General features: G+C 72.1%; 55 protein-coding genes and 1 tRNA gene. 28 read left to right on the plus strand and 28 right to left on the minus strand.

Annotated features, from left to right (window positions below; all coding sequences use genetic code 11):
* Positions 1 to 655 precede the first annotated feature (655 nt).
* On the minus strand, positions 656 to 1177 hold the full coding sequence (locus ACZ4XJ_RS08440; protein ID WP_468495938.1) for a DinB family protein: 522 nt from the start codon (positions 1175 to 1177) through the stop codon (positions 656 to 658).
* A gap of 490 nt (positions 1178 to 1667) precedes the next feature.
* Between ACZ4XJ_RS08440 and ACZ4XJ_RS08445 the strand changes: the two genes are divergently transcribed.
* The 4 genes from ACZ4XJ_RS08445 to ACZ4XJ_RS08460 all read left to right on the plus strand — a co-directional run bounded on the left by ACZ4XJ_RS08445 (position 1668) and on the right by ACZ4XJ_RS08460 (position 5744).
* Positions 1668 to 2321 carry an HNH endonuclease family protein gene (locus ACZ4XJ_RS08445; protein ID WP_362884515.1) on the plus strand — a complete coding sequence of 218 codons (654 nt, stop codon included), beginning with the start codon at positions 1668 to 1670 and terminating at the stop codon, positions 2319 to 2321.
* 101 nt (positions 2322 to 2422) lie between these two features.
* Complete coding sequence (locus ACZ4XJ_RS08450; RefSeq protein WP_468495693.1) at positions 2423 to 4084, plus strand: alkaline phosphatase D family protein; 1662 nt, start codon at positions 2423 to 2425, stop codon at positions 4082 to 4084.
* Between the two features lie 194 nt (positions 4085 to 4278).
* Positions 4279 to 4890, plus strand: coding sequence for a DedA family protein (locus ACZ4XJ_RS08455; protein ID WP_468495694.1), 612 nt, complete (start codon positions 4279 to 4281; stop codon positions 4888 to 4890).
* A gap of 359 nt (positions 4891 to 5249) precedes the next feature.
* Positions 5250 to 5744: a hypothetical protein gene (locus tag ACZ4XJ_RS08460; RefSeq protein ID WP_468495695.1), complete on the plus strand. Its 495-nt coding sequence runs from the start codon at positions 5250 to 5252 to the stop codon at positions 5742 to 5744.
* A gap of 339 nt (positions 5745 to 6083) precedes the next feature.
* Here the strand turns inward: ACZ4XJ_RS08460 and ACZ4XJ_RS08465 are convergent, their stop codons facing one another.
* Positions 6084 to 6311 (minus strand): DUF2277 domain-containing protein, encoded by a 228-nt coding sequence (locus ACZ4XJ_RS08465; protein ID WP_362884505.1) that lies wholly within the window; start codon positions 6309 to 6311, stop codon positions 6084 to 6086.
* A 15-nt stretch (positions 6312 to 6326) separates the two neighbouring features.
* Positions 6327 to 7016, minus strand: a complete 690-nt coding sequence (locus tag ACZ4XJ_RS08470) for a TRADD-N-associated membrane domain-containing protein (RefSeq protein WP_468495696.1) — start codon at positions 7014 to 7016, stop codon at positions 6327 to 6329.
* 112 nt (positions 7017 to 7128) lie between these two features.
* On the opposite strand from ACZ4XJ_RS08470, the gene ACZ4XJ_RS08475 reads away from it, so the two are divergent.
* Positions 7129 to 7203 carry a 50S ribosomal protein bL37 gene (locus ACZ4XJ_RS08475; RefSeq protein WP_100661309.1) on the plus strand — a complete coding sequence of 25 codons (75 nt, stop codon included), beginning with the start codon at positions 7129 to 7131 and terminating at the stop codon, positions 7201 to 7203.
* Positions 7204 to 7947: 744 nt separating this feature from the next.
* On the opposite strand, the gene ACZ4XJ_RS08480 is transcribed toward ACZ4XJ_RS08475, so the two are convergent.
* Entirely contained in the window at positions 7948 to 8274 is a 327-nt protein-coding gene (locus ACZ4XJ_RS08480) for a GYD domain-containing protein (RefSeq protein WP_388895078.1), read from the minus strand.
* A 353-nt stretch (positions 8275 to 8627) separates the two neighbouring features.
* Between ACZ4XJ_RS08480 and ACZ4XJ_RS08485 the strand changes: the two genes are divergently transcribed.
* The gene (locus tag ACZ4XJ_RS08485) at positions 8628 to 9830 is read left to right on the plus strand and encodes an IS110 family RNA-guided transposase (protein WP_468495939.1); all 1203 of its coding nucleotides are present in this window, start codon (positions 8628 to 8630) and stop codon (positions 9828 to 9830) included.
* Between the two features lie 432 nt (positions 9831 to 10262).
* Here the strand turns inward: ACZ4XJ_RS08485 and ACZ4XJ_RS08490 are convergent.
* Positions 10263 to 10334: transfer RNA gene (locus ACZ4XJ_RS08490), tRNA-Val, on the minus strand.
* Positions 10335 to 10436: 102 nt separating this feature from the next.
* On the opposite strand from ACZ4XJ_RS08490, the gene ACZ4XJ_RS08495 reads away from it, so the two are divergent.
* The 3 genes from ACZ4XJ_RS08495 to ACZ4XJ_RS08505 all read left to right on the plus strand — a co-directional run bounded on the left by ACZ4XJ_RS08495 (position 10437) and on the right by ACZ4XJ_RS08505 (position 12790).
* Positions 10437 to 11684, plus strand: coding sequence for a hypothetical protein (locus ACZ4XJ_RS08495; protein ID WP_468495697.1), 1248 nt, complete (start codon positions 10437 to 10439; stop codon positions 11682 to 11684).
* Positions 11685 to 11911: 227 nt separating this feature from the next.
* The gene (locus ACZ4XJ_RS08500; RefSeq protein ID WP_362884512.1) at positions 11912 to 12466 is read left to right on the plus strand and encodes a DUF4383 domain-containing protein; all 555 of its coding nucleotides are present in this window, start codon (positions 11912 to 11914) and stop codon (positions 12464 to 12466) included.
* Between the two features lie 96 nt (positions 12467 to 12562).
* Positions 12563 to 12790 carry an FmdB family zinc ribbon protein gene (locus ACZ4XJ_RS08505; RefSeq protein ID WP_362884513.1) on the plus strand — a complete coding sequence of 76 codons (228 nt, stop codon included), beginning with the start codon at positions 12563 to 12565 and terminating at the stop codon, positions 12788 to 12790.
* Positions 12791 to 12841: 51 nt separating this feature from the next.
* On the opposite strand, the gene ACZ4XJ_RS08510 is transcribed toward ACZ4XJ_RS08505, so the two are convergent.
* From ACZ4XJ_RS08510 to ACZ4XJ_RS08525, 4 genes are all read right to left on the minus strand, one after another.
* A complete protein-coding gene (locus ACZ4XJ_RS08510) occupies positions 12842 to 13501 on the minus strand; it encodes an O-methyltransferase (protein WP_362878205.1) in 660 nt (219 codons plus the stop codon).
* Positions 13498 to 14319, minus strand: a complete 822-nt coding sequence (locus ACZ4XJ_RS08515) for an HAD family hydrolase (RefSeq protein ID WP_362878207.1) — start codon at positions 14317 to 14319, stop codon at positions 13498 to 13500. The genes ACZ4XJ_RS08510 and ACZ4XJ_RS08515 overlap by 4 nt, the downstream gene beginning before the upstream one ends.
* The gene (locus ACZ4XJ_RS08520; protein ID WP_468495940.1) at positions 14316 to 16862 is read right to left on the minus strand and encodes a phosphoribosyltransferase; all 2547 of its coding nucleotides are present in this window, start codon (positions 16860 to 16862) and stop codon (positions 14316 to 14318) included. The genes ACZ4XJ_RS08515 and ACZ4XJ_RS08520 overlap by 4 nt, the downstream gene beginning before the upstream one ends.
* A 74-nt stretch (positions 16863 to 16936) precedes the next feature.
* Complete coding sequence (locus ACZ4XJ_RS08525; protein WP_468495698.1) at positions 16937 to 18112, minus strand: HpcH/HpaI aldolase/citrate lyase family protein; 1176 nt, start codon at positions 18110 to 18112, stop codon at positions 16937 to 16939.
* A gap of 194 nt (positions 18113 to 18306) precedes the next feature.
* Between ACZ4XJ_RS08525 and ACZ4XJ_RS08530 the strand changes: the two genes are divergently transcribed.
* Positions 18307 to 19098, plus strand: a complete 792-nt coding sequence (locus ACZ4XJ_RS08530; protein WP_362878370.1) for a TerD family protein — start codon at positions 18307 to 18309, stop codon at positions 19096 to 19098.
* 102 nt (positions 19099 to 19200) lie between these two features.
* Here the strand turns inward: ACZ4XJ_RS08530 and ACZ4XJ_RS08535 are convergent, their stop codons facing one another.
* From ACZ4XJ_RS08535 to ACZ4XJ_RS08560, 6 genes are all read right to left on the minus strand, one after another.
* Positions 19201 to 19941 (minus strand): TerD family protein, encoded by a 741-nt coding sequence (locus ACZ4XJ_RS08535; protein ID WP_362878211.1) that lies wholly within the window; start codon positions 19939 to 19941, stop codon positions 19201 to 19203.
* 126 nt (positions 19942 to 20067) lie between these two features.
* Positions 20068 to 21186 (minus strand): DUF475 domain-containing protein, encoded by a 1119-nt coding sequence (locus ACZ4XJ_RS08540; protein ID WP_362878213.1) that lies wholly within the window; start codon positions 21184 to 21186, stop codon positions 20068 to 20070.
* A 25-nt stretch (positions 21187 to 21211) separates the two neighbouring features.
* Positions 21212 to 21787, minus strand: coding sequence for a TerD family protein (locus ACZ4XJ_RS08545; protein WP_362878215.1), 576 nt, complete (start codon positions 21785 to 21787; stop codon positions 21212 to 21214).
* A 97-nt stretch (positions 21788 to 21884) separates the two neighbouring features.
* Complete coding sequence (locus tag ACZ4XJ_RS08550; RefSeq protein WP_362878217.1) at positions 21885 to 22460, minus strand: TerD family protein; 576 nt, start codon at positions 22458 to 22460, stop codon at positions 21885 to 21887.
* Positions 22461 to 22586: 126 nt separating this feature from the next.
* The gene (locus ACZ4XJ_RS08555) at positions 22587 to 23045 is read right to left on the minus strand and encodes a peroxiredoxin (RefSeq protein WP_468495699.1); all 459 of its coding nucleotides are present in this window, start codon (positions 23043 to 23045) and stop codon (positions 22587 to 22589) included.
* A gap of 204 nt (positions 23046 to 23249) precedes the next feature.
* Complete coding sequence (locus ACZ4XJ_RS08560; RefSeq protein WP_362878220.1) at positions 23250 to 23675, minus strand: DUF3052 domain-containing protein; 426 nt, start codon at positions 23673 to 23675, stop codon at positions 23250 to 23252.
* 426 nt (positions 23676 to 24101) lie between these two features.
* On the opposite strand from ACZ4XJ_RS08560, the gene aceE reads away from it, so the two are divergent.
* Together aceE and ACZ4XJ_RS08570 are read left to right on the plus strand one after the other, a co-directional pair.
* Positions 24102 to 26849 carry a pyruvate dehydrogenase (acetyl-transferring), homodimeric type gene (aceE, locus tag ACZ4XJ_RS08565; protein ID WP_362878222.1) on the plus strand — a complete coding sequence of 916 codons (2748 nt, stop codon included), beginning with the start codon at positions 24102 to 24104 and terminating at the stop codon, positions 26847 to 26849.
* Between the two features lie 85 nt (positions 26850 to 26934).
* Positions 26935 to 27795 (plus strand): potassium channel family protein, encoded by an 861-nt coding sequence (locus ACZ4XJ_RS08570; protein WP_468495700.1) that lies wholly within the window; start codon positions 26935 to 26937, stop codon positions 27793 to 27795.
* A 42-nt stretch (positions 27796 to 27837) separates the two neighbouring features.
* Here the strand turns inward: ACZ4XJ_RS08570 and ACZ4XJ_RS08575 are convergent, their stop codons facing one another.
* The gene (locus ACZ4XJ_RS08575; protein ID WP_362878225.1) at positions 27838 to 28230 is read right to left on the minus strand and encodes a peptidase inhibitor family I36 protein; all 393 of its coding nucleotides are present in this window, start codon (positions 28228 to 28230) and stop codon (positions 27838 to 27840) included.
* A 200-nt stretch (positions 28231 to 28430) separates the two neighbouring features.
* Positions 28431 to 30038, minus strand: coding sequence for an MFS transporter (locus ACZ4XJ_RS08580; RefSeq protein ID WP_468495701.1), 1608 nt, complete (start codon positions 30036 to 30038; stop codon positions 28431 to 28433).
* Positions 30039 to 30156: 118 nt separating this feature from the next.
* Here ACZ4XJ_RS08580 and ACZ4XJ_RS08585 point away from each other — a divergent pair, with 118 nt between their 5' ends.
* The 3 genes from ACZ4XJ_RS08585 (at position 30157) to ACZ4XJ_RS08595 (ending at position 33220) form a co-directional block, all read left to right on the plus strand.
* Positions 30157 to 30834 carry a TetR family transcriptional regulator gene (locus ACZ4XJ_RS08585; RefSeq protein WP_468495702.1) on the plus strand — a complete coding sequence of 226 codons (678 nt, stop codon included), beginning with the start codon at positions 30157 to 30159 and terminating at the stop codon, positions 30832 to 30834.
* Between the two features lie 304 nt (positions 30835 to 31138).
* A complete protein-coding gene (locus ACZ4XJ_RS08590; protein ID WP_468495941.1) occupies positions 31139 to 32278 on the plus strand; it encodes an alpha/beta hydrolase in 1140 nt (379 codons plus the stop codon).
* A gap of 99 nt (positions 32279 to 32377) precedes the next feature.
* Positions 32378 to 33220, plus strand: a complete 843-nt coding sequence (locus ACZ4XJ_RS08595) for a DUF4429 domain-containing protein (RefSeq protein WP_468495703.1) — start codon at positions 32378 to 32380, stop codon at positions 33218 to 33220.
* A 13-nt stretch (positions 33221 to 33233) separates the two neighbouring features.
* Here the strand turns inward: ACZ4XJ_RS08595 and ACZ4XJ_RS08600 are convergent, their stop codons facing one another.
* Entirely contained in the window at positions 33234 to 34286 is a 1053-nt protein-coding gene (locus ACZ4XJ_RS08600; RefSeq protein ID WP_468495704.1) for an aldo/keto reductase, read from the minus strand.
* Positions 34283 to 34675: a MerR family transcriptional regulator gene (locus ACZ4XJ_RS08605; protein ID WP_362878233.1), complete on the minus strand. Its 393-nt coding sequence runs from the start codon at positions 34673 to 34675 to the stop codon at positions 34283 to 34285. The genes ACZ4XJ_RS08600 and ACZ4XJ_RS08605 overlap by 4 nt, the downstream gene beginning before the upstream one ends.
* A 104-nt stretch (positions 34676 to 34779) precedes the next feature.
* On the opposite strand from ACZ4XJ_RS08605, the gene ACZ4XJ_RS08610 reads away from it, so the two are divergent.
* Positions 34780 to 35595 (plus strand): serine hydrolase domain-containing protein, encoded by an 816-nt coding sequence (locus ACZ4XJ_RS08610; RefSeq protein WP_468495705.1) that lies wholly within the window; start codon positions 34780 to 34782, stop codon positions 35593 to 35595.
* Between the two features lie 22 nt (positions 35596 to 35617).
* Here ACZ4XJ_RS08610 and ACZ4XJ_RS08615 read toward each other — a convergent pair whose 3' ends face one another.
* Complete coding sequence (locus ACZ4XJ_RS08615; protein ID WP_362878237.1) at positions 35618 to 36277, minus strand: pirin family protein; 660 nt, start codon at positions 36275 to 36277, stop codon at positions 35618 to 35620.
* An 81-nt stretch (positions 36278 to 36358) separates the two neighbouring features.
* Between ACZ4XJ_RS08615 and ACZ4XJ_RS08620 the strand changes: the two genes are divergently transcribed.
* From ACZ4XJ_RS08620 to fabF, 5 genes are all read left to right on the plus strand, one after another.
* The gene (locus tag ACZ4XJ_RS08620) at positions 36359 to 37570 is read left to right on the plus strand and encodes a PucR family transcriptional regulator (protein ID WP_362878239.1); all 1212 of its coding nucleotides are present in this window, start codon (positions 36359 to 36361) and stop codon (positions 37568 to 37570) included.
* Between the two features lie 89 nt (positions 37571 to 37659).
* Entirely contained in the window at positions 37660 to 38577 is a 918-nt protein-coding gene (locus ACZ4XJ_RS08625; protein ID WP_383999671.1) for an ACP S-malonyltransferase, read from the plus strand.
* Between the two features lie 19 nt (positions 38578 to 38596).
* Positions 38597 to 39601, plus strand: coding sequence for a ketoacyl-ACP synthase III (locus tag ACZ4XJ_RS08630; protein ID WP_362878242.1), 1005 nt, complete (start codon positions 38597 to 38599; stop codon positions 39599 to 39601).
* Positions 39602 to 39656: 55 nt separating this feature from the next.
* Positions 39657 to 39905, plus strand: coding sequence for an acyl carrier protein (locus ACZ4XJ_RS08635; protein ID WP_281206279.1), 249 nt, complete (start codon positions 39657 to 39659; stop codon positions 39903 to 39905).
* 80 nt (positions 39906 to 39985) lie between these two features.
* Complete coding sequence (fabF, locus tag ACZ4XJ_RS08640) at positions 39986 to 41251, plus strand: beta-ketoacyl-ACP synthase II (RefSeq protein ID WP_281206280.1); 1266 nt, start codon at positions 39986 to 39988, stop codon at positions 41249 to 41251.
* 82 nt (positions 41252 to 41333) lie between these two features.
* Here fabF and ACZ4XJ_RS08645 read toward each other — a convergent pair whose 3' ends face one another.
* Positions 41334 to 41828, minus strand: a complete 495-nt coding sequence (locus ACZ4XJ_RS08645) for a DUF3145 domain-containing protein (RefSeq protein WP_362878244.1) — start codon at positions 41826 to 41828, stop codon at positions 41334 to 41336.
* A 248-nt stretch (positions 41829 to 42076) separates the two neighbouring features.
* Here ACZ4XJ_RS08645 and ACZ4XJ_RS08650 point away from each other — a divergent pair, with 248 nt between their 5' ends.
* Entirely contained in the window at positions 42077 to 42973 is an 897-nt protein-coding gene (locus ACZ4XJ_RS08650; RefSeq protein ID WP_468495706.1) for an SGNH/GDSL hydrolase family protein, read from the plus strand.
* Between the two features lie 227 nt (positions 42974 to 43200).
* Here the strand turns inward: ACZ4XJ_RS08650 and ACZ4XJ_RS08655 are convergent, their stop codons facing one another.
* Positions 43201 to 45708 carry a glycoside hydrolase family 3 protein gene (locus ACZ4XJ_RS08655; RefSeq protein WP_468495707.1) on the minus strand — a complete coding sequence of 836 codons (2508 nt, stop codon included), beginning with the start codon at positions 45706 to 45708 and terminating at the stop codon, positions 43201 to 43203.
* Between the two features lie 149 nt (positions 45709 to 45857).
* Here ACZ4XJ_RS08655 and ACZ4XJ_RS08660 point away from each other — a divergent pair, with 149 nt between their 5' ends.
* From ACZ4XJ_RS08660 to ACZ4XJ_RS08670, 3 genes are all read left to right on the plus strand, one after another.
* Positions 45858 to 46439, plus strand: a complete 582-nt coding sequence (locus tag ACZ4XJ_RS08660) for a TetR/AcrR family transcriptional regulator (protein ID WP_362878375.1) — start codon at positions 45858 to 45860, stop codon at positions 46437 to 46439.
* 61 nt (positions 46440 to 46500) lie between these two features.
* Positions 46501 to 47436 carry an endonuclease/exonuclease/phosphatase family protein gene (locus tag ACZ4XJ_RS08665; RefSeq protein WP_468495708.1) on the plus strand — a complete coding sequence of 312 codons (936 nt, stop codon included), beginning with the start codon at positions 46501 to 46503 and terminating at the stop codon, positions 47434 to 47436.
* Positions 47433 to 48170: a carbon-nitrogen hydrolase family protein gene (locus tag ACZ4XJ_RS08670; RefSeq protein WP_468495709.1), complete on the plus strand. Its 738-nt coding sequence runs from the start codon at positions 47433 to 47435 to the stop codon at positions 48168 to 48170. Before ACZ4XJ_RS08665 ends, ACZ4XJ_RS08670 begins: the two co-directional genes overlap by 4 nt.
* A gap of 54 nt (positions 48171 to 48224) precedes the next feature.
* On the opposite strand, the gene ACZ4XJ_RS08675 is transcribed toward ACZ4XJ_RS08670, so the two are convergent.
* Positions 48225 to 48578 carry a winged helix-turn-helix transcriptional regulator gene (locus tag ACZ4XJ_RS08675; RefSeq protein WP_362878251.1) on the minus strand — a complete coding sequence of 118 codons (354 nt, stop codon included), beginning with the start codon at positions 48576 to 48578 and terminating at the stop codon, positions 48225 to 48227.
* A gap of 97 nt (positions 48579 to 48675) precedes the next feature.
* Here ACZ4XJ_RS08675 and ACZ4XJ_RS08680 point away from each other — a divergent pair, with 97 nt between their 5' ends.
* A complete protein-coding gene (locus ACZ4XJ_RS08680; RefSeq protein ID WP_468495710.1) occupies positions 48676 to 49575 on the plus strand; it encodes an NAD(P)-dependent oxidoreductase in 900 nt (299 codons plus the stop codon).
* A gap of 17 nt (positions 49576 to 49592) precedes the next feature.
* Here ACZ4XJ_RS08680 and ACZ4XJ_RS08685 read toward each other — a convergent pair whose 3' ends face one another.
* The 3 genes from ACZ4XJ_RS08685 to ACZ4XJ_RS08695 all read right to left on the minus strand — a co-directional run bounded on the left by ACZ4XJ_RS08685 (position 49593) and on the right by ACZ4XJ_RS08695 (position 52017).
* On the minus strand, positions 49593 to 50438 hold the full coding sequence (locus ACZ4XJ_RS08685; protein ID WP_362878255.1) for an EI24 domain-containing protein: 846 nt from the start codon (positions 50436 to 50438) through the stop codon (positions 49593 to 49595).
* A 68-nt stretch (positions 50439 to 50506) separates the two neighbouring features.
* A complete protein-coding gene (locus ACZ4XJ_RS08690) occupies positions 50507 to 50929 on the minus strand; it encodes an organic hydroperoxide resistance protein (RefSeq protein ID WP_362878257.1) in 423 nt (140 codons plus the stop codon).
* A gap of 65 nt (positions 50930 to 50994) precedes the next feature.
* A complete protein-coding gene (locus ACZ4XJ_RS08695; protein WP_362878259.1) occupies positions 50995 to 52017 on the minus strand; it encodes an NADP-dependent oxidoreductase in 1023 nt (340 codons plus the stop codon).
* A gap of 118 nt (positions 52018 to 52135) precedes the next feature.
* On the opposite strand from ACZ4XJ_RS08695, the gene ACZ4XJ_RS08700 reads away from it, so the two are divergent.
* Positions 52136 to 52558: a MarR family winged helix-turn-helix transcriptional regulator gene (locus ACZ4XJ_RS08700; RefSeq protein WP_468495711.1), complete on the plus strand. Its 423-nt coding sequence runs from the start codon at positions 52136 to 52138 to the stop codon at positions 52556 to 52558.
* A 12-nt stretch (positions 52559 to 52570) separates the two neighbouring features.
* On the opposite strand, the gene ACZ4XJ_RS08705 is transcribed toward ACZ4XJ_RS08700, so the two are convergent.
* Positions 52571 to 53314: an SCO2400 family protein gene (locus tag ACZ4XJ_RS08705; protein ID WP_468495712.1), complete on the minus strand. Its 744-nt coding sequence runs from the start codon at positions 53312 to 53314 to the stop codon at positions 52571 to 52573.
* A gap of 78 nt (positions 53315 to 53392) precedes the next feature.
* On the opposite strand from ACZ4XJ_RS08705, the gene ACZ4XJ_RS08710 reads away from it, so the two are divergent.
* Positions 53393 to 53995: a hypothetical protein gene (locus ACZ4XJ_RS08710; RefSeq protein WP_468495713.1), complete on the plus strand. Its 603-nt coding sequence runs from the start codon at positions 53393 to 53395 to the stop codon at positions 53993 to 53995.
* 11 nt (positions 53996 to 54006) lie between these two features.
* On the opposite strand, the gene ACZ4XJ_RS08715 is transcribed toward ACZ4XJ_RS08710, so the two are convergent.
* The gene (locus tag ACZ4XJ_RS08715) at positions 54007 to 54717 is read right to left on the minus strand and encodes an esterase/lipase family protein (RefSeq protein ID WP_468495714.1); all 711 of its coding nucleotides are present in this window, start codon (positions 54715 to 54717) and stop codon (positions 54007 to 54009) included.
* Positions 54718 to 54826 lie beyond the last annotated feature (109 nt).

Raw genomic sequence — 54826 nt, forward strand, 5'->3', positions numbered from 1 at the left:
GGGCAGCGGCTTAGGATCCGATCCCGATCGGATCCTCAGCCGTGGCCGGAGCTGTTCACCTGGGAACGGCACCTCGCACCACGCCTCGCCGCGCTGTGGGACCAAGACGGTACGTCCAGTGCGACCCGGTCCGTGGCCCTCCCGCCTTGCGATGCACCGCACAGCGAACCGGCCCGTCCGCCATGCCCCGCCAACCGCACCCGAAGGCCCGGCCCCGGCCCTGGGCGAGGTGGCCACGGCGTCGGCGCCCAGCCGCCCAACCTCGGCCCCCACCCGTCACGAAGCCCCGGCTACGAGGCGCAGCAAACCCCGCACCTCCGCGCCCCGGCCACAGCCGGCCCTCGGCCCGGCGTCACCCGTGACCGGAGCGAGCCGCCGAACAGGGCCCCGCCGGGCCTGCGACACGCCGCGCCCGCGTCCAAGCAGGACCGCCCGCCCCGGCACCACCCGAGCCCGGCCCACCACCCCGACCGGCACGCACCGGCACGCACCGGCACCACCCCCACCGGCCGGTGCCCCCGCACGCCGCCGACCCGCAGCGCCCGCCACCCGCCGGACCGACAACCTGGCGACCCCGCGCCCCCGCGCCCCCGCCGGACCGGCGCCCCGGAGGCCAGGCGGCCCCGCAACCCGGCGACCCCGCGATCACCCGCCGCTACTGCCCCACGCGCCCGTCCACGCACTCCCGCAGGAGATCGGCGTGGCCGTTGTGTCGGGCGTACTCCTCGACCATGTGCACCAGGACCTCGCGCAGTTGCATCGGCTCATCGCCACCCCGTCCGATGACATCGAGGTCAGGCGCCTCCTCGACCAGTCGCTCGGCGAAGGCGACCTCCGCCCGCCAGGTCGCCCACGCCTGCGCGACGACCTCCGGGTCGGCGACCGCACCGGTGAACTCGCCGTCGCGGTCGTCCGCCGAACGGTAGTGACGGCGTATCCCCTCCCCCGCCATGACCTGCCGGAACCAGTACTGCTCGACCCCCGCGAGGTGCCGCACCAGCCCCAGCAGCGACAGGTTCGACGGCGCCACCGAGCGACGGGCCATTCCCTCGGCGTCGAGCCCGGCGCACTTCATCTCCAAGGTGAGCCGTTGATCGCGCACATAGCCGACGAGCACGGCCCGCTCTCCCTGGAAGCCGCCGTCCGAGCGGGCATCGTCATCGGGGTGGACGAACATGTTGGACCAGCCGAAGCGGCTGTCGGGCGCAGGTGTGATCACGCGGGCGAGGGTGCCCCCAAGTCCCTGTAGCCCGCAAGCAGTTTTCCCACCGAACCCGCCACCCGCCGCCCCCACGCGCAGCCCCACCCGCCCGCGACCAACCCACGCGGGAAGACCGGCCCCCCACAATCCGGCGCCCACCAGGACGACACCCCGCCGCGCCCCACGCACCGGCCGAAACCGCACCTCCGCCGGAGCCCGCACGCCGCCCCCGGGCCCCGTATGCGAGTTTGGTCCCGCCTTGCCCCGCCCCCGGGTACGGAATCTCAACTTCCCCTTGAGTAAAAGGCCTTGGACTCCTTGATGTGACGTGCGCATGTCGGCACCCTGTCATCTGGCGCCCACCCGGACGACACCCCACGGCGCCAACATGGCCGCGTCCCGCCGGGGCAGCACGGCCACCACCCCCCGCACCCACGGAGCCCTCATGGCCCTCGCCTCCTTCCGCATGCCCTCCTTCTACGCGCGTCACGTCAGCCGCGCAGGAGTCCTCGCGTCGGCGGTCGCCCTCGCCTCGCTCACCTCGCTCGTCAACGCCCCCGCGGCCCTGGCGGCTCCCCCCACCCCCATCAGCGCGTCGGCCGCCCGCGCCTACCTGGCCACGGTCACGCCCGCGGCGGAAGGTTCCACCAGCGGTTACAGCCGCGACCTGTTCCCGCACTGGAGCACCGTCTCCGGCAGTTGCAACACCCGCGAGACCGTCCTCAAGCGCGACGGCGTGAACGTCGTCCAGGACTCCTCCTGCGCCGCCGTCAGCGGAAGCTGGTACTCCGAGTACGACGGCGCCACCTGGACCGCCGCGTCCGACATCGACATCGACCACATGGTTCCGCTCGCCGAGGCCTGGCGGTCGGGCGCCAACTCCTGGACCACCACCAAGCGCCAGCAGTTCGCCAACGACCTCACCCGCCCGCAGCTCATAGCGGTCACGGACAACGTCAACCAGGCCAAGGGCGACCTCGACCCGGGCAAGTGGCTGCCCTCGCGGACCGCCTACCGCTGTACGTACGCCCGCATGTGGGTCCAGGTGAAGCAGTACTGGGGCCTGCGCATGGACTCCACCGAGAAGACCGCCCTGACGAACGTCCTGAACGGTTGCTGACCCCTCACCCGAACCGGCCGTTTCTCCCCCGCCAGGGGGAGGCCATGCCCACCCTCCACCCCGTACCGTGATCACAGGGGATGCCGACGAGGGGGATGGGGATGGCCGGACTGCGCCTTGGGCCGTTGCTGCGGTACGTGGACTGGGACGCGGGGGGCTCCGCCACCATATGGGTGGAGGCGGACCGCCCGTGTACCGCCGAGGTGCGCTGCGCCGATGGGGCCGGCGGCAGCACCCGCACGTTCCAGGTCTCGGGCCACCACTACGCGCTGGTCCCCGTGACCGGCCTGACCCCGGGCACCACCACGGCTTACGAGGTCCTGCTCGACGGGGTCCTCGTCTGGCCCGCGGCCGACAGCGCCTTCCCGCCCAGCACCGTCAGCACGCCCGCGGTGGGCGGCGGCCCCGGCCGGCCCGCGCCGGGGCTGCGGGTCACCTTCGGCTCCTGCCGGCAGGCCGCACCGCCCGCCGACCAGCGCGGACCGCACGGCGCCGACGCCCTCGACACCCTCGCGGCCCAGTTGGCGTCCGAACCGGAGGCCGTCCGGCCGGACCTCCTGCTGCTGCTCGGCGACCAGGTGTACGCCGACCAGTTGTCGCGGGACACCCGGCGGTGGCTGGCGGCCCGGCGCGACCTGCGCGAGGCGCCGGGTGCCCAGGTCGCGGACTACGAGGAGTACACCCGGCTCTACTACGAGTCCTGGCTCGACCCCGAGATCCGCTGGCTGTTGTCGACCGTCCCCAGCCTGCACATATTCGACGACCACGACGTGATCGACGACTGGAACACCAGCGCGGCCTGGCTGGCCGAGATGCGCGCGACGCCGTGGTGGCCGGAGCGGGTGCTCAGCGGGTTGATGTCGTACTGGGTGCACCAGCACCTGGGGAACCTCTCCCCCGCCGAGCTCGCCACCGACCCGTTGTACGCGGCGGTACGGGCCACGCCGGACGGTACGGACGTGCTGCGCACCTTCGCCGCGCGGGCCGACGCCGACCCGGCCTCGGTGCGCTGGAGCTACCGACGGGATTTCGGCCGGACGCGGTTGCTGATGGTCGACACCCGGGCGGCCCGGGTACTGGCCGAGGACGGCCGGGCCATGCTCGACCCGGCGGAGCAGCACTGGCTCCGGGAGAACGCGCTCGCCGGGCACGGCGGGTACGACCACCTGCTGATCGGGTCCTCACTGCCCTGGTTGATGCCCCCGCTCATCCACGACGCCGAGGTGTGGAACGCCGCGCTGTGCCGGGGCATACGGGGTCCCCGGTGGGCGCGGATCGGTGAGGACCTGCGGCGGCGCAGCGATCTGGAGCACTGGGCGGCGTTCCCGAGTTCGTTCGAGGCGCTGAGCGATCTCATCGAGGAGGTCGGGACGGGCCCGCGCGCCCCGGCGACGGTGTGCGTGCTCTCGGGGGACGTCCATCACGCGTATGTGGCCGAGCCCCGCATACCCAGCACCTCGCGGGTGTTCCAGCTGACCTGCTCGCCGGTGCACAACTCCATCCACACGGCGGTGAAGCTGGGATTCCGGCTGGGCTGGTCGCGGGTGGGCCGATGGTTGGGCCGGGGCTTCTCCCGGCACGGCCGGACGGGCCGACCGCCGCTGAGCTGGCAGCGTACGGGCGGCCCGTGGTTCGGCAACCAGTTGATGACGCTGGCGCTGGTGGGCCGCAGCGCCCGTCTGCGGTTGGACCAGAGCCGCAAGGGGCGTTCGGGGGCCCGCTTGGTGGCGGTGCTGGACCGTGAACTCACCGATGCGGAGTAACTCCAACCGCTTCGCGTACGACGGGCACGGGCCGTGGCGCCCGGTATCCGCCCGGGCCGGGGCGGGCCGGGGCCTCGGCTCGGCGGCCGCCCCGCGGCTTCACGCATCGGGCTCCGGGCGTACGCTGTATGGCTGTCAAGCCGCCCCTGCCGCTCCCCGCGACGACGCGGCGCTTCGGACTGGGGAGTTCCGCCTTGCTTGAGACGCTGGGGTCGCTGACCGCGAGCCCATGGATCTACGTCGTGGTGGCGGTGTCGGTCGTGCTCGACGTGTTCCTTCCGGTGCTGCCGAGCGGCATGTTGGTGATCATGTCCGCGGCCGCCGCGGCGGCCGCGGGCGCTCCCGCGGAGGTCCCGGACATCCTGGCGCTGCTGGTCATCGCCACGACCGCATCCGTACTGGGTGACATGGCCGCCTACCGACTGGCACGGCGCGGCGGAGCCCGGCTGGACCGGGCCATCGCCCGCTCACGCCGGTTGACCCGCGCCCACGAACGCCTCGGCTCGGCACTGGCCAGGGGCGGCGGCGCCCTGGTCGTGATCGCCCGCTTCGCCCCGGCCGGCCGGTCGGTGGTGTCGCTGGGCGCGGGGAAGACGCAGCGCAAGGTGATGGAGTTCCTGCCCTGGTCGGTGTTGGCGGGCATGAGCTGGGCCGGCTACAGCGTGGCCCTGGGCTATTACGGCACCCAGTGGCTGGGAACGACCTGGCTCGGCGGCGCGGTCTCCCTGATCGCCCTGTTCGCAGCCGGCTCCCTGGCGGCCTTCCTCATCCGCCGCCCCCCTACGTCCCCGGCCCCGGCAACGTAGGAACGCCGAACCCCCTCCCACCCGGCGGCGCACCACGCATCTCCCGCACACCGGCCCGCCCGCCGCCCCGAACGGCGGCTCCCACGGGAGCGCTCCGCCAACCCCTGCAACAGGCACACCGGCGCCCCTGGATCACCGTACGAGCGCCAGGCACCGAACCCACACCGGTGACGCGGCCGTCGCGAGTACCGCGCCCACCTCAGGAGTAGCCCGAGTGGCGCACTCGGTCACCCGTTCACCCGGCAGCGATCGCCGCGTCACGGTGGGCCTTCTAGCGTCCAGAGCACGGCGTGCAGCCGAATCCGCGTCACATCCGTGCCCTGGCCGCGCCGTTTCGAGGAGCCCGAGGAGTTCACTCCATGACCCGCACGCGCAACCGGCACCGCCTGGCAGGGGTCGCGGCCGCGGCACTCGCCGTCGCGGCCGTCACCCCGGCCACACTCGCCGCCGCCGCCCCCTTCGCCACCGTCTCGCCCGGGACCGTCGCCCCCGGCGCCCGCGTCAGCCTCAACATCGAGGGCTGCGGAACCAAGACCGGCCGGGCCACCTCCCGCGCCTTCGGTGACGTGACACTGACCCCGGGCAACCTGGAGGCGACCAACCTGTTCGGCGCCGCCACCGTCTACCGTGACGCCGCCGTCGGCTCGCACCCCGTCACCTTCGAGTGCGGCGGCGCGGGCGGCCAGCGCGTCACCGTCGCCCTCCAGGTCGCTTCCGGCGCCGCCCGCGGCGGCCTGGGCGGCAGCGTCGGATCGATCAGCAGCGCCCAGATCGCCATCGGCGGCGCGCTCGCCGCGGGCGCGCTCGGCGCCGGCGTGTGGGTACTGCGCCGCCGCTCGGCATCCGCCGGCTGAACCGGCACCGGGAGCACGAGGTCGTCTGGTGCGGACCCTGCCCGGCCCCCGCCACCCGGCACCGCGCTCCGCGCGTGGTCGGGTCGCCCGAGTACCCCGTACGAGGGCGCCCCTCCGCCTTCGAATCAACGGCACCGGACGATACGGGTCCGACCGGCGAGTTCCGAAGGAGACGACCCGGGCGGCCCCGTCGACAGGACCACCACGCGGGCGCACGCCACCAAAGGCCCCCACCCGAGCGACGGGGCCGAGGCATCCGGGTGGCACCTCCGGCGCAGCCGACCCGGGGTCCCACCCGGCCAGGCCGGGTGGGACCGACCAGGCGGTGCGATCAGGCGATCAGGCCTCGGCGGCGGCCCGACCACGTACGTGCACCCCGTCGAGCAGCAGCCTCGTCGCCTCCGCGACGGCGTCCACGGCGGCGTCGAACACCTCCCGGTTGTGCGCGGCCGGCGCCCGGAACCCGGACACCTTCCGTACGTACTGGAGCGCGGCGGCGCGAATCTCCTCCTCGGTGGCCTTCTCGGGGATGGCGGGCGGGCGCAAGGTCTTAATGGAGCGGCACATACCTCCACTATGGCGCTACCGCGGCAGCTCGGCCCCGGACAATTTCATGATCAGTCCGGCCTGGAGCCGCGCTCTCAGCTCCGGATCGGCGACCTCCTCCAGCAATCCGATCGCCTGCTGCGTGCTCTCGGCGGCCCGCCGGTCCTCACGGAGGGAGGCCGTCTGCGCGGCCATGTGCCGCAGCGCGATGTCGGCCCGCCGGTGGAACAACTGCCCGACCAGGGTGACGACCAGCCCGACCGAACTCGTCACCACCCCGACGTACGCGTCCCCCGAGGCCTCCGCCTTCCAGACCGCCAGCCCGACCCCGAAGAGCAGCACGGCCGCCCCGATCGCCGCGAACAACTGGCTGGTCGCGAAGCTGCTGCGGGCCTGGGTCAGTCCGTAGGCGTAGTACTCGACGAGGATCGGCGTGAAGTCGTCGCGCCGGTCGCCCAGTTCGGCCTGCCCGCGCCGACTCGCCCCCGCGTCCAGGAACCGCGGATCACCCCTGCCCGACGACTCCCCGCTCCCGGCTCCCGTTCCTCCTCCGACTCCTGCTCCGGCGGCCAACGAAGCGAGCAGCCGCGCCCGCTCCTCGTCCCGCCTCCGCTCGAACCGGTCGGCGCCCAGCCGGCCGAACACCGCCGCCGCGGAGACCACCAACGCCGCCGCCCCGAGCGCCCAGAGCCACTCCCCCACCCCGGTCACCGCCATCACCCCCATCCGGGGATCCCCGCCCGCGGACGAGGGAAAACCACCCGCCCCTGATGCGGGCCGTCCGCCCCGAACCTAGACTGACGAACGCCCGAATTGCCCGGAATGAGGGAGACGCTCCATGGCCAAGCGAGGAAACAAGCGCCGCGCCCGCAAGAAGAAGAAGGCCAATCACGGCAAGCGCCCCAACGCCTGACCCCGCCGAAAGCCCCCCGCCACACTCGGGGGGCTTTCCGCCACCAACCCGCCCCATCCCCCCGGCACGCCCGCCGCCCCCTGCCACCCCCACTCGCCCGCCCCACGCGGCGAGAAGGACGGTGTCACGCCGGGCCAGGAAAACGTTGGGCGGTGGGGCGGTCCGGCCGGCCGAACCGAACCGATCCCGCCTCCCGGAGGTCAGTGCGAGGGCCCGCTCGCCCACGAAGGGGTGGCCACGCACGCGCAAGGCGTACGGTCACGGGCTCCACGCAGCGGGGTACGAGACGCTCGTCGCCGGCCCGCCCCGCCCCCCTCGACGGAGCGACTCCCCCACGGCTACGAGGCCGAACGCTCATGACCACGGGCGGCAACGCGAGCCTGCCCGTCCGCCACGCGAGGAGGAGCACCTCGGCCACCGAAACGCAGCCCACCAGAGCCGACCTGATCGGACGCCACGGCCGGACGTCGACGCGGCTCGCCTTCGACCTCGGCACGGAAGAACTCGACGAGGAGAACCCCCACCGGACCGGGTTTCCTCCCGCCGGAGGCGCGCCCGACCGTCGTGGAGGAAGAGGCCCAGTACGTGACTCCCCTCCTCCACACCGACCTGCAAGCGAAGCTCAGCGCTGCACCGAAGCGCTCGGACGCACCCGCCATCCCGCTCCCCTTCCTTCGGTGGCCCGCCGGGAGCCATCGCCAGCGGCCACCGAGCCCCACCTCAAACCCCGGTCCGGTCAACCCGCTAGGCACCGGGCGCCCGGTACCGGACCCTCTCGACCGTGCGCAGGGCGTCCAACGTCTCATCGACGGTGAGCAGAACCGTCGTCTCGAACGAGCTGAGCGCGCCCCCTCCACTGATCGCCAGGGCGACCGCCGCCATGGACACGTTGTCCGGTGCCTCCCAGAGGTTGTAGCCGTCGTGCGTGCCGAAGGCGTACCAGAAACCGTGGAGCTTCCCGCCGACGGACTCGATGTACGACCGAGCGGCCTCCGACCGGTCCTCAGGATGGCCGGTCAACCGCGCCCAGGTCTCCGGTGTGTAGCTGAACCGCGATAGGTAGAGCGGCACGAGATCTCCCTTCCGTTCCCTCAAGGGATGCCCGCGCGCGCCCGGCACCCCCCTTGGGACGCCCGCATCTCCCCCGAACGGCCGGACAACCCGACGGCGCAAGCGACAGCCCCCCCCATTACCGTTTTGGTTGCCCCGCAACGGGGCGCCCGGCCTCCGGAGTTGGCATGACTTTCTCCCCCTGTCGATCGCATGTCTTGGGGGGTGGTGTCACCGGCTCCGGAGGCATCGACAGACCGCTGATTAGGGGCATGACCACCGGCCTTTCCGCAGGTCGGGAGGCTCTTCGTGATGTGGATGTGGCGATCGGTGCCGTGGGACGGCCGGGCGATGGGGACGACCAGAGGACGCACGTGATCGACATCAGCGGCATCGGCGCTTTCCTCGGCCTGGACGTCGGCAAGAGCGAACACCACGCCACCGCCGTCACCCCGGCCGGGAAGAAGGCCTTCGGCAAACGGCTGCCCAACAGCGAGCCCAAGCTCCGCGAGGTCTTCGGGAAACTGCAGGCCAAGCACGGGACCGTGCTGGTGGTGGTGGACCAACCGGCCTCGATCGGCGCTCTGCCGCTCGCGGTGGCCCGTGACATGGGCTGCCCGGTGGCCTATCTGCCGGGGCTGACGATGAGGCGGATCGCCGATCTCTATCCGGGCGAGGCCAAAACCGATGCCCGCGACGCGTTCGTGATCGCGGACGCAGCCCGCGTGATGCCGCACACGCTCCGCTCGGTCGACCTCGAGGAAGAGACCATCGCCGAGCTCGAGATGATCGTCGGCTTCGACGACGACCTCACCGGCGAAGCAACCCGGATCAGCAACCGCCTCCGCGGCCTGCTGACGCAGATCCATCCGTCGCTGGAACGGGTCCTGGGCCCGCGAGTGCAGCACCCGGCCGTGCTTAAGCTCCTCGACCAGTTCGGTTCTCCGGCCCAGATCCGCAAGGCCGGACGCCGTCGGCTCGTGACCTTGATACGTCCCAAGGCGCCGCGGATGGCCGAGCGCCTCGTCGAGGACATCTTCACGGCTCTGGATGAGCAGACCGTCGTCGTCCCGGGCACGGACGCGGCCGCATTAATCGTTCCCAGCCTCGCCAACTCTCTCCAGGCGGTGCTTGACCAGCGAAAACCATTCGCCGCCCGGATCGAGGAACTGCTGGAGCGCCACCCTCTTTCCAAGGTCCTGACGTCCATGCCGGGGATCGGCGTCAGGACCGGAGCCCGCATCCTCATCGACGTCGGTGACGGCAGTTCGTTCCCGTCCGCCGCCCACCTGGCCGCCTACGCCGGCCTCGCCCCGACGACCCGCAGTTCCGGGTCGTCGATCCGGGGCGAGCAACCGTCCCGACGCGGAAACAAGCAACTCAAACGGGCCTTCTTCCTCTCCGCGTTCGCCGCTCTTGCCGACCCCGTCTCCCGGGCCTACTACGACAAGAAGATCAACCAGGGCAAACACCACACCCAAGCCCTCCTCTGCCTCGCCCGCCGCCGAGCCGACGTCCTCTTCGCCATGCTCCGAGACGGCACCTTCTACGAACCCCAACCCGCCCCATCACCTTGACCAAACCCATAGGGGCCCCCCCCCCGCACCTCAATCCGCGGGGGGCTTTCCATCAGACGGACGGACTTCGCCCCGGCTTCCGCTGCGCGACTCCGTAGCTCGACCAGCCTCCCTCGGCTTCCACCGAAGCTCACCGGCCCCGCCCGTCACCACACAACGTGCTGCCGCGTCCCGGTGCCGATCGGGGTGCTCGACCAGTCCGTGAAGGCGGAAGGACCCGCACGCTCCGCAGCACGACGTCGACTTTCGGCAGACCGTTTCCGACAGCGCAGGCGGCCACGCTGCGCGAGGCGGTCGAAACGCGGGCCCGCTGCCCAGAAGCCGGCATGGCCGTTCAAGACCGTTCCCGTCGATGCCGATCGTGGAGGCCATGTGGCGTCGAGAAGGCATGGAAAAGCCCCCAACCATGATCGGTTGGGGGCTTTTCGCCGGTGGGCGCGGACGGTTTCGAACCGCCGACATCTGCTTTGTAAGAGCAGCGCTCTACCCCTGAGCTACGCACCCGTGGATGAGTGGACAGCCTACATGGAGGCCGCACCCCCCACGCAAACCCGTTCCCGTGGGGGAGAATGGACCGGGGCATGGCGGACGGGGCACGGGAGAGCGATGGTGACGACGGCATCCCGGCGGTGGTTCGGCGGGCGGGACGAGAGTCGACGGGCGGACGCGCAGGCGGCGAAGGATGCCGCGGCGGCCGCGTTCTACGAGCTGGACACGGCGCAGCGGGATCTGCGGATCTCGATCGAGACCATCGCGGCGGCGGACGGGTCGCCGGCGGCGCGGCGGGCGACCGACGGGTTCGCCGCGCTGGGGGTGCGCATCGACCAGGTGAGCCAGGTGTACATCGAGGCGGTGGACGCGCACGACCTGGACCGGGTCGATCTGGAGGGGTCCGTCGCCGCCCAGGCGCGTGAGCAGCTGACCCGGGCCCGGGACGAGCTGGTGCGGGTCCAGCAGGAGTTGGAGCGGTTCGCGCAGGGGCTGCAGCCGCTGCTGGACAAGGCGGAGACGCAGCTGGCCCGGGTGGCGCCGGCCCGGGAGCGGGCCAGGGCGGCGCTGCTGGCGGCGAGTGACGCGCTGGACTCGGTGCGCGCCAAGGGCATGCGGGCCGATGACCTGGCGGCGCGGCTGGCGGCGCTGGGCCCCGAGCTGACGAAGCTGACCCAGGGGGCGGCGCAGCACGGGGTGCAGCAGACCGTGCAGCGGGCCGACCGGATCCTGCGCGACGCGGAGGGCGTACGGGCCGAGGCCGAGCGGCTCCCGGAGCGCGCGGCGGAGATCGATCGGCGCCTGGTCAGCCTGCGCACCCGGGCCCAGGCGCTGCGCAACCGGGCGGACCGGGTGGATCCGGTGCTCAGCGAGCTGCGGCGGCGGTTCAGCGCGGCCTGTTGGCAGGACCTCCAGCAGGTGCCGGACGAGGCAGTACGGGACGTCGCGCGGGCCGAGGACCGGCTGGCGGAGGCCGCCCGGGCGCGGGACGAGCAGCGGTGGGCGGACGTGGCGGCGGCCATCGAGGCGGTGCGGGGTTCCTTGGACGCCACGGACGAGGCGGTGTCGGCGGCGCAGGACCGGCTGGACCGGCTGGAGGCGGTGGCGCGGGACCCGCAGGCGGAGGTGCAGCGGACCCGGTTCGCGATCCGGGACGCCCAGCGCTTGGCGATGGCGGGCCGCAGCGTGCCCGATCCCCGGCACGCCCGGCCGCTGGACGAGTCGGTGGCACGGGTGGATCGGGCCCTCGCCGGTCTGGAGGGGCGGCACCCGGACTACTGGGCGTTCCTCCAGGAGATGGAGGACGTACGGACCGTCGTGAACCGGGTCGTGAACGAGATCCGGGCCGACCGCGGCCACGCCTGATCGGGAACACCGCGCGAGCGCGGACGCCGGGAACGGACGTCCCGTCCGGCCCGGCCCGGTCGGGACGGACAGTCGAGACGGGACAGACGGGACGGGACAGACGGAACAGTCGAGCGCCCGTCCCGACAGCCGTCCCCCACCCCCACCCCCCTCCCCCGGTTGTCCCCCGCCCCCCGGCGGCGGATCCTGGAGGGACGTACGGCCGGCCCGAGGTAGAGGAGGCCGTGATGGTTTCGCACACGGCGCCGCGCGTCCCCCGGCCGGCCGCCGGGGCACGGCTGAACGAGCACCTCCCCGTCGACCACAAGCTGAGCAAGGTGTACCGGATCGGTGCGGGGTTGACCGGTTTGCTGCTCCTCGTGTTCGGGGTCCTGGGGCTGATCGACCGGATCGGGTTCTTCGACACCGGCGGGGACACGGTCGCGGGCCTCAACACGAACGGCGCGCTCAGCGTGCTGTCGATCCTGGTCGGGCTGCTGCTGTTCGGCGGGATGGTGGTGGGCGGGAACTTCGCGTCGACCCTGAACATCGTGCTGGGCCTGCTGTTCATCGCGAGCGGGTTCGTGAACCTCGCTTTGCTGGACACCGGGTTGAACTTCCTGGCCTTCAAGATCCCGAACGTGCTGTTCAGCTTCGTCGTCGGCGTGATGCTGATGTGGTTCGGGATGTACGGCCGGGTCGGCAGCGCCCTCCCGCACGACAACCCGTACTGGCGCGCCCGCCACCCCGAACAAGCCGCGCGCGAGGCGCGGGCGGCGGGCCGTAGGGGGCCGGCCCGGTAGCGTCGCGCCCGGCCGACGCCGCCGCCGGTGTCCGGACGGGGGTCGCGGTGTGTCCGGGGATACCGGGATGCCGTCCGGCCGCATAGCCTGGTGCGCATGCCCCGTTACGAGTACCGCTGCCGGACCTGCGACGACACCTTCGAGGTCAGCCGTCCCATGGCCGAGTCGTCCGCCCCCGCCGACTGCCCCGCCGGTCACGCCGACACCGTCAAGCTGCTGTCCGCCGTCGCGGTCGGCGGCAGCGGCGGTGGCTCCGCCGCTCCCGCGCCCGCGATGGGTGGCGGCGGCGGGGGCGGTTGCTGCGGCGGCGGCGCCTGCGGCTAGCCCGGTCCCGCCCGCCGCCCACCCCGGTCGACGGCCCCCACCGCGCGACGGCTACCGCTTGCGCGAGAGCGTCAGCCCGTCCGAGATCGCCAGCAGGACGGATTCCATCCGGGAGTCGGCCGCGACGTGCTCGTTGAACGCGTGCACGCTCGCGCCCCGGCTCTCCGGGGACTCGTCCAGGACGGTCCCGTGGAACAGGGTGTTGTCCGTGACGATGAGGCCGCCCGGGCGCAGCCGCGGCACGAGCTCCTCCCAGTAGAGGATCTGGCTCTGCTTGTCGGCGTCCACGTACGCCAGGTCGATGTGCTCCCGGGCCGGCATCGCGCGGAGCGTGTCCAGGGCGGGGGCGATGCGCAGGTCGATGCGGTCGGCGACGCCGGCGGCCTCCCAGGCCTCGCGCCCGTACGCCGTCCACTCCTCCGACACGTCGCAGGCGATGAGGCGGCCGTCGGCCGGGAGCGCCTGGGCCATGGACAGGGCGGAGAAGCCGGTGAAGGTGCCCACTTCCACGATGTGCCGCGCGCCCGTCAGCCGGACGAGGAAGGCCAGCAGCGGCCCCTGTTCCTCCGCCGACTGCATGCCCGCCGACTGCGGGAACTTCTCGTGGGTCGTGGCGACCAGCCCCCGCTGGACGGCGTCCAGCGGGGGGTTGTGCGCCAGGACGTACTGGTAGAGCTCGTCAGTGATCTTGGTGCTGTTGCCCTTGGTCATGCGGTCAGTGTCGCAACCGTCCCGCCGAACGCGCGGATGATTTCCTCACCCGCCAGCACACCGACCGTCGTCAGGGCGGTGACCGACGGGGCCGTCCACCGCGCGTCGGCCAGCTCGCCGTGTCCCGGGCGCCAGCCGCGGTCCGCCGCGAGCAGCAGGTCGGCGTCCAGCAGGGAGTCGCCCGCGGCGAGCGTGGTGGTCGCACCCGTACGGCGGGCCACCTCGGCCATCGCGGCGCTCTTGGTGAGGGGTCGCGGCACCGCGTAGATCTTGCGGCCCTGGAGCGAGACCCCCCAGCCGCGCGCGTCCGCCCACTCGGCGAGCGACTTCAGCCATTCCTCGGGGACCAGCGCCCGTTCGACGACCAGGTACGCGAACAGGTCCTCGGCGATCCGCGCCTTGCGCAGCCACGCCGGGTCCGACACCGCGAGGAGGTGCTGGTGGACCTCCTCCAGCGGGGCGCACTCCTGCGCGAGGCGTCCGGCGACCGCCCGCCGCCAGTCCCGGTCGGGTACGCCGTCCACGAGCAGCTGCCCGCCGTTGGCGCAGATCGCGTACGGGGCCGGCCGGCCGGGGAAGCGGATGCGCTGGTACTGCTTGCGGGTCCGGGTCGTCGTGGGGACGAAGACCGCCGCGGGGTTCTCGGTCAGCTCCGCCAGCAGGGCGGCCGCCGTTTCCGTCATGAACGACAGGGGCTTGCTCTCGTGCACCTCGACGCACAGCAGCCGCGGGGCGACCGGATCGGGCATCGTCAGGCCGAGGGCGGCCGCCGAGTAGATGAGCGTGCGGTCGAGGTCACTGGCTACGAGGACAGTCACTTGGCGGACACGGCCTTTCCGTCGGCGCCCGTGGCGCCGCGCGTGAATCGGGGGTGGATGAGTCCTACGCACGTGTAGGGCAGTCCGTCGACCTCCTCGACCGGCACCCCGCGCTGCTCGGCGAGCAGACGTACGTGGTCCAGGTCGGCTCCGGCTCCGCGCTGGGCGAGGATCTTCCACGGGACGCGGCGCAGCAGCACCCGCGTGGTCTCGCCGACGCCGGGCTTGACCAGGTTCACGTCGTGGATGCCGTACTCCTCGCTGATCCGCTCCACCGCCGCCCAGCCCACCCAGGTGGGGGTGCGGTCGGCCGCGAGCAGCTCCTTGACCTCGTCGTCGACGGCGTCGGCGACGGCGTCGAAGCGGGCCGCGACGGCGTCGACGAAGCCGACGGAGACATCGGCTCCGGCGAGTTCGCGGTAGAACTTCGCGCCGTGGAAGTCGGCGGGCCCGACCAGGTCGGACCTCAGCACCGTACGCGAGACCAGTCCGGAGACGGTGGAGTTCAGGCAGGCCGAGGGGATCAGGAAGTCCTCGCGGGTGCCGTACGTGCGCACGCACGAGCCGGGGTCGGCGAGGACGACGATCTCCGGGTCGAAGCCCGGGAACGCGGCGAGGGCGTCTTTCAGTTCCCGGGTGATGGCGCCCTTGCCGGTCCAGCCGTCCACGAAGACGACGTCGGCGGGGTCGTGGTGCGCGGCCAGCCAGCGCAGCGCGTTGGTGTCGATGCCACGGCCGCGCACGATGGAGACGGCGTAGTGCGGCAGGTCCAGGCCGTGCCGGGCCTGCGCCCAGCGGCGCATCAGCACGCCGACGGGGGTGCCGGCGCGGGCCAGGGAGACCAGCACCGGGGAGGGCGAGCGTTCGGCGAGCACGGTCTCGGTGACGGTCCCGACCGCCCGGGCTATCCGCGTCGCGGAGCCGGCCAGGGCGCTGCGGTAGAGCTCCTGGTAGGCGTCGGAGGGCTGGTACTCGACGGGCAGGGACTCGGCGTAGTGCGCGCCGCCCGCCTGGATGGCCTCCTCCCGCTCCTCGGTCGGGGCCTCCAGCTCGACGCCGGAGAGGTCCTGGAGCAGCCAGCCGACGTCCTGGGCGGCGTACGAGGAGAAGGCCGGGCCGCGCAGCGGATCGGGCAGGGTCGGCTCGGACATGCTCGGCTCCAGCCGGTCGGATGCGTGGGACGACGGTGCGGGGGCCGGGGTCGCGGCGGACGAAGCCCCGCGCGGCGCCGGCACGTACGACGGTACGACGGCCAGCAGGACCCGGCCCGTGTGCGGGGCGAGGGCGGCGAGCAGGCCCGTGCGCAGCTCGGGGGTGTCGCCGGCCGAGTCGACGACGGCGACGACGGCGTCGAAGCCGGTCCCGTCGGTGCGGGCGACGTTGTAGGCGTAGCGGTCGCCGGGCCCGTCGGCCGGGGCGTCGTGGGCGGGGAAGACCAGCCGGGTGCGGATGGCGTAGCCGGGGTCGTCGACGGCCAGCACGGGCGAGCGGGTCGTGGTGGAGAACCGCACCTCGGCCGCCGCCCCGGACCGCTCCAGGGCCAGCGCGAGCCGCAGCGGCGCGTACATCAGCTCCTCGTTGCCGAGGACGAGGACCCGCCCGGGTTCCGCGCCCAGTGCGTCGGCGAGCCGGTCGGCGAGCCCGGGCAGGGCCGCCTCCAGGGCGGCGCGGTGCGCGGGGGTGAAGCCGTGCCGACCCCCGTCGGGGACCCCGGCGGGCCAGCCGAGCGCGACCCGCTCGACGGGCGCGACGTAGTCACCGGACCCGGTGGCGGCGCCGGGGGCACGGGAGCCGGCGGCGGCGCCCGCCCCGCCCTGCGCCGCGCTCTCGTACCGCTCGACCAGGGCCTGGCCCCTGCCCAGGACCCCCTCCGGGAGGGAGACCGTGCCGGCGGCCAGGGAGATCAGGTCGACGCGGGCGCCGATCTCGGCGGCGAAGTCGGTCAGCCGGTCCCGGTCCGCGGCCGAGCGCATGTCCACGAGGGCCACGACCACGTAGTGCGTGCGGGGGTGGCGGGCGTGCAGGTCGCGGATGGTGTTCAGGACCGTGTTGCCGGTGGAGAACTCGTCGTCGACGAGGACGAGCGGCCCGTCGCCGGCGAGCAGCAGCGGGTCCTCGGGGAGCAGCAGGTGCGAGGTGGCGTGCGAGTGCGCCTCCTCGAAGCCGCCGGCGGGCTCGACGCCGGGTACGGGTCGCCGGGTGGAGTGCAGGTAGGGGGCGGTGCCCAGGCCGTCGGCGACGCAGTGGCCGAGGCTCGTCGCGGTCTCCGCGTACCCGAGGACCACCGCCGTGGCTGCCGCTTCGGCGCCGAGCAGCTCGCGGACCCGCTCGCCGAGGCCGTACCCGGCGGCGTGGACGACCGCCGGGGACTGCGGGACGTGCTTGCCGAGCACCTGCGACACCAGCAGGTGGGCGCGCTTGGGGTTGCGCCGCAAGGCGAGCCCGAGCAGCTCGTCCAGCGGTGGCTGCGCCGGGTCGCCGCCGGCTTCCAGGGCCACGCCCAGCCGCTCCGCGACCCAGGTTCCCGTCCACACCTCGTCGATCGTCTTGCCCTTCTCCGTAGGAAGCTCCGTCGTGGAACGCTCCGTCGTGGAACGCTCCGTCGTCACCGGTCCGCTCACACCTGGAGACCGGCCGTGAGGAGGTCGACGAAGCCGACCTCCTCCCGCGCCACACCGAAGGCCTCCGCGCGCTGCATGGTGCGCTCGGCCCAGGCCCGGTGGGGCTTCACTTCGTTCATTTTGTTCGTATAAGACGATCGCAGCACCCCGCCACCGCCGCGCTCCGGGCGCAGGATGTCCTGGGCGTCGCTGAACTCCTCGTGCGAGACCACCGACAGGGCGTGCACGGGAGTCACGTGCGCGGGGTGGATGCAGGTCTTCCCCGTCAGCCCGTTGGCCCGGTCGAGCTCGATCTCGCGCAGTAGCCCGTCCAGGTCGTGCTCGATCAGCGCGGTGCGCAGTTCCTCCACCCCCTCCTCCAGGAAGGGGCTGCGGCGCAGCTGCGGCTTGAAGAGCCGCTGCTGGCTGCGGAAGTACTCCCAGACCGGGCCGGTGACGGTGAACCCGGTCCCGTCGGCGCGGCTGAGGACGTTGACCACGTCGGCGATCACACCGGCCACGATCTGGACGTCGTAGGCGGTCATGTCCGGGGTGCGGCGCAGCCCGTACGCGGAGCAGAAGTCGGTCACGCCGAGGCGCAGGGCCAGGACGTGCTCGCGGTAGCGGTTAACGGTGCGCGAGATGCCCGCGAGGGCCTCGACCCGGGTTTCGAGGTGGAGGAGCTCCGGGGATTCGAGCACCGGCATGGCATACAGGTGGGGCAGTCCGGCGACGGCCTGTGCCTCGATGACGGCGTCGAGGAAGGCGATACCACGGCTCTCGGTGAACTTGGGAAGCACGAATCCGGCCAGGTTCCGCACCGACCCGCCGAGCCGGCGGACCAGATCGGAAATCTGTTCGGGCGTGCGGATGCGGATGAACAGCAGCGGCAGCTCGGCCGCCTCCGGGCCGTCCGCGTCGAGGGCCGCGAACTGCCGGACGAGGTTCTCCTCGCCGTCGACGACATCGGCGTCACTGATGGAATCCTCCAGGCAGAGGACCATCGAGACGACTCCGAGGGCGGCCTGCTTGCGGATGTCGGCAGCCAGGTTCGGCCGGGTGGCGGGGCTGTACAGGGTGGCTCCGAGTGCGGCGGCCAGCGTGCGGGCGGGGGACGCGAGGGTGAATTCCGTGGGCTCCTGGTGGAAGAGCTCCTTCCGGACGCTGGGCGAAATGTGCCCGAAGTGACGCATGCGCTTCCCCCGTACTGCCTCGGCGGCCCAACTGGCGTGGCCGGTAATAGTACGTACGAATAGGAGTCAAGAGTTCCTCAAGCACATGAAGTTCAGGTAACCCTCTTGCACCATGCCCAGCTCGCACGTTCGGTACAAGGCCCAACGGGGGGCCGCATTGTCCCGGTCGGGCCCGGGAGGGCAGGATGACGGGCATGACGCACGCGATGCAGAAGGGCTCGAACATCCCGGTGGCCGCCGTGGCGGTCCGGGCGGTGCTGCGCTGGTCCACGGGGCCCGAGGTGCCGGACGTGGACGCCTCGGCGCTGCTCGTGGGCGCGGACGGGCGCGTGCGCTCGGACGAGGACTTCGTGTTCTACAACCAGCCCCGGCACCCCTCGGGGGCCGTGTGGCGGCTGGGGAAGAAGCAGCTCGGCGACGGGGTCACGGACGCCGTCCAGGCCGACCTGCGCGCCGTCCCCCCCGAGGTGGACCGGATCCTGGTGGTCGCCTCGGCCGAGGACGTCCCCTTCGAGAAGGTCCACGACCTGCGCATCCTGCTCTACGACGCCACCCCCGGCGGCCGCCCCGAACCGCTCGCCCACTTCGACGTGCGGCCGGAGACGGGCGCCGAGACCGCGCTGATCTGCGGCGAGCTGTACCGCCGGGGCGACGGCTGGAAGTTCCGCGCACTCGGCGAGGGCTACTCCGACGGGCTGATCGGGTTGGCGACCGACCACGGGATCTCCGTGGACGAGAACGCCGCCGAGGCGGCCTCCGAGGAGTCCGCCGGGGAGGCCGGGGCCTCCGCGCCCGGCACCGGGCCCACGGCGGAGCAGACGGCCGCCATGCGCCCGCCGGTCCCGGCCCCGCCCACGCAGGCCCCGCCCGCGGTGCAGCCCGCTTACGGGTACCCGCAGCCGGTGTCCCCGGTACCGGTGCCGTCCCCGGGCGGCGACCCGTCGTTCCGGCTGCCGGTGCAGGGCCCCCAGTTCATCCGCCGCTGAGGCACCAGCCGCCCGCCGCGCCCCGACCCCGCCCGTGCGCGGACGGGCGCGGACGGGCGGGATGGGCTCCCGCGGGTCCGGCTTCCCGCCCGGGCCGGCCCGTCAGCTCTTGGCGCTCTTGTAGCCCCGCCCCCACTGGAGCCCCCACCCGTACAGGCGGTCCAGCTCGGCCTGGAACCCGTAGACGAACTTCACCTCGCGGCGCACGATCAGCTCGCCCTTGACGTTCTCCAGGGACAGGACGGCGCAGGAGCGGGCCTGCGGATGCCGTTCCTCCAGCGGTATCTCGATCCTCGGCCCGGTGACCGGATACAGGGTGACCAGGGCGTGCGTCCGGTCGAAGGCCGGGGTCTGGTCGTAGATGTAGACGAAGACGAGCAGCCGCTTGATGTCCTCGGCGTGGTCGAGGTTGATGTAGAGCGTCTCCCCCGAGGCCGAGCCGAACCGGTCGTCGCCGCTGAGCTTCACGTACGGCGGGTCGTTGAGGTCGCCGAGGAGGTTCCCCAGCGGCTGCACGGCGCCCCGCGTACCGTCGGTCAGCTCGTACAGGCAACCCATGTCGAGGTCGACGTTGACCATGCCCTGGGTGTGGGCCTGCACCATCTCGGGCTTGAACAGCTTGAACGGGTGCCGCAACAACTGCCCGCTCTGTCCTGAGCGGCCGCCGAAGTCGGAGGTCCGCATCCGCCAGGAGAGGTTGACGCGCAGGTTGCCGTGGACCGCCTGCTGCTTGGTGAGCGACACCGTCGGATGTCGTTTCGTCAGTTCGATGGCGTTCGACGAGGCGTGCCCCGAATCGAACCCCATGGCACGCGCGCCCCTGATCCCGTCGAAGAACCCCATGGTCCCCTGCCCCCCTGCTTCGTCACGAGTACGAACCCCTCACACGTACGGAAGCGGGGCGGCCCGCCGGGTCCGTGGACCCGACCGGCCGCCCCGCACTTGGAGCGTTCCGCATTGTCACCGGGGTCATGCCTCGGCGGCGGCACCCTCCTGCAGTTCCAGGCGCTTGTTGCGGCGCAGCGAGGACCAGAAGGACCAGCCGATGAGCACCACGCCGACGAGGCCGGTGATGACCTCGTTGATCTCGTACTGGATGGTGACGAGCAGGATCACGGCCAGCGCCCCGATGGCGTAGTGGGCGCCGTGCTCCAGGTACACGTAGTCGTCGAGGGTGCCCTGGCGGACCAGGTAGACCGTCAGCGACCGGACGTACATGGCACCGATGCCGAGGCCGAGGGCCATCAGCACGATGTCGTTGGTGATGGCGAAGGCGCCGATGACCCCGTCGAAGGAGAAGGAGGCGTCGAGGACTTCGAGGTAGAGGAACATGAAGAAGGCGGCCTTGCCGGCCATGGCAACGGCCGATACGGGCTTGCCGGTCCGCTTGGCCGCTTCCTCCGCCTCGTGCTCGGCTTCCTCCTCCTCCTCCAGCTTGTTCTCGAAGTAGCCGGAGAGACCGCCCACGACCATGTAGGTGATCAGGCCGAGGATGCCGGAGATCAGGACGGTCTGCGCCTTGTCGACGTGCATGCCACCGTGCTGGTGGGCGTTGGTGGCGAAGGTCATCGCGGTGATGGCCAGGATGATGAGCGCGATGCACGCGGACAGCATGTCGATCTTGCCGAGCTTGGCGAGCGGACGCTCCAGCCAGGCGAGCCACTTGATGTCACGGTCCTCGAAAATGAAGTCGAGGAAGATCATCAGGAGGAACATGCCACCGAAGGCGGCAATGGACGGGTGGGCGTCCGTGACGAGCTGCTGGTACTGGTCCTTGTCGGACAGCGCGAGGTCGACCGCCTCGATCGGCCCGATCTTGGCGCTGATCGCCACGATGACGACGGGGAAGACCAAGCGCATGCCGAACACCGCGATCAGGATGCCGATCGTGAGGAAGATCTTCTGCCAGAAGGCATTCATCTTCTTCAGGATTCCGGCGTTGACCACCGCATTGTCGAAGGACAGCGAGATCTCCAGGACGGACAGGATCGCCACGATCCCGAAGGCCTGCCACCCCCCGTAGAACACCGCTGCGACCAGACCGAGCGCAGTGATTGCGAACGACCAGCCGAAGGTTTTGAGAACCACTGGCACCCCATCGTCTTGTACGGCTTTACGAAACGTTGACCCCGAAGTCTAGAGCGATGCCGCGCAGGCCTGACGCGTACCCCTGCCCTACGGCCCTGAACTTCCATTCGCCGCCGTACCGGTAGACCTCGCCGAAGATCATCGCGGTCTCGGAGGAGGCGTCCTCGGTCAGGTCGTAGCGGGCCAACTCCTGGTCGTCCGCCATGTTCACGACGCGGATGAACGCGTTGCTGATCTGGCCGAAGCTCTGCCGGCGGGCGTCCGCGTCGTGGATCGACACCGGGAAGACGATCTTGTCCACGTTCGCCGGGACCTTGGTGAGGTCGATGATGATCGACTCGTCGTCACCCTCGCCCTCTCCCGTGAGGTTGTCCCCGGTGTGCTCGACGGAGCCCTCGGGGCTCTTGAGGTTGTTGTAGAAGATGAAGTACGCGTCCCCGAGCACCCGGCCGCTGTTGCACAGCAGCGCGCTGGCATCGAGGTCGAAGTCGGCCCCCGTGGTCGAGCGCGCGTCCCATCCCAGTCCCACCAGAACCCGGGTCAGGTTCGGTGCGGCCTTGGACAGGGATACGTTGCCCCCCTTGGCGAGTGTGACGCCCATGATGTGGTCCTCCCCGGACGACGTGATGTGGTGGCAAAGCCGGTCCGGCGCCGTACACACAGTGCACGGCGCCGGACTGACTGACTGCGGTGTGGGCTCAGACGTTGACGCCGAAGTCCTGCGCGATGCCGCGCAGGCCCGAGGCGTAACCCTGGCCGATGGCACGGAACTTCCACTCCGCGCCGTTGCGGTACAGCTCGCCGAAGACCATGGCGGTCTCGGTCGAGGCGTCCTCGGAGAGGTCGTAGCGGGCCAGCTCGGTGTTGTCGGCCTGGTTCACGACGCGGATGTACGCGTTGCGGACCTGACCGAAGCTCTGCTGGCGACCCTCGGCCTCGTAGATCGAGACGGGGAAGACGATCTTGGAGACGTCGGCGGGAACGCCGGCGAGGTTGACCTTGATGGCCTCGTCGTCGCCCTCGCCCTCACCGGTGGTGTTGTCACCGGTGTGCTCCACCGAGCCGTCCGGGCTCTTCAGGTTGTTGAAGAACACGAAGTTCGAGTCGCTGGCGACCTTGCCCTGGTCGTTGGTCAGGATCGCGCTGGCGTCGAGGTCGAAGTCGACACCGGTGGTGGTGCGAGCGTCCCAGCCCAGACCGACGATGACCGCCGTCAGGTTAGGCGCGGCCTTGGTCAGCGAGACGTTGCCGCCCTTGCTGAGGCTGACTCCCACGGGTCCTCCATTGGGTATGTGTCCGGGGCGGGGCCCCGTCGTGCGGTTGCTACCGGATCAACGTGTCGATCCTAGTGACGGGTTCCCGTTCGTACACGGTTTTGGTACGGAATCTGCCCGAGGCCCTCAGAGGCTGTCGAGGGCTTCGATGTACTCGTTCAGGTCACGGGCGTCGGGCAGTCCGTTGACGACCGTCCAGCGCACGACGCCGTCCTTGTCGATGATGAAGGTGCCGCGCACCGCGCAGCCCTTGTCCCCGTCGAAGACCCCGTAGGCGCGGGAGGTCTCCCCGTGCGGCCAGAAGTCGGACAGCAGGGGGTAGTCGAGGTTCTCCTGCTCGCCGAAGACGCGCAGGGTCGGCACCGAGTCGTTGGAGACGGCGAGGAGCTGGACCTCGTCGTTCTGGAAACGCGGCAGCTGGTCGCGCAGCTCGCACAGTTCGCCGGTGCAGACGCCCGTGAAGGCGAACGGGTAGAAGAGCAGCACCACGGCCTTCTCGCCCCGGAAGTCGGAGAGCCGCACGGTGGCGCCGTGGTTGTCCTTGAGCTCGAAGTCCGGAGCCTTGTCGCCGACCTCGATGGCCATCTCGCATCCCTTCGTTTCTGCATTCCTGCATTCCCGCACGCGCCCGTTGGACCGTTCGGGTGAGCCCGTCGGTCCCGGGGGCCAGCCTATGGGCTGAGCGGCCCGTCCGGGCGGGCGCGTACCGCCCCGAAAACGACCGCGCCCCACCGACCTCGGGGTGATCCGGGTCGGCGGGGCGGGTCCGCTCGTCTGCGGGGGTTCGGCTCAGCGCTTCTTGGCGGCGGCCTTCGGGGTCGTCAGCTTGACGGCGGTCCAGTCGTCGCCCACCTTGACGGGCTTCGCCTGGGACAGACCGGCGGTCTCGACGGCCTCGCTGATGTCGCTGGCCTGCACGAAGCCGTCACGGCCCGTCTTGGGGGTCAGCAGCAGGACGACGGAGTTCTCATCGACCAGTTCGATGGCATCGACCAGCGCATCCGTCAGGTCACCGTCCTCATCCCGGAACCAGAGGATCACGGCGTCGACCTCGTCGTCGTAATCCTCATCGACGAGTTCGCTGACGTGCTTCTCAACGGCGTCACGGAAATCCTGATCGACGTCGTCGTCGTAGCCGATCTCCTGGACCACCTGTTCGGACTGGAAGCCAAGTCGAGTGACCGGGCTCTCCGCGTGGTCCGCGGTCGCGCTCACGGTGTGCCTCCTGCTCATGTTCGGTGAATGTCTTTCGGCGGCGCGCGTACGCGCAGCATTGGGCGTAGTCCACACGGGCGCGGCGGATCGCGCAAGTACCCGGCCGCCGAGACCGTCGAAACGGTGACGATTGCGGCCGTCTCGCCGCAACTTTCAGGCTTCCCTCAAACGCCCCTGGTGATTCATCCCACACCATTGCGGCTCATTCGGCACGGCAGGAGGACTTTCCTACTTGTTTGAGGGACGAACGACCTCACGAACCCGATGATCGACCTGGGCGTAAGGTTGCGAGATGGACCTGCCCGCTCGTCCGCTCCTTCGCCGCTCCAGGTGTTACCCAGGGGTAGAGGTGAAGATTTCGGTCGAGCGTAAGACCATGGGAGGCGGCGACCCAAGGCACGACTCCCCCGACAGCGAAGGAACAGCGTGGCTTCCGCATCCGATCGCAATCCGATCATCATTGGCGGCCTGCCGAGTCAGGTCCCGGACTTCGATCCGGAGGAGACGCAGGAGTGGCTCGACTCCCTGGACGCCGCAGTCGACGAACGGGGCCGTGAACGCGCCCGCTACCTGATGCTGCGGCTGATCGAGCGGGCCCGCGAGAAGCGCGTGGCCGTGCCGGAGATGCGCAGCTCGGACTACGTCAACACCATCGCCACCAAGGACGAGCCGTTCTTCCCCGGCAACGAGGAGATCGAGCGCAAGGTCCTCAACGCCACCCGGTGGAACGCGGCCGTCATGGTCTCCCGCGCCCAGCGTCCCGGGATCGGTGTCGGCGGGCACATCGCGACCTTCGCCTCCTCCGCCTCCCTCTACGACGTGGGCTTCAACCACTTCTTCCGGGGCAAGGACGAAGGCGACGGCGGCGACCAGATCTTCTTCCAGGGCCACGCCTCGCCGGGCATCTACGCGCGCGCCTACCTCCTGGACCGGCTCTCCGAGCAGCAGCTCGACGCGTTCCGGCAGGAGAAGTCGAAGGCCCCGTACGGCCTGTCCAGCTACCCGCACCCGCGGCTGATGCCGGACTTCTGGGAGTTCCCGACCGTCTCGATGGGCCTCGGTCCGCTCGGCGCGATCTACCAGGCGCGGATGAACCGGTACATGCAGGCGCGCGGGATCGCGGACACCTCCAAGTCCCACGTGTGGGCGTACCTGGGCGACGGCGAGATGGACGAGCCGGAGTCGCTCGGCCAGTTGTCCATCGCCGCCCGCGAGGGCCTGGACAACCTGACGTTCGTCGTCAACTGCAACCTCCAGCGCCTCGACGGTCCGGTGCGCGGCAACGGGAAGATCATCCAGGAACTGGAGTCGATCTTCCGCGGTGCCGGCTGGAACGTCATCAAGCTGATCTGGGACCGTTCCTGGGACCCGCTGCTGGCCCAGGACCGCGACGGCATCCTGGTCAACAAGATGAACTCGACGCCGGACGGGCAGTTCCAGACGTACGCGACGGAGTCCGGCGCGTACATCCGGGAGCACTTCTTCGGCGGTGACCAGCGGCTGCGCGCGATGGTCGAGAACATGAGCGACCAGCAGATCCAGCACCTGGGCCGCGGTGGTCACGACCACAAGAAGGTCTACGCGGCCTACGCGGCGGCCAAGGCCCACAAGGGTCAGCCGACGGTGATCCTGGCGCAGACGGTCAAGGGCTGGACGCTCGGCCCGAACTTCGAGGGCCGCAACGCCACCCACCAGATGAAGAAGCTGACGGTCGACGACCTCAAGCGCTTCCGCGACCGGCTGCACATCCCGGTCACCGACAAGCAGCTGGAGGGCGGCGCCCCGCCGTACTACCACCCCGGCCGCAACTCGCCGGAGATCCAGTACATGCACGACCAGCGCAGCGCGCACGGCGGCTGGGTGCCGACCCGCGTGGTGCGCGCGAAGCCGCTCCAGCTGCCGGACGAGAAGACGTACGCGGCCGCCAAGAAGGGTTCGGGGCAGCAGTCGATCGCCACGACGATGGCCTTCGTCCGCATCCTGAAGGACCTGATGCGGGACAAGGAGATCGGCAAGCGCTTCGTGCTGATCGCGCCGGACGAGTACCGCACCTTCGGCATGGACGCCTTCTTCCCGAGCGCCAAGATCTACAACCCGCTGGGGCAGCAGTACGAGGCGGTCGACCGCGAGCTGCTGCTCGCGTACAAGGAGTCCCCGACCGGCCAGATGCTGCACGACGGCATTTCGGAGGCGGGTTGCACGGCGTCGCTGATCGCCGCGGGTTCCGCGTACGCGACGCACGGCGAGCCGCTGATCCCGGTCTACGTCTTCTACTCGATGTTCGGTTTCCAGCGCACCGGTGACCAGTTCTGGCAGATGGCCGACCAGCTGGCGCGCGGTTTCGTGCTCGGCGCGACCGCCGGTCGGACCACCCTCACGGGTGAGGGACTCCAGCACGCCGACGGTCACTCCCAGCTGCTGGCGTCGACGAACCCGGGCTGCGTCGCGTACGACCCGGCGTACGGGTACGAGATCGCGCACATCGTCAAGGACGGTCTGCGGCGCATGTACGGGCCGACGGAGACGAACCAGCCCGGTGAGGACGTCTTCTACTACCTGACGGTCTACAACGAGCCGATCCAGCACCCGGCCGAGCCGGCGGACGTGGACGTCGACGGGATCCTCAAGGGCATCCACCGGGTGTCGCGGGGCAGCTCCGGCACCGTGGGGGCGCAGATCATGGCCTCGGGCGTGGCCGTGCCGTGGGCCCTGGAGGCCCAGCGGATCCTGGGCGCGGACTGGGGCGTGAAGGCGGACGTCTGGTCGGCGACCTCCTGGAACGAGCTGCGTCGCGAGGCCGTCGCGGTGGAGGAGCACAACCTGCTCCACCCGGAGGAGGAGCAGCGCGTCCCGTACGTGACGCGGAAGCTGTCGGGTGCCGAAGGTCCGTTCGTGGCGGTCTCGGACTGGATGCGCGCGGTCCCGGACCAGATCTCCCGGTGGGTGCCGGGCCCCTACACCTCGCTGGGCGCGGACGGCTTCGGCTTCGCGGACACCCGGGGTGCGGCGCGGCGGTTCTTCCACATCGACGCGGAGTCGGTGGTCCTCTCGGTGCTGACCGAGCTGGCCAAGGAGAACAAGATCGACCGTTCGGTGTTGAAGCAGGCCATCGACCGCTACCAGCTCCTGGACGTGGCGGCCGCGGACCCGGGTCCGGCGGGCGGCGACGCCTGACGGCCGGTCGGTGAGGTGAGGGCGGCGGCCCCCGGGGACTCCCCGGGGGCCGCCGTCGTCGGGTGCGGTCCCTACGATGCCCGTCATGAAGGAAACCTCCCGCTTGCTGCTGTGGGAGCGGCGGAGCCAGATGCCGCTGCTCGTCCTGGCCGTGGCGTTCGCCGTCGCGTACGCCGTTCCGATCGTGGCCCCGGACGCCGACGCGGGCGTGCAGCGGTGGTGCGCGGTCACCGAGTGGGTGGTGTGGGCGGCCTTCGCCGCCGACTACCTGGTGCGCCTGGGCCTCTCGCCGGCCCGGAAGGCTTTCGTCCGGACGCACTGGCTCGACCTGGCGGCGGTGCTGCTGCCGCTGATCCAGCCGCTGCGGCTGCTGCGGCTGGTGTCGACGCTGATGCTGGTGGGCCGGCGGGCGCGGATGGCGCCGCAGGTCCAGCTGACGACGTACGTCGCGGGCGCGGTGGTGGGCCTGCTGATGTTCGGTTCGCTGGCCGTGCTGAGCGTGGAGCGGGACGCCCCCGAGGGCAACATCAAGAACCTGGGCGACGCGGTGTGGTGGTCGTTCACCACCATGACGACGGTGGGCTACGGCGACCACTCCCCCACCACCGGGCTCGGCCGGGTGCTGGCGGTGGGGCTGATGCTGTCGGGGATCGCGCTGCTCGGTGTGGTGACGGCCAACATCGCCGCTTGGTTCATCGCCCGCTTCGAGCGTGACGACCAGGTGGAGCGGCTCCAACTGGCGGCGGTGCGCGAACTGCGGGACGAGGTACGGGCGCTGCGCGCCGAAGTCGCCCGGCTGGGCCCGCTCGCGCAGGCCGCCGCCGGCCCGGCGGCACCGGTCGTCCCCACCCCGACGGCCGGCCCCGCCGACCCGGCCGCCGGGGGCGACGTACCGCCGTCGCGGACGCCGGAGGCCGCCGGGGTGGCGTCGCGGGGCACGACCTAGTGCTGTGGCCGGAAAGGCCGGTGGACCTTTCCGGGCACAGCACTAGCGTTCCCAGACCTTGAACGCCCTCACCTGGTAGGGCGACTGGGGCAGCAGGACCCCGTCGCCCGGGTAGGTCTGGAACTCGCCGGTCTCGGCGCACTCGGCCGACTGGTAGGTGGTCACGGGACGGCCGGTCCGGTTGACCAGGGACTGGGCGGTGGTTCCGGCGGGCATGGCGGTGCAGCTGTTGATGTCCAGGGTGCTGAGTTCGTGGCTCTGCCGGGTTCCCTTGAACTCCGGTTTGGCCCACAGGCACAGCTGCCCCGTGGCGCAGGCCGCGTACGGCGGCGGGCCGGCGGCGTGCGCGCGGCCGGCCGTACCGGGGACGAAGGCGGTGGCGGCCAGGACGGTGGCGGCGAGTGCGGTGAGGCGTGCGGTGCTCCACGTACGCATGACGGATCAGCTCCTTGGTGGACGGAGGAGCCCCGGACCGTTTCCGAGGTTTCCGTCGCCACCACGCTGACCTGCGAAGACGCCGGTACGGAAGGGGCTGCGGGCGGGTCCACCCTGATAGGCGACAGCCCCGCCGGAACCGTCCGGCAGGGCTGTCGTACGCGGGGGGTTGACCCGGCCGTAACGGCCGGCGGGCCCGCTCAGATGTGGGCCGCGCCCGCCCCGGCATTGGCGTTGGCGCCGCGCTTGGTGAAGCAGGCCACGACCGCGGCGAGCACCGCGACCGCGCCCGCGACGGTGAACGCCGTGCTCATGCCGGACACGAAGGTGTCGTGCGCGACGGTACGGATGGCCTCGGCGACCTGCTCGGGAGCGCCCGGCGGGACGGGTGCGAGGCCGACCTGGACGCCCTTCTCGGCGAGTTCGAGGTCCGCGGGGGCGAGCGGCGGCAGCTGCGCCCGCGCCCACCTGTCCCCGAACGTGTTACCGACCTCGGCCGCCATGACCGCTCCGAGGACGGCGGTGCCGAGGCTGCCGCCGACCTGCATGGCGGCCTGCTGGAGCCCGCCGGCCACGCCGGAGAGCTCCAGCGGGGCGTTGCCGACGATGACCTCGGTGGCGCCGACCATCACCGGGGCGAGGCCGAGGCCGAGGAGGGCGAACCACAGGGACATGGTGAGGGTGCCCGTGTCGGGCGTGAGCCGCGCCATCCCGAAGCAGGCGACGGCGGTGGCGACCATCCCGGCGACGAGCGGCACGCGCGGGCCGACCTTGGTGATGGCGATGCCCGCCAGGGGCGATCCGATGATCATCATGCCGGTCAGCGGCAGCAGGTGCAGGCCGCTGTCGACCGGGCTCATGCCGTGCACGTTCTGCAGGTAGAAGGTGACGAAGAACAGGCCGCCCATGAAGGCGAAGGCCATCAGGACCATCAGCACCGTGCCCGCGGACAGCGGCAGCGAGCGGAACATGGTCAGCGGGATCAGCGGCTCGGCGACCTTCGACTCCCACACGGCGAAGAGCACGAAGCAGATCACGGAAAGAGCCAGGAACAGCAGGGTCCTGGCGTCGCCCCAGCCCCACTCGGCCGCCTTGATCAGCGCCCAGATCAGGGAGAACATCGCGACCGACAGCAGGGCGATGCCGGGGAGGTCGAAGGAGCGCGGCGCCTTCTCGGCCCGGTGGTCGAGCAGGATGAACAGGCCGAACACCAGCGCGACGATGCCCACGGGCACGTTGATGAAGAAGACGGACTGCCAGCTCACGTGCTCCACGAGCAGGCCGCCCACGATGGGCCCGGCGGCGGTCGAGGCGCCGATCACCATGCCCCAGATGCCGATGGCCATGTTCAGCTTCTCGGCGGGGAAGGTGGCGCGCAGCAGGCCGAGGGCCGCGGGCATCAGCAGGGCGCCGAACAGGCCCTGCGCGACGCGGAAGCCGATGACGAGGCCCACGCCGGTGGACAGGCCGATCGCCGCCGAGGAGACGGCGAAGCCGGCGATGCCGATGAGGAAGGTCTGGCGGTGTCCGAAGCGGTCGCCGAGCTTCCCCGCGGTGATGAGGGAGACCGCGAGGGCCAGCAGGTAGCCGTTGGTGATCCACTGGACCTCGGCGAGGCTGGCGCCCAGGTCCTTCTGGATCGCGGGGTTGGCGACGGCGACGATCGTGCCGTCCAGGGTGACCATCATGACGCCGATCGCCACGGCGAACAGCGTGAGCCACGGGTGGCCGCGAAGGCCGGACCGGTCCTGCGCCGGGCCGGGTTCCTTGTCCGGTACCTGGTCGTGGACGGTGATCTGACTAGTCATGCGAACAGGCTAATGACAGCGACTGACACTTCACAGACGGCTCAACGCCCCGGTTTTTGTCGCGTGGGTCACAGGTACCCTGACCGCTCACTCTGCGTCAGAAAGGACCCCCACGGTGATGACCGATCCGCGACCCGCACCGACCGCCCCGGCAGCGGCCGGACTGCGCGAGCGCAAGAAGCGGCGCACCCGGGACGCCCTGCTGCGCGCGGCCCTCCTGCTCTTCATCTCCCAGGGCTACGAACGGACCACGGTCGACGAGATCACCGCCGCCGTGGACGTCTCCCAGCGCACCTTCTTCCGCTACTTCGCGAACAAGGAGGAGGTCGCCTTCGCCGTCCAGGACCTGGTCGAATCGCACTTCGTGGCCGAACTGCGGGCCCGCCCCGCCGCCGAGGGGCCCCTCACGGCGATGCGCCGGGCGGTCCTCGCCGCCTGGGACACCGTCGAGGAGGCCATCTCCGAGGTGGTCCCCGTCGACCTGTACATGCGGGGCTACCGGCTGATCGAGTCCACACCCGCGCTGCTCGCCGTCCACCTGCGGCGATCCACCGAGCTGGAGGAGCGGATCGCCCGGCTGATCGCCGCCCGCGAGGGCCTGGACGTGGACGCCGACCCCCGGCCCCGGGTGGCCGTCGCCGCGTTCTGCGGCGTGATGCGCGTCACCGGACGGCTCTGGGGGCAGGGCGAGGACGCCAGCGTGGACGCCATCCGGCGGATGACCGAGGCCTACCTCGACCAGATCGAGGCGGCCCTCGCCCCGCACTGGCGCCCCGCCCCCGCCGATCTCGGCTGACGGCCGGTCGAGGACCGGCCGGCGCCGCCGCGGGGGACCACGCCCGTCCGGCCGCGGCCGGATCGCGTCGCCCGCGCGGGCGCGAACGACCGACCGCGACTCTGCGTCGCGGGCGGCGCCGCCGGATGGCGGGCACCGTCCCACGACCGGCCGTGAGCCCCATCACCCGGCGCGCCAGGGGCTCCGGCGGTCTTTTAGTCTGACTCCAGTGAAACTGTCCGGCCCCGCCTCCCTCGCCGCCGCGGTACCCGCGCGCCCCGTCGCCGCCGTGCGCACGCTGCTGGTGCTCGGGGTCGTCCTCGTCATGCTGGCCACCACCGGCTGGACGGCCGTGCACCGCCCCGAGGCCGGCACCCCGGCGCGGGCCGCCGCGCTCGCCGCGTGGGCCGTGGCCCGGATCGACGGTCGGGCCGTGCCGCCGGTCGACGCACCCGTACGGACGGTGTCCCGCTTCTTCGCCGGCCTGGACGGTGCCCAGCGGACCCGGCTCGCCACCGGCTACCCCCTCGTCGTCGGCAACCTCGACGGGGTGCCCGCCCAGCTGCGCTACGAGGCCAACCGCACCTCCCTGGACCGGGCCGAGCGCGTGGAGCGGGAGCGCGCCGACGACGTCGCCCTCACCCCGGCCGACCGGGCCACGGCCATCCGGCGCGCCCACCGCTTCGCGTCGCTGGCCGAGCCCGGCCGGCAGATCCTCACTTTCGACCCCACCGGCAGCGGCCTCGTCGCCGAGGTCTTCGGCGACCTCGACCGGGCCCGCCGGGTCTCGGTGATCGTGCCCGGCGTGGACACCGACGCCGTCACCTTCGAGCGCAGCCAACGCCGCCTCACCGCCCCCGCCGGCATGGCGGAGTCCCTGTACGCGGCCGAGCGCGCGGCCGCGCCCGCCGACGCCACCGCCGTCATCGCCTGGGCCGGCTACACCGCGCCCACCGGCGTCGGCATGGACGCCGCCACGGGCCGGCTCGCCGTCCAGGGCGCGGCCCGACTGCGGTCCATGGCGGCCGCCCTGCCCGGGGACGCCGGCGTGGCCCTGTTCTGCCACAGCTACGGGTCCGTGGTGTGCGGGGTCGCCGCCCGCGGGCTGCCCCGCCGGGTGACGGACGTGGTCGTCGCCGGCAGCCCCGGCATGCGCGCCGGGAACGTCGCCGAGCTGGGGACGAGCGCCCGGGTGTGGGCCATGCGGGACGAGGGCGACTGGATCGAGGACGTGCCGCACCTGGAACTCGGCGGGCTGGGCCACGGGGCGGACCCGGTGTCGCCGGAGTTCGGCGCACGGGTGCTGTCCTCGGCGGGCGCGAAGAGCCACACCGGCTATTTCGAGCCAGGCACCGCCTCCCTCGACAACTTCGCCCGGATCGGAACCGGCGCGTTCGGTTCCCTCGCCTGCGCGCGCGACGGCGACGACTGCCGCCGCGGAATTTCCGGCACGGAGGGTGACTGACGGGGAGTCGCGCGGACCCGCCCCGCCCCTCACCGGCAGAACCCCGGAAAAAACCTGGTCCCCCGACGAGGAAGACGTGCGGGGTCGCGTCCCTTTACGATGTGCCGCATGGGTGACGTACTGGCCGGAAATCATGCCGTCTGGGAGTTCGACTCGGACTCGGTGCTCATCCGCTTCGCACGGGGGATGCGAACACCACGGCTCTGGCACGCGCTGGGCCCGCGCAGGATCCCCCTCGAAGCGTTGTCCGGGGCGAACGTGAGCGCGGGCCGAAGGGACACGGTGATCCTGCGCGCCCAGCCACGGCCCGGCGCCGACCCGCTGATGGAGGCGGCCGCCGGTCAGCTCAAGGACGTCTGCGACCCGTACCGGCTCGTCCTGCCCCGCGACCGGGCGGCCGACGCAGACGCCTTCGCGGGGATCCTGCGCGAACGCCTCGGCCCGGACGCCGACGAGCCCGCCGACCGGTTCCTCGTCGACGTGCCCCCGCCGCCGCTCCAGCTCAAGGCCTATGACGCCCGCGTCGGCTTCGACGGCGCCGTCGTGACCCTCCAGTGGTCGCGCACCGGCGCCACCAGCGCCAAGTGGAAGGCCGGCGACCAGCGGTACCCGCTGACCTCCCTGACCGGCGTCGAGTGGGCCTCCCCGGACCGCCCGGGCGGCGGCCACCTGCGGTTCCTCCCCCGCGACACCACCACCGACGCCCGCCCCGACCACGACCTCGCCGCCGCGGTCTTCGGCGTCGGCTACGGAGCCGTCCACGAGTCGCTGCCCTTCGCCGCGGCCGTCCTCGCGGCCCTGCGCGCCCGCACCCCCGTCGCCTCCGTCCCGTCGAGCGGCCCGTCCGAGGACGACCGCCTGCGCCACCTGACGGAGCTCCACGGGGCGGGCCTGCTCACGGACGCCGAGTACTCGGCGCTCCGGGCGCGCTTCACGCCCTGACGGGGGTGCGGCCTCAGGCCTCGCGGGCCGCCGAGGTCGAGCTCATGTCCGGGTAGCGGTCGCCCGCGACGCCCGCCGCGATCGGCTCCAGCAGGGCCAGCTCCGGGGCCGTCAGGGTGATCCTGGTCGCCGCCGCGTTCTCGGCGACCCGCTCCGGCCGCCGCGTGCCGGGGATCGGGACCACCGTCAGGCCGTGGACCGCCGACCGCTGCTGCACCCACGCCAGCGCGACCTGCGCCGGCGTGACCCCGTGCGCGGCCGCTATCCGCCGCACCGGAGCCAACAGCTCCGCGTTCGCCCGGGCGTTGTCGCCGGTGAACCGCGGCTGGTACCGGCGGAAGTCGCCCTCCGACAGCTCCGCCGAGGCGTCCGCGAAGGCGCCGGTCAGGAAGCCGCGCCCGAGCGGGGAGTACGGGACGAAGGCCACCCCCAGCTCCGCCGCCGCGCCCACCGCGCTGCGCTCGACGTCCCGGCTGAACAGCGACCACTCCGACTGGAGCGCCGCGATGGGATGCACCGCGTACGCCTCGCGCAGTTCGGCCCCGGTGACCTCGCTGAGCCCCAGGTGACGCACCTTCCCCTCGCGCACCAGCTCGGCCATGGCGCCCACCGACTCCGCGAGCGGCACGGCCGGGTCCCGGCGGTGCATGTAGTAGAGGTCCATGACGTCCGTGCCGAGCCGCCGCAGGCTGTCCTCCACGGCCCGGCGGACGTACGCCCGGTCGTTGCGGACGCCCCGGTGGTGGAGGTCGTCGGTGCGCTCGATGCCGAACTTCGTGGCGAGGGTGATCGCGTCCCGGTGGGCGGCCACGAAGGGAGCGAGGAACTCCTCGTTGGCGCCGCGCCCGTAGACGTCCGCCGTGTCGAAGAGCGTGACCCCGGCGTCCAGCGCCGCGTCGAGGGTCGCCCGGGCCGCCGTCTCGTCGGTGTCCCCGTAGAACTCGCTCATCCCCATGCAGCCGAGGCCCTGGACACCGACGACCGGGCCCCCCTCGCCCAGTTCGGTCCGCTCGATGGTGGTGTGCCGGTGCTGCTGGTTCTGCTCGTGCTGATCGTGCTCCGTCATGACCGTGCCTTCCCCGCGACCGTGCGCATCTCGTACATCCCGATCTTGAAATCCAGTACGCCGAGGGCGTCCGTCAGCTCCGTGATCCGGGACCGCACCGCGGTACGGGTGCGTTCCAGCAGCTCACGGCGTTGGTCGACGGTGTGCTCGCCCTCGCGGACCAGTTCGGCGTACCGGACCATGTCCGCCACCGACATGCCGGTGGCGCGCAGCTTGCCCACGAAGGACAGCCAGTCGAGGTCCCGGTCGCTGAACCGGCGCTGCCCCGAGTGCGAGCGGTCCACGTGCGGCATCAGGCCGATCCGCTCGTACCAGCGCAGCGTGTGCTGGGTCAGGCCGGTCCGGGCCTCGACCTCGCTGATCGTGTACCGCGTCTGCGTCAGGGTCATGGCTCCACGCTAAAACCTTGGAGTGCACTCCAAGCAAGTAGGCTCGGCCGCACGAACAGCGCGCACGACGCGGCGGGCACGAAGACCACGGGGACGGCAACGGCATGGACAGTCTGCGGATCATCGACACCTGGCCGGTACCGACCGCCGCGGCCGCCGTCGTGCGCGCCGACGGCACCCTGGTCGGCGCGCACGGACCCGTCGAGCAGCGCTTCCCGCTGGCCTCGGTCACCAAGCCGCTCGCCGCGTACGCCGCCCTCGTGGCGTACGAGGAGGGCGCGATCGAGCTGGACGAGCCGGCCGGCCCCGAGGGGTCGACGGTCCGTCACCTGCTCGCGCACACCAGCGGGCTGGCCTTCGACGAGCACCGCGTGATGGCCCCGCCCGGGCAGCGCCGGCTGTACTCCAACGCCGGTTTCGAGGTGCTCGGCGACCACATCGCGAAGGCGACCGGGATCCCCTTCGCCGAGTACCTGCACCAGGCCGTGTTCGAGCCGCTCGGCATGGCCTCCTCCGCCCTGGAGGGCTCGCCCGCGAAGGACGGCGTCTCCACCGTCGCCGACCTGGTGCGCTTCGCCGCCGAACTCCAGGCGCCGCGCCTGCTGGACGTGCGCACGGTCGCCGGGGCGACCTCCGTGGTCCACCCGGGCCTCAAGGGCGTGCTACCCGGCTACGGGCACCAGTCCCCCAACGACTGGGGCCTCGGCCTGGAGATCCGCGACGGCAAGTCCCCGCACTGGACGGGCCTGAACTCCTCGCCGCGCGCCTTCGGGCACTTCGGCCAGTCCGGCACCTTCCTGTGGGTGGACCCGGACGTCGGCGCCGCGTGCATCGCGCTGACGGACCGCGCGTTCGGCCCGTGGGCCGCGCAGGCCTGGACCCCGTTCACCGACGCGGTCCTCGCCGAACTGCGCGGCTAGCCGGCCGGCGGTTGGCGGGGCGTCACAGCGGCAGCTCCAGGATCAGCAGCTCCCCCGGGGAACCCGCGGTGACCTCCAGCCCCTTCTCGGCGGTGATCCGCGCCGAGTCCCCGGGGCCCAGCTCCTCCCCGTCGAGCCGCAGGTCCCCGCGGACCACGTGCAGGTAGACGCGTTCCGCGTCCGGTACGGGGACCCGCCGGCCCGCGGCCGGCCGCCGGACGTGCAGCACCGCGCCGGCCGCCGGTACCTCGTACGGGGTGCCGTCGGCGAGGCCGCGGACCAGGTCGTACGAGGGTTCCCCACCGGCGGCGAGCGGCGCCAGCCACAGCTGCACGAACCGCAGCGGCACCGCCCCGTCGTTGCGCTCCACGTGCCGGGCCCCGGATCCGGCGCCGAGCCGCTGCACGTCGCCGGGCCGCACCAGGCCCGTGCCGCCGTTGACGCCGTCCCGGTGCGTGAGCTCGCCCTCGACCACCCAGGTGAGGATCTCGGTGTTGCTGTGGGGGTGCTCGTCGAATCCCGCGCCGGGCGCGAGGCGCTCCTCGTTGCAGGCGAGCACCGGGCCGAAGCGGATGTTGTCCGGGTCGTAGAAGGACCCGAAGGAGAAGGCGTGCCCGGTGGTGATCCCGGCGCCCGGATCCCCTCCCGCGTACCGGTCGGCGGCTCGGCGTACATCAATCATGGGGGCCACCGTAGCCCGGGGGGCGGGCCCCGGCGCGGGACCGGAGTCCGCGCCGGGGCGCTGATAAGGCAGTCTTGTCCCGTGCCCCAACCCGAACGTGAGCAGTCACCCGAGACCCGTCCCGCGCATCCGGCCCACCCGCACGCGGCGACGCTGCGCCGGCTGGAGAAGTCCTCCGGCCGCCTCGCCGCCAACGCCATCGCGCGCATGGACGAGACCCTTCCGTGGTACCGGGCGATGCCGCCGGAGAACCGGTCGTGGATCGGTCTGGTCGCCCAGGCCGGCATCGCCGCGTTCACGGAGTGGTTCCGGCACCCCGAGACCCCCCAGGCGATCTCCACCGACGTGTTCGGGACGGCTCCGCGAGAGCTGACCCGGGCGATCACCCTGCGTCAGACCGTCGAGATGGTGCGGACGACGATCGAGGTCATGGAGACCGCGATCGACGAGGTCGCGGCCCCCGGCGACGAGTCGATCCTGCGCGAGGCCCTGCTGGTCTACGCCCGGGAGATCGCCTTCGCGACCGCCCAGGTGTACGCGCAGGCCGCCGAGGCGCGCGGGGCGTGGGACGCCCGCCTGGAGTCACTCGTCGTGAACGCGGTGCTGTCGGGCGAGGCCGACGAGGGCGCCCTGTCGCGGGCCGCCGCGCTCGGCTGGAACTCACCGGAGCACGTGTGCGTCGTGCTGGGCACGGCGCCGGACGGGGACAGCGAGCTGACGGTCGAGGCGATCCGGCGCGCGGCCCGCCACCACAAGCTCCAGGTGCTGACCGGGGTGCTCGGCGACCGCCTCGTGGTGATCGCGGGCGGCAGTGACAATCCGATGCAGGTGGCGAAGTCGCTGATCGGGCCGTTCGCGGCGGGTGCGGTGGTGGCCGGGCCGGTCGTCCCGGACCTGTTGAACGCGACCAAGTCCGCCCAGGCGGCGGCGGCCGGCCTGAAGGCCTGTACGGCCTGGCAGGACGCGCCCCGACCGGTGCTGGCGGACGATCTCCTGCCGGAGCGCGCGATCGCGTCCGATCCCTCGGCCAGGGAGCAACTGGTGGAGGAGATCTACAGACCACTGGAGGAGGCCGGCTCCGCCCTCCTGGAGACGCTGAGCGTCTATCTGGAGCAGGCGAGCAGCCTGGAGGGGGCCGCGCGCATGCTGTTCGTGCACCCCAACACGGTGCGCTACCGGCTGCGACGTGTGACCGACGTCACCGGATGGTCGCCGTCCGATGTGCGTTCGGCGTTCACGTTGCGAATCGCCCTGATCCTGGGACGTCTGGCCGACGGGGATCCGCAGTCCTAGACTTTTGTCGGACATCAACAATTACCCCGACGGTTCTTCGTCCCTGTCCCCACGGGCGGCGGGGACCATCCACAAGAGAGAGTGTGAGGGTGCTCGTACTCGTCGCTCCAGGCCAAGGCGCTCAGACGCCCGGCTTCCTGACTCCCTGGCTCGAACTCCCCGGTGCCGCCGACCGCGTCGCCGGCTGGTCGGACGCCATCGGGCTCGACCTTGCCCACTACGGCACGAAGGCCGACGCGGACGAGATCCGTGACACGGCCGTGGCACAGCCGCTGCTGGTCGCAGCGGGTCTCCTGTCCGCTTCCGCGCTCGGCGCGTCCTCGGCGTTCGGCGCCGTGGCGGGCCACAGCGTCGGCGAGATCACCGCCGCCGCGGTCGCGGGCGTCCTGTCGGACGCGGACGCGCTGTCGTTCGTCCGGACCCGCGGTCTGGGCATGGCCGACGCGGCCGCCGTCACCGAGACCGGCATGGCCGCCGTCCTCGGCGGCGACCAGGACGTGGTCGTCGCACATCTGGAGAAGCTGGGGCTCACCCCGGCCAACATCAACGGAGCGGGCCAGATCGTGGCCGCCGGTACCGTCGAGCAGATCGCCGCCCTGGTGGACGAGAAGCCCGAAGGCTCCATGAAGGTCGTCGCCCTCAAGGTCGCGGGCGCCTTCCACACGCACCACATGGCCCCCGCGGTCGCCGAGCTGGAGAAGGCCGCCCAGGCCCTCACCCCGGCCGACCCGGTCCTGAAGTACGTGTCGAACAGGGACGGCCTCGTCATCGATTCGGGCGCCGACGTCGTCGCCCGCCTGGTCGGCCAGGTCGCGAACCCGGTCCGCTGGGACCTGTGCATGGAGACGTTCGCTTCGCTGGGCGTTTCCGGGATCGTCGAACTGTGCCCCGGTGGCACGCTGACGGGTCTGGCCAAGCGCGCCCTCAAGGGTGTGCCGAGCGTGGCCCTGAAGACCCCGGACGATCTCGAAAAGGCCGCGGCGCTCCTCGCCGAGCACGCGGCCTGAGAGAAGGAGCCCACACAGCATGTCCAAGATCAAGCCGGCCAAGGGCTCCCCGTACGCCCGCATCCTGGGCGTCGGCGGCTACCGTCCGACCCGCGTGGTGCCCAACGAGGTCATCCTGGAGACGATCGACTCGTCCGACGAGTGGATCCGGTCCCGGTCCGGCATCGCCACGCGCCACTGGGCCGGGCCGCACGAGACGGTCGCCCAGATGTCGGTGGAGGCCTCCGGCAAGGCGCTGGCCGATGCCGGGATCGCGCCGGAGCAGATCGGCGCCGTGATCGTCTCGACGGTCTCGCACTTCAAGCAGACCCCTGCCGTGGCGACGGAGATCGCGCACCGGGTCGGCGCGGTGAAGCCCGCCGCGTTCGACATCTCCGCGGGCTGTGCCGGTTTCGGCTACGGTCTGACCCTCGCCAAGGGCATGGTCGTCGAGGGTTCGGCGCAGTACGTCCTCGTCATCGGCGTCGAGCGGCTCTCGGACCTGACCGACCTGGAGGACCGCGCGACGGCCTTCCTGTTCGGTGACGGTGCGGGCGCCGTGGTCGTGGGCCCCTCGGACGAACCGGCCATCGGCCCCACGGTGTGGGGTTCGGAGGGCGACAAGTCCGACACCATCAAGCAGACCGTGCCGTGGGACGAGTACCTCGGCAAGGGCGGCGGGGAGAAGTTCCCGGCCATCACGCAGGAGGGTCAGGCGGTCTTCCGCTGGGCCGTCTTCGAGATGGCCAAGGTGGCCCAGCAGGCGCTCGACGCCGCCGGGATCACCGCCGAAGACCTGGACGTCTTCATTCCGCACCAGGCGAACATGCGGATCATCGACTCGATGGTGAAGACTCTCAAGCTGCCGGAACACGTCACGGTCGCCCGTGACGTGGAAACCACCGGCAACACGTCGGCCGCCTCGATCCCGCTCGCTATGGAGCGGCTCCTGGCGACCGGAGCGGCGAAGAGCGGCGACACCGCGCTCGTCATCGGCTTCGGGGCGGGACTCGTCTACGCCGCGACGGTCGTTACCCTCCCCTAGGGTCGGAATCCGTTCCGCCCCTGATCAACCCATTCAGCTATAGAAGGAGCGCCACATGGCCGCCACCCAGGAAGAGATCGTCGAAGGTCTCGCCGAGATCGTCAACGAGATCGCCGGCATCCCGCAGGAGGACGTCCAGCTCGACAAGTCCTTCACCGACGACCTGGACGTCGACTCCCTGTCCATGGTCGAGGTCGTCGTCGCCGCCGAAGAGCGCTTCGACGTCAAGATCCCGGACGAGGACGTCAAGAACCTCAAGACGGTCGGCGACGCCGCGGACTACATCCTGAAGAACCAGGCCTAAAGCCTGCCGAGCGTTTGTCGCCACCTGGCGGTGGCGCCGTGACAATTCAGCACCCCCTGAGACGTGGAGAAAGAATTCCTGTGAGCCCGACCAATCGCACCGTGGTCGTCACCGGTATCGGCGCAACCACTCCGCTGGGTGGCGACAGCGCTTCGACCTGGGAAGGCCTGCTCGCCGGCCGGTCCGGTGTCACGCCCCTGGAGGGCGAGCGGTTCGCCGAACTTCCGGTCCGCATCGCCGCGCAGGCTGCCGTGGATCCGAGTGAGGTACTGCCCCGCCCCCTGGCCCGCAAGCTCGACCGATCGGCGCAGTTCGCCGTCATCGCCGCCCGTGAGGCCTGGGCGGACGCCGGGTACACCGCGCCGGCGGGCGAGGACGAGTCGATCGTTCCCGAGCGACTGGGCACCGTGATCGCCTCCGGCATCGGCGGCGTCACCACGCTGCTCGACCAGTACGACGTACTGAAGGAAAAGGGTGTGCGCCGGGTCTCCCCGCACACCGTCCCCATGCTCATGCCGAACGGCCCGTCGGCCAACGTCGGCCTGGAGGTCAACGCCCGCGCCGGTGTGCACACCCCGGTCAGCGCGTGCGCGTCGGGCGCCGAGGCCATCGGCTACGCCGTCGAGATGATCCGTACGGGCCGTGCCGACGTGGTCGTCGCCGGCGGTACGGAGGCGGCGATCCACCCGCTGCCGATCGCCGCGTTCGCCAACATGATGGCGATGTCGAAGAACAACGAGGACCCGACCGGCGCCTCCCGTCCGTACGACAAGGGCCGTGACGGCTTCGTCCTCGGTGAGGGCGCGGGCGTCGTGGTGCTGGAGTCCGCCGAGCACGCCGCGAAGCGCGGCGCCCGCGTCTACTGCGAGGTGCTGGGCCAGGGCCTGTCCGCGGACAGCCACCACATCGCGCAGCCGGAGCCGACGGGCCGCGGCGTGGCGGCCGCGGTGCAGAACCTGCTCGACAACACCAACCTGGACCCGTCCGAGCTGGTGCACCTGAACGCGCACGCCACCTCGACCCCGCAGGGCGACACGGCCGAGCTGAAGGCCCTGCGCAAGGTCCTGGGCGACGACCTCGACCACATCGCGATCTCCGCGACGAAGTCGATGACCGGTCACCTGCTGGGCGGCGCGGGCGGCATCGAGACGGTCGCCACCGTCCTCGCGCTGTACCACCGGATCGCCCCGCCGACGATCAACGTCACCGAGCTCGACGACGACATCGACGCGGACATCGTGCGCGGCGAGCCGCGCAAGCTGCCCGTCGACGGCCCGATCTCGGCGATCAACAACTCGTTCGGCTTCGGCGGTCACAACGTGACGCTCGCGTTCCGCAGCGTCTGATCCGCGGTCCCGTACGACGTGAAGGGCCCCGCCCGGCTGCTGCCGGGCGGGGCCCTTCACGTACCGACCTCGGGCGGGGCCGTCAGACGACCTGGTGGAGCCAGCGGACCGGGGCGCCCTCGCCGGCGTACCGGAAGGGTTCCAGTTCGTCGTCCCAGGGCTTGCCGAGGAGTTTGGCGATCTCGGCTTCCAGGTTGGTCTCGCCGCGTACGGAGCGGGCGAGGGCGGCGCGCAGCCGGTCCTCGGGGATCAGGATGTCGCCGTGCATGCCGGTGACGGCGTGGAAGATGCCGAGTTCCGGGGTGGAGCTGTAGCGCTCGCCCTCGGCGGTCGGACAGGGTTCGGCGGTCACTTCGAAGCGGAGCAGGTGCCAGCCGCGCAGCGCGGAGGCGAGTTGGGAAGCGGTGCCCGCCTCGGCCTGCCAGGAGAACTCGGCTCTCCAGGTGCCGGGGGAGGCGGGCTGACGGATCCAGTCGAGGTTCACCCGCACCCCGAGCACGCCCGCCACAGCCCATTCCACGTGCGGGCAGAGCGCGCGCGGCGCGGAATGCACGTACAGAACTCCACGTGTCGTCACCGGGACCTCCAGTGTGGGACGAGGTCGGGAATAAACTCCATAAAACGGACAGTATGTGACGTGATGTAATGTAACGGAAATTATTTGACATTGCGCATCGGCACTGGCGGCCGAAACGCCACGGGAAAAAGCTACCGTGCGCCAAGGGTCATGGTGTGACGTACGGTCGCTCGGAGGCCGTCGAACGCCGAGCATTCACTCAGCAGGACGTCCCCGGAGGACCGGGGGCGACGAGGGAGGACCACCCCATGCGCACCACCGCTCCGCGCCGCCGCGCGCGCCGGGCCCTCGCGGGCGCGGGCGTGGCGGTGGCCGCCCTGGCCGCGTCCCTCACGGCCTGCGACGGGAGCGGTCCGGCGGACGGGGGCGAGCGGGGGGCGCAGTCCGCGCCGCGCTGGAACACGGCGCCCACCTCGATCGCGGCCGTCGGCGATTCCATCACCCGGGGCTTCGACGCGTGTTCGGTGCTGGCGGACTGCCCGGAGGCGTCCTGGGCGACCGGGAACGACCCCTTGGTCCGCTCCCTCGCCGCGCGCCTGTTGGGCGAGGCGCAGGCGCCGTCGCGCAGCTGGAACTACGCGGTGACCGGCTCCCGGATGGCGGACCTGTCGGCGCAGCTGACCGCGGCGGCCGCACACAAGCCCGACCTGGTCACGGTGATGGTGGGCTCGAACGACGCCTGCCGGCCGACGGCTTCGTCGATGACCCCGGTGGCGGAGTTCCGCGACGGGTTCGACAAGGCCCTCAAGGAGCTGCGGGCGGCCTCGCCGGCCTCCCAGGTGTACGTGTCCTCCGTGCCCGACCTGCAACGGTTGTGGGAGCAGGGCAAGGACACCCCGATGGTGCGGCAGATCTGGAAGCTGGGGATCTGTCAGTCCATGCTGGCCGAACCGCTGTCGGTGACCGCCCGGGCCACGGCCCGCCGGGAGCAGGTGCGGGCGCGGGTGGTCGAGTACAACGAGGTCCTGCGCGAGGTCTGCGGGAAGGACGCGCTGTGCCGCTACGACGGTGGCGCGGTGTTCCAGTACCCGTTCGCGGCGGATCAGTTGAGCCACTGGGACTGGTTCCACCCGGGCAAGGGCGGGCAGGCACGGTTGGCCGAACTGGCCCACCGGCAGGTGACGGCGGCCGAGCCGCCGCGTTGACGCGGAGGACCGGAGGCGGGTGTCAGGTCCCACCTCCGGTCCGTTCCGGGGCCGCGCGAGGGTCGACTTCAGGCCATTCGGCCTCTCGGCGTGTCGGGCGGCGGAGGGCGCGGGGTCCGCGCCGGGGCCGCCGGGTCGCGCGACGGCGGTTCGGGTGACGGCGCGTCACGCGCCGGGCCCGGTCCGCCCGGGTCAGGTCGAGCCGAGCCGAGCCGGGTCCGCGCGGCTCAGGCCAGGTCGAGCGTGGCCGTCAGACGCGTGTCGGCGTACGAGCGGCTCGCGCGGACCTCGTAGCGGCCGCCGATCCGACGCCAGTCGCGGGCCTCCTCGTCCCAGATCTCGAAGGTGCGGGCAGGCAGGGCGATGTCCACCTCGACGCTCTCCCCGGGGCCGGCGTCGACGCCCGCGAAGCCGGCCAGCCAGCCGGCGGGCCGCTCCACGCTGTCGGCGACGGGCGCCAGGTAGATCTGGACGACCTCGCGGCCCGGCCGGGTGCCGGTGTTGGTGAGCCGGACCCGCACGCCCTCGGGGCCGGCCTCCAGGGATTCGTACGCCCAGTCCGTGTAGCCGAGCCCGTGTCCGAAGGGGTAGGCGGGCACGACGGAGTGGGCCTCGTAGGCCCGGTAGCCGATGAGGAGCCCCTCCGCGTACTCCAGGCGCCCCCCGGTCGGGATCACCTCGGTGACGGGCGCGTCGGCGAGGGCGACGGGCCAGGTGGTGGGCAGGCGCCCGCCGGGCTCGGCGTCCCCGAGGAGCACGTCGGCCAGCGCGGCCCCGCCCTCCTGCCCGGGGAACCAGGTCAGCAGGACCGCGGCGACCTCCTCGCGCCAGGGCAGCTCCACCGGGGAGCCCGCGTTGACCACGACGACGGTGTTCGGGTTCACGGCGGCGACGGCCCGCACCAGGTCGTCCTGGCGGCCCGGCAGGGCGAGGTCCTCGCGGTCGAATCCCTCGGACTCGACCCGCTCGGTGGTGGCGACGACCACGATGGCGGTGTTGGCGTTCCGGGCGGCCTCCACGGCCTCGGCGATCAGGTCGTCGGCGTCGCGCCGCGGGCCGAGGTGGAGCAGCGAGAACATGATCGCCTTGAGCGGCATCGCCCCCGTGTCGGGGACCTGGTAGGTCAGCGACACCTCCACGGGCTGCCCCTCGGTCAGCGGGATCCGGGCGCGCTCGCTGGGGGCACCGAAGAAGGCCTCGAAGGGGTCGGCCTCGTCGCCCGGTTCTTGGACGCCCTCCCACAGGAGCTGACCGTCGACGGTGAGGGCGAAGGCGCCCAGTCCCCGTGTGCCGAAGGCGTGGTCGCCGCTCTCGCGCGGCAGGAAGGTGCCGGTGACCTCGATGCTCGCCATGGTCCCGTACGAGACGCCCGCGGGCAGGTCCTCGCCGATCCACTGGACCTGGCCGCTCGGCAGGCCGCCCTCGCCGAGGACGGCGCCGGAGGCGTCGCGGCAGACGGCCCGCAGGGTGAAGCCCGTGTCGGCGGGGGCGAGCTCGTCGCTCGGGTCGGCGCCGACGGCGAAGGTCAGGGCGCCCTCCGGGAGGGCCGCGGTGAGGCCGCCCAGCGGGGTGATCAGCCGCTCGGGGAACACGGTGGCGCTGCCGCCGCCGAGGATGCGCGCGTCGCGGGCGGCGGCGCCGAGCAGGGCGACGGTACGGCCGCCGGCGAGCGGCAGCGCGCCGCCCTCGTTGCGTACGAGGACGAAGCCTCGGGCCGCGATCTCCCGGGCCAGGGCCTGCCCGTCCACGGCGTCCGGCACCTCGGTGACCGCGGGCGGGGCGCCCTCCAGGACGCCCACGCGGGCGGCGAGGCGCAGGACGTTGCGCACGGCGGAGTCCACCGCGGACTCGGGGACCTCGCCGGCCCGGACGGCCGCGGCGAGGGCGGGGCCGTAGACGGTGTCGGGGCCCGGCATGGCCACGTCGAGGCCGCCGAGGATGTCACCGGTGGTGGAGCGGGCCGCCATCCAGTCGGAGACGTTGTACCCGTCGAAGCCCCACTCGTCGCGCAGGACCTCGTTGACCAGGTGGGCGTTCTCGGTCATCGAGGTGCCGTTGATCCGGTTGTAGGAGGTCATGATCCCCCACGGGTGGGCGTTGGCCACGATGGCCTCGAAGGGCGCCAGGTACAGCTCGCGCAGCGGGCGCGGGGCGATGACGCAGTCGACGGTGAAGCGCTCGGTCTCCGCGTCGTTGCCGACGAAGTGCTTGACGGTGGTGCCGACCCCGCCGTCCTGCACGCCGTTGACGTAGCCGCTGCCGATCTCGCCGGTCAGGTACGGGTCCTCGGAGTAGCACTCGAAGTGCCGCCCGCCGAGCGGCGAGCGGTGCAGGTTGACGGTCGGCGCCAGGAGGACGTGGACGCCCTTGCGGCGGGCCTCCTGGGCCAGCAGGCGGCCCGCCCGGCGGGCGAGGGCCGGGTCCCAGGACGCGGCCAGGGCCGTCGGCGAGGGCAGGGCGATCGACGGGTCGTCGGCGGTCCAGCGCACGCCGCGCACGCCGATGGGGCCGTCGGACATGATCAGGGAGCCGAGGCCGATCTCGGGGAGGGCGGGCAGGGACCACATGTCCTGACCGGCCAACAGGCGGGTCTTGGTGTCGAGGTCCAGCTTGCCGAGCGCCGCCTCCACGGCGTCCTCGCGGATCCGGTCCCCGCTCGGGTCGCGGGTCTCGTTCCGGATCTCGTTCCGGATCTCGTCGCGGGTCCGGTCGCCGTTCTGGGCAGCATCGGTCACGGCCGTGCCTCCTCGTTGGGTGCGGTGCGGTGGGTGCGGTGGCCCCATGGTGGACCCGTTGCCTGGTGAACGGTAGGGTTCGTGATGGGTTCGTGACATTCGAATGCCGTACGGTCCTGCTGGCGGGCGAAACGGAAGGGGTGCCGGCGATGGCCAGGGCGAGGAGCGAGGAGCGGCGCGGCGAGATCGTCCGCGCGGCGGTCGAGGTGATCGCGGAGCGGGGGTACCGGGGCGCCGCCCTGGGTGCGGTCGCCGAGCGCGTGGGGCTGACCCAGCAGGGGCTGCTGCACTACTTCCCGACCAAGGAGTCCCTGCTCGTGGCGGTGCTGGAGGAACGCGACCGCTGGGACACCGGGGGCGGCTCGCGCGTCGCGGGCGGCGCCTGGCGGCTGGACCTGCTGGATTCGCTGGTCGAGTACAACGCCATGCGGCCCGGCATCGTGCAGACCTTCTCCGCGCTGCTGGGCGAGAGCGTGACCGACGGCCACCCGGCCCGGGACTTCTTCACCGAGCGCTACGCGCAGGTGCGCGGCGAGATGGCGGCGGTGCTGCGCACCGAGTTCGGGGAGCGACTGCCCTCGGGCCTGACCCCGGAGGAGGCCGCCCCGCTGCTGACGGCGGTGATGGACGGCCTCCAGTACCAGTGGCTCCTCGCCCCCGAATCGGTGGACATGCCCGCCGCGTTCCGCTCCTTCCTGACCCTGCTCCGGGGTCCCGGGCCCGCCAACTGACCCGGCCGGACGTGCGGATACCTTGATCGGCGACCAAGTCGTCCGAGAACGGGGAGTTTTCATGAGCACGTCCGCAGTACTGAGGAGGGGCGCGGGGGTCCTGACCGCCCTGCTGCTCGCCACCGGCCCGGGGGCGCCGTCGGCCAGCGCCGCCACGACGCCGTACCAGGTCATGTCCTGGAACATGTGCGGCTCGCAGCGCGCCACGTGGCACTGCGAGGGCACCGGTACGCCGCAGCAGAAGATCGACGTGGTGAAGGGCCAGGTCCGGGACCAGGGCGTGCGGGCCGTACTCCTCCAAGAGGTCTGCGAGGACGACCTCACCGCCCTGATGACCCAGTTGGGCCCGGACTGGACGAAGAGCTTCGCCCCGTACCAGTGGTCCCAGGGCGCCGCCGGCAAGTGGAACAGCCGCTGCGGCGAGGACACCGGGCGGGCCGACCGGATCGGTACCGCGATCGTGCTCAAGGGGCAGCTGACGGACGCCCGGGAGTACCCGACGACGCAGCCGTACGTCGGCCAGCAGCGGCCCTTCCAGTGCGCCACGTCGGCGGAGCTGAAGGTCCGGTTGTGCAACGTCCACCTCTCGCCGCTGGGCAGCAACCCGGACCACCCGACGTGGGACTACCGGGACGACCAGCTCAAGGAGATCAAGGCGGTCGTGAACACCTTCCCGGGCACGGTCTTCGGCGGGGACTTCAACGCCCTCTCCCCCGACTCCACGAACCCCAAGGACGCCTGGGTCTGGCCCGCCGGTCTCTACACCGCACGCCCCGAACTGGACGGCGGCTACCGGGAGTGCGACCAGAGCGGCACCGCGCGCACCGGGCGGGCCACGCACGGCTCCGGCGCGAAGATCGACTACCTGTTCAGCAGCGAGGTCCGGCGCGGATGCGCGGTGACCGACTCGCCGTACTCCGACCACCACGTCGTGGTCGAGTCCCTGGAGGCGCGGTTCGTCGCGTCGCCGGTCAAAACGGCCGGGGCCGGCACGTGAGGATCGCCGCCGCGCAACTGAGCTGCGTCCCCGCCGACATCGGGGCCAACGCCGCGCGGGCGGCGGGCCTGGCCGCCGCCGCCCGCGCACAGGACGCCGAGCTGGTCGTGTTCCCCGAGTTCACGCTCACCGGTTACGAACTGGAGGCGCTCGCCGCCGATCCGGGGCTGTGGACCGCCGCCGACGACCCCCGCCTGGACCCGCTGCGCTCCGCGGGCGTCGCCGTCGCGGTCAACGTGGCGCTGCCGGCCGCCGACGGGGGCCGGCCCTTCATCGCGACGCTGGTGTACGGCGCGGACGGCGCGCTGCTGACCACGTACCCGAAGCAGCACCTCTACCAGCGGGAACACGACGCCTTCCGGGCCGGCACCGGCGACGGACGCTTCGAACTCGGCGGCATCCGCTTCTCGTTGGGCGTCTGCTACGACAACCACTTCCCGGAGCTGACCGGCCGGGCGGCGGCCGACGGCTGCCGGGTCCACCTGGCGAGCACCCTGTACGGCTCGGGCGACGGGATCGCCGAACGGGCCCGGATCTACCCGGGCATCGCCCGGGACCACGGCCTGTACGTGGTCCTCGCCAACCACGTCGGCCCGGCCGGGCGGTGGACGGGCTGCGGCCGTTCGGCCGTGTGGGCCCCGGGCGGGACGCTGCTCGCGGAGGCGGGCCCGACGCGGGAGGGCGTGGTGACGGCGGAGGTGCCCGCCGAGGGCCCCGCCCGGCCCACCGCCTGACGGGAGCCGCCCGACGGGACCGCCCGCGCCGCCGCCCGACCCGTCGGGCGGCGGTCAGCCGGCGGCGGCCGGAGCAGGGGTAGGTAGGAGGTGTCGGCTGCCCCAGGCGCCCAGCGCCTCCAGGGCCGTGTTCAGTTCCTGGCCGAGGGGGGTCAGCGAGTACTCCACCCGGGGCGGGACCTCGTCGTACACCTCCCGGTGGACGATTCCGTCCGCCTCCAGCTCGCGCAGTTGCGCGGCGAGGACCTTCTCCGAGACGCCCGGGACCAGTCGGCGCAGCTCGCCGAAGCGCCGCCCCGGATGCTGGTCCAACTCCCACAGCAGCGAGACCTTCCACTTGCCGTCGATCACCGACATCGCCGCGGCGATCCCGCAGTGATCCGCCCCGGGCCTGCGTGTCAGCGCCATCGCGCACCCCTCCCCACCTGCTCGCTCACTTCGAGGTAACCACCCACTCCGAAGTGCGTACTTGAGCGGTTCACCGCCTGCCACCAGGCTAAACGGCATGACCGACACGCACACCCCGCAGACCCCGCTCACCCTCCTCGGCCTCGGCGCCATGGGGACCGCCCTCGCCCGCACCTGGCTCGCCGCCGGGCACCCGCTCACCGTCTGGAACCGCACCGCCGCCAAGGCCGAGGCCCTGGCCCCCGAAGGCGCCCTCGTCGCCGCCGACCCCGCCGCCGCGGTCGCGGCGAACGACCTGATCGTGCTCTGCCTGCTGGACGACGAGTCGGTCGACGCCGCCCTCGACGGCGTCGACCTGAACGGCAAGGACCTGGTCAACCTCACCACCGGCACCCCCGCCGAGGGCCGGGCCCGAGCCGCCTGGGCGCAGGCCCGCGGCGCCCGCTTCCTGGACGCCGGGATCATGGGCACGCCATCGATGATCGGCGCCCCGACGGCCGGCGGCTACGTCTTCTACAGCGGCTCGCGCGCCCTGTTCGACACCCACCGGGGCGCCCTGGAGGTCCCGGCCGGGGCCCGCTTCGTCGGCGAGGACCCGGGGCACGCGGCCCTGCACGACGTGGCGCTGCTCAGCGCGATGTACGGGCTGTTCGCGGGGATCTCGCACGCCTACGCCCTGATCGAGGGCGAGGACATCGCCCCCGCGAGCCTGTCCCCGCTGCTGTCCGAATGGCTGGGCGCGATGGGGTTCTTCGTCGGCGGCGCCGCCGAGCGGCTGGCCTCCCGGGACTTCACCTCCGGGGTCGAGTCCAACCTGGCCATGCAGGTCGCGGCCGGTGCGACCCTGCTGACGACCGCCGCCGAGCAGGGCGTCAGCGCCGAGCTGATCACCCCGTACCTGGACCTGATGCGGGAGCGACTGGCCGCCGATCCGGCCGCCCACGCGGGCGAGGACACCACCGGGGCGATCACCCTGCTGCGCCGCAGGGCGGCGTGACGCTCCGGTCCGCGGGCCTACGCGTACGAGGACGGCGGCGGGCCGAAGCCCGGGACCGGGGGCGCCTGGCCGAACCCGCCGGGCCCACCCTTCGCGTCCGGCGCCCCGCCCGTCGGGGGCTCCTCGTCGGCGCCGACCAGTTCGCGGGCCATCAGGGTCGCCCCGGCCACCGCGCCCGGCATCAGGAACACGGCGATGAACGGGACGAGGAACACCAGCACCAGCGGCACCCCGAAGCCGAGGGCCAGCGCGCGGCGCCCGCGCAGCAGGGTCAGCTGTTCGTCGAGGTCCACGCGGCGCCGCTGGAGGGCGACGGAGGTGAGCTCCTGGGTGAGGAAGAAGCCGGAGACGCAGAACCCGAGGGCGGGGACGACGGTCTGGCCGATCACGGGGATGAAGCCGAGGGCGAACAGCAGGATGCCGAACAGGGCCACGCGCAGCAGCAGCCGCAGGCTGTCCCGGGCGGAGATCCAGAGGTCCGCCCACAGGGAGCGGCCCGACTCGGGGACCTCGCCGCCCTCGGTCCGGTCCACCTGCTCGGAGAGCGACTCGTAGAAGGGCTGGCCGACCAGCAGGGTCACCGCGGTGAAGGTGATCACGGCGAGGAACAGGCCGAGGGCGAAGACCAGCGCGGTCAGCGTGCCGCGGAAGACGTCGAGCCACGGCGAGGACCAGTCCGAGGCGAAGGGCGTCGCCCAGGCGGTGAAGTCGTCGGCGCCGTGGAACAGCCCGATCAGCGCGCCGACGTACAGCACCAGCGCGACGAGGCCCGGCAGCAGGCCGAAGCCCAGCCAGCGGCCGTGTCCGAACACCCATCGCTGTCCGGCCAGCAAGTACCGGAAGCCCCCCGCAAGATCACGCATGGGGTCAGTTTACGGCGAAGGCCGCACCCCTCCGGGAGGGGTGCGGCCTTCGCCGCGTACGGCGGGTGTCAGACGGCCAGCTCGACCGTGATGTTGCCGCGGGTCGCCTTGGAGTACGGGCAGACCTGGTGGGCCTTCTCGATGAGGTCCTTGGCGGTGGCGGCGTCCACGTTGGGGATCACGGCGGAGATCTTGACGATCAGGCCGAAGCCGTCGTCGTTCTTGCCGATGCCGACCTCGGCGGTGACGGTGGAGCCGGAGATGTCGGCGTTCTCGTTCTTCGCGACGACACCGAGGGCACCCTGGAAGCAGGCGCTGTAGCCGGCGGCGAACAGCTGCTCGGGGTTGGTGCCCTCGCCGTTGCCACCGAGCTCCTTCGGCGGGTTCACGACGACGTCGAGCGTGCCGTCGCTGGTGGCGACGCGGCCGTCACGGCCGTTCTCGGCGGTGGCCACGGCGGTGTACTTGACGTCGGACTGGGTGATGGACATGAAAGCAAATCCTCCGGATGAATCGCCGTGATGCGCGCCCACGATCACGACGGTGTGCAGTGAGCCTAACCGGTGAAGGAAACGATCATCTTTCCGGTGTTCTCGCCGCGGAGCATTCCGAGGAAGGCCGAGGTGGCGTTCTCGACGCCTTCGACGACCGTCTCGTCGTAGCGGAGCTCGCCGGAGTTCAGCCAGCCGGCCACGTCCTGGACGAACTGCTGCTGGAGGTCGGAGTGGTCCCCGACGAGGATGCCCTGGAGCCGCAGCCGCTTGCCGATGACCATCATCAGGTTGCGCGGGCCCGGTGCGGGCTCGGTGTCGTTGTAGCCGGCGATGGCGCCGCAGAGGGTGGCGCGGCCGTGGACGTTCAGCGAGGAGATCGCTGCCTCCAGGTGGTCTCCGCCGACGTTGTCGAAGTAGACGTCGATGCCTTCGGGGGCGGCGGCGCGCAGCTGCTCGGCGACGGGGCCGTTCTTGTAGTTGAAGGCGGCGTCGAAGCCGTACTTCTCGGTGAGGAGCGTCACCTTCTCGTCCGAGCCGGCGGAGCCGATCACCCGGGAGGCGCCCTTGATCTTCGCGAACTGGCCGACGAGACCGCCGACGGCACCGGCGGCGCCGGAGACGAAGACGGCGTCGCCCTCCTTGAAGGAGGCGACCTCGAAGAGGCCCGCGTAGGCGGTCAGGCCGGGCATGCCGAGGACGCCGAGGTAGGCGGAGAGCGGGGCGAGCTTCGCGTCGACCTTGGTGGCGTACTTCGCGTCGAGCTCCGCGTACTCGCGCCAGCCGAGGTGGTGCAGGACGTGGTCGCCGACGGCGAAGCCCTCGGCGGCGGAGGCGACGACCTCGCCGACCGCACCGCCCTGCATCGGCTCGTCGAGCTGGAAGGGCGGTACGTAGGACTTGGTGTCGTTCATCCGGCCTCGCATGTACGGGTCGACGGACATGTGCAGGTTGCGGACCAGGATCCGGCCGGGCGCGGGCTCGGCGGACACCGGAACCTCGCGCAGGGCGAAGTCCTCGGCGACGGGCCAGCCCTGCGGGCGGCGGACGAGGTGCCATTCGCGGCTGACGGCAGGGATCTCGGACATGGGGCACTCCTGATGACCTGAGGGGGAGGACGGTGTCGCACCCGAAAGTGCTTCACCACATGAAACAACCATGCAGCTGGATATTTCATGTTGTCAAGTAAATGGGTACGCTGGTGTCATGCCCAGTCGTCGCACAGACCCAGTGACCCTTGAGGTCGTCGAGCTCATCGGCGACGTCGTGGCCCGCTACCACATGGAGTACGAGGACGCCGCCGCGCGCCACCAGCTCACGGGAGCCCAGGCCCGGGTACTGGCGCTGCTGTCCATGGAGCCGCTGCCCATGCGCCGCATCGCGCAGAAGCTGCGCTGCGAGCCGTCCAACGTGACCGGCATCATCGACCGGCTGGAGACCCGCGGCCTGGTCGAACGCCGTCCGGACCCGGCCGACCGCCGGGTGAAGCTGGCCGCGCCCACGCAGGAGGGCCTGCACACGGCGGAGCGACTGCGCGAGTCCCTGGACTTCGCCCGCGAGCCCTTGGCCGGGCTGTCGGCGGACGAGCGCACGGCGCTGCGGAACCTGCTCAGGAGGATGCTGGGCTGACCGCCCGGCGGCTCACCAGCAGAACAGCCAGCAGTCGTCGTCCTCGGTGGGCGTCGGCTTGGGGGTCGGCTTCGCCGGCTTGGTCTTCGTGGGCGTGGGCTGCGGCGGATTCGACGTCGCGGAGGTGCTCGGCGCGGGCTGCGCGGGCCTCGAAGGCCGTACGGAGACCCCGCCCCCGGTACTGCTCTGCGAGGGCTCCGGTTTCGCCGAGGCGGAGGCCTGCGCCGCCGATCCGGACGGGGACGCGCTCGGCGACCCCGCGGGCCCGGCCGACTTCGCGGCGCCCGCGGTGGACTTCGCCGTCCCGGCGCCCCCGCCCGCCTTGGCCGACGGCGCCGCACCGGTGGTCAGGGTCGGCGCCGGAACCGCCTGCTGCGGCTCCGTCTCGTCCTTCATGACGACCTTGGCGGCGCGGTCGACGCCATCGTCCTCGGTCACGATCCGGGCCACCGCGATCGAGCTGCCGGCCGCGAGCGCCAGCCCGAGGCCCACGGACAGCACGGTGCGCCGGGTCCGTCGGCGGCCGCCGGCCCGCCGACGGGCACCGGCCCTGCCCTCGTCCGGGCCGGACAGCACCACGAGCGAGTCGGCGAACACCTCCGACAACGCGGCGGGTGGGTCGGAGCCGGGCGGCACGGCAGGGGGCACTGCCCCCGTGGTCGGCGCGGCGGGTATCAGGTGGGCGGCCGGAGTTCCGCAGCCGGCGCACGCGAGTGCGCCGTTGAGGTGCCTCCGACAGGCGTGGCAGTAGTCCATGGCGCCCGCAGGCTACGCGGTCGACCGCGACTTCCGCATCGCGGGTTCGTAAGGATCCTGTGTGGAATCTTTGCCTCCATGACTGCGCACCCGCGTCCCGGCGCCCGCACGACCTTCGGCCCGACCGCGTTCCAGCTGGTCCTGCTGCGCCGGATGGCCGACTTCCAGCCCGACCTCGCCGAGCAGGCCCGGCTGCGCACGGGCGCCGGCCTCGCCGAGCAGCGCGAGGCCAACAAGCGCTGGCAGGCCATGGTCCGCTCGCCCCGCTCCCGCGGCGCCCTGGCCCGCTACCGCTCCGTGCTCGGGCCGGCGGAGTCCGTGGAGCGACGGACCATCGGCGACCTGGAGTGCGAGGCGCTGCTGTGGGCGCTCCCCCTCTGGCCGGAGCTGCGCTTCGAGGTGCTGGCCGCGCCGGACGGGGCGGTGTGGAACGAGTGGCTGGTCCGGGCCCCGGGCCTGCCGGGGCCCGTCCTGGAGACGGCCGCCGACCTGCGGCCCTGGTCGGCGACGGTGGACGAGGTCGCGCGGGCCTTCGCCCCGGCGCTACCCATGGAGGGCACCGCCCCGACCCGCCTGCGCCTCGCGTTCACGGCGTCGGGCCGCCCCCGCGTGGCGGAGTTCACGTACGGACTGCTCCAGCGGGTGGTCGACGTCGACGGCGGGGCGCCCGGGGCGGCCTGAGCGCGAGCGGGTCAGGAGGCGAGGAAGGCGCGGACTCCGGCCGAGGTGGCGTCATCGCCGAGCAGGTCGTTGTGGTCCAGGCAGCCGACCGGCGTGTTGGTCGCGCCGGTGAGCGGGACGCTGCTGTCGGGGTTGACGATCTCGTCGCACTCCGACCAGAAGGTCGCGTACCGCACCTCCCCCGGGGTCTCGTCCCCGGCGGCCAGGTTCTTCACGACGTAGGAGCCGGGGGTCATGTCCCGGCACGCCTGGTCCCACAGGGCGCAGGCCCAGGCGGTGGAGGTGCCGCGGTTGGGGCCGGCCAGCGAGATCCAGCGCCCGACGGTCGCGCCGCCGCCGCCGTACTTGACGTACCAGCGGCTGACGAGGGATCCGAAGGAGTGGCCGACGATGTCGACCCGGGCGGCGCCGGTCTGCCGGCGGACCTGGTCGACGTACGCGGCGAGGCGTCCGGAGAGGACCTCGTTGACGGACTGGTGGGTGTCGTAACCCCACGAGAACAGCTCCGAGTCGGTGTACCCGTCGGCCTTCAGGTCCTCCCGCAGGGATCCCCAGACGCCCGGGTCGGCGTTGTAACCGTGGACGAGGACCACCGGTTTGCGGACGGCGGCGGGCGCGGCGCCGGCTTGGGCGCCGCCGGCGGCCGCGTGGGCCGGCAGGGGCGCGAGCAGGGCGGCGCAGAGCGCCAGGAGCGCGAGGATCGTCTGGCGGGGCGTCAGCATCGGGTCCCCTTTACCTTGTTACGCGCCAGTAGCGCGGACGTGCGCGCATCCTGCGGCCTGTCGGTACAGAAATCCACCCCCGTGCAGCACCTCCGGACCCGTGCGACCC

Source organism: Streptomyces sp. NPDC029836, from assembly GCF_055574495.1.

Coding starts and splice junctions, on each gene's coding strand:
- ACZ4XJ_RS08440 (WP_468495938.1), bottom strand. CDS start 1,177: ATGTTCGTCCACCCCGATGACGATGCCCGCTCGGACGGCGGCTTCCAG.
- ACZ4XJ_RS08445 (WP_362884515.1), top strand. CDS start 1,668: ATGCCCTCCTTCTACGCGCGTCACGTCAGCCGCGCAGGAGTCCTCGCG.
- ACZ4XJ_RS08450 (WP_468495693.1), top strand. CDS start 2,423: ATGGCCGGACTGCGCCTTGGGCCGTTGCTGCGGTACGTGGACTGGGAC.
- ACZ4XJ_RS08460 (WP_468495695.1), top strand. CDS start 5,250: ATGACCCGCACGCGCAACCGGCACCGCCTGGCAGGGGTCGCGGCCGCG.
- ACZ4XJ_RS08465 (WP_362884505.1), bottom strand. CDS start 6,311: ATGTGCCGCTCCATTAAGACCTTGCGCCCGCCCGCCATCCCCGAGAAG.
- ACZ4XJ_RS08470 (WP_468495696.1), bottom strand. CDS start 7,016: ATGGGGGTGATGGCGGTGACCGGGGTGGGGGAGTGGCTCTGGGCGCTC.
- ACZ4XJ_RS08495 (WP_468495697.1), top strand. CDS start 10,437: ATGGTGACGACGGCATCCCGGCGGTGGTTCGGCGGGCGGGACGAGAGT.
- ACZ4XJ_RS08500 (WP_362884512.1), top strand. CDS start 11,912: ATGGTTTCGCACACGGCGCCGCGCGTCCCCCGGCCGGCCGCCGGGGCA.
- ACZ4XJ_RS08505 (WP_362884513.1), top strand. CDS start 12,563: ATGCCCCGTTACGAGTACCGCTGCCGGACCTGCGACGACACCTTCGAG.
- ACZ4XJ_RS08510 (WP_362878205.1), bottom strand. CDS start 13,501: ATGACCAAGGGCAACAGCACCAAGATCACTGACGAGCTCTACCAGTAC.
- ACZ4XJ_RS08525 (WP_468495698.1), bottom strand. CDS start 18,112: ATGCGTCACTTCGGGCACATTTCGCCCAGCGTCCGGAAGGAGCTCTTC.
- ACZ4XJ_RS08530 (WP_362878370.1), top strand. CDS start 18,307: ATGACGCACGCGATGCAGAAGGGCTCGAACATCCCGGTGGCCGCCGTG.
- ACZ4XJ_RS08535 (WP_362878211.1), bottom strand. CDS start 19,941: ATGGGGTTCTTCGACGGGATCAGGGGCGCGCGTGCCATGGGGTTCGAT.
- ACZ4XJ_RS08545 (WP_362878215.1), bottom strand. CDS start 21,787: ATGGGCGTCACACTCGCCAAGGGGGGCAACGTATCCCTGTCCAAGGCC.
- ACZ4XJ_RS08555 (WP_468495699.1), bottom strand. CDS start 23,045: ATGGCCATCGAGGTCGGCGACAAGGCTCCGGACTTCGAGCTCAAGGAC.
- ACZ4XJ_RS08570 (WP_468495700.1), top strand. CDS start 26,935: ATGAAGGAAACCTCCCGCTTGCTGCTGTGGGAGCGGCGGAGCCAGATG.
- ACZ4XJ_RS08575 (WP_362878225.1), bottom strand. CDS start 28,230: ATGCGTACGTGGAGCACCGCACGCCTCACCGCACTCGCCGCCACCGTC.
- ACZ4XJ_RS08580 (WP_468495701.1), bottom strand. CDS start 30,038: ATGACTAGTCAGATCACCGTCCACGACCAGGTACCGGACAAGGAACCC.
- ACZ4XJ_RS08585 (WP_468495702.1), top strand. CDS start 30,157: ATGACCGATCCGCGACCCGCACCGACCGCCCCGGCAGCGGCCGGACTG.
- ACZ4XJ_RS08590 (WP_468495941.1), top strand. CDS start 31,139: ATGCTGGCCACCACCGGCTGGACGGCCGTGCACCGCCCCGAGGCCGGC.
- ACZ4XJ_RS08595 (WP_468495703.1), top strand. CDS start 32,378: ATGTGCCGCATGGGTGACGTACTGGCCGGAAATCATGCCGTCTGGGAG.
- ACZ4XJ_RS08600 (WP_468495704.1), bottom strand. CDS start 34,286: ATGACGGAGCACGATCAGCACGAGCAGAACCAGCAGCACCGGCACACC.
- ACZ4XJ_RS08605 (WP_362878233.1), bottom strand. CDS start 34,675: ATGACCCTGACGCAGACGCGGTACACGATCAGCGAGGTCGAGGCCCGG.
- ACZ4XJ_RS08610 (WP_468495705.1), top strand. CDS start 34,780: ATGGACAGTCTGCGGATCATCGACACCTGGCCGGTACCGACCGCCGCG.
- ACZ4XJ_RS08615 (WP_362878237.1), bottom strand. CDS start 36,277: ATGATTGATGTACGCCGAGCCGCCGACCGGTACGCGGGAGGGGATCCG.
- ACZ4XJ_RS08630 (WP_362878242.1), top strand. CDS start 38,597: ATGTCCAAGATCAAGCCGGCCAAGGGCTCCCCGTACGCCCGCATCCTG.
- ACZ4XJ_RS08635 (WP_281206279.1), top strand. CDS start 39,657: ATGGCCGCCACCCAGGAAGAGATCGTCGAAGGTCTCGCCGAGATCGTC.
- ACZ4XJ_RS08650 (WP_468495706.1), top strand. CDS start 42,077: ATGCGCACCACCGCTCCGCGCCGCCGCGCGCGCCGGGCCCTCGCGGGC.
- ACZ4XJ_RS08660 (WP_362878375.1), top strand. CDS start 45,858: ATGGCCAGGGCGAGGAGCGAGGAGCGGCGCGGCGAGATCGTCCGCGCG.
- ACZ4XJ_RS08665 (WP_468495708.1), top strand. CDS start 46,501: ATGAGCACGTCCGCAGTACTGAGGAGGGGCGCGGGGGTCCTGACCGCC.
- ACZ4XJ_RS08675 (WP_362878251.1), bottom strand. CDS start 48,578: ATGGCGCTGACACGCAGGCCCGGGGCGGATCACTGCGGGATCGCCGCG.
- ACZ4XJ_RS08680 (WP_468495710.1), top strand. CDS start 48,676: ATGACCGACACGCACACCCCGCAGACCCCGCTCACCCTCCTCGGCCTC.
- ACZ4XJ_RS08685 (WP_362878255.1), bottom strand. CDS start 50,438: ATGCGTGATCTTGCGGGGGGCTTCCGGTACTTGCTGGCCGGACAGCGA.
- ACZ4XJ_RS08690 (WP_362878257.1), bottom strand. CDS start 50,929: ATGTCCATCACCCAGTCCGACGTCAAGTACACCGCCGTGGCCACCGCC.
- ACZ4XJ_RS08695 (WP_362878259.1), bottom strand. CDS start 52,017: ATGTCCGAGATCCCTGCCGTCAGCCGCGAATGGCACCTCGTCCGCCGC.
- ACZ4XJ_RS08700 (WP_468495711.1), top strand. CDS start 52,136: ATGCCCAGTCGTCGCACAGACCCAGTGACCCTTGAGGTCGTCGAGCTC.
- ACZ4XJ_RS08705 (WP_468495712.1), bottom strand. CDS start 53,314: ATGGACTACTGCCACGCCTGTCGGAGGCACCTCAACGGCGCACTCGCG.
- ACZ4XJ_RS08710 (WP_468495713.1), top strand. CDS start 53,393: ATGACTGCGCACCCGCGTCCCGGCGCCCGCACGACCTTCGGCCCGACC.
- ACZ4XJ_RS08715 (WP_468495714.1), bottom strand. CDS start 54,717: ATGCTGACGCCCCGCCAGACGATCCTCGCGCTCCTGGCGCTCTGCGCC.